Genomic DNA, 56,256 nt, shown 5'->3' on the forward strand with positions numbered 1-56,256 from the left:
GCCGCTTGCGGGAGGGGAGCGCTCACCGGCGCGGGATCGTTACATCTTGCGACCTTTTCCGAGTCGACCGACCCGGCGCCCGCGCAATATCCTGCAGCCCGCAGCAGGAGAGCCAGGATGCGCGCGATCGGATGGGTGGTAGCCGGACTGTTCCTCGCGGGCGCGCCCGTGCTCGCACGGCAGCAGGTGGAGCCGGCAGCGCCCGCTGCTGCTGCGCAAAAGCGCGACCTCGCTTATGGCGCGCGCGCCGCGCAGAAACTCGACTTCTATCTGCCCAGCCACCCGACGACGTCGCCGCCGCCGCTGGTGGTGTTCGTCCATGGCGGCGGCTGGCGGATGGGCAACAAGGAGAACGCGACCGGCACGCCAAAGATCACCCATCTGCGCGATGCCGGCTATGCCTTCGCGACGATCGACTATCGGCTGGTGCCCGAAGCACCGGTGGAACAGCAGGCGGAGGATGTGGCGGCGGCGCTCGGCTGGTTGATCGGCCATGCCCGCGAACTCGGATTCGACCCGCAGCGGGTGGTGCTGATGGGGCACAGCGCCGGCGCGCACCTGGCGGCGCTGGTCGGCACCGATCCCGGCTATCTGGCCAAGGTGGGACTCTCGCCCGATCGGCTGCGGGGCGTGATCCTGCTGGATGGCGCGGCCTATGACGTGCCCGCGCAGCTGGCGCAGGCGGGCCGCTTTATGCAGCCGATCTACCAGCAGGCGTTCGGCAGCGATCCGGCGCGGCAGCGCGCGCTCTCGCCGATCGCGCATGCACAAGCGCCCAATGCGCCGTCCTTCTTCATCCTCCATGTCGATCGGGACGATGGCGCGCGCCAGTCGGAGGCGCTGGCCGCGGCGCTGCGGCAGGCGGGGACGAAGGTGACGCTGCAGGGCTTTGAGGGCCGCGGCCTGCGTGGCCATGTTGCGATGAACCGGAAGCTTGGCGAGGCGGACTATGCCGCCACCGCTGTGGTCGATCGCTGGCTCAGCGCGACGTTCGCGCCGCGCTGAGCCGCCAGGATCCTCAGCGGATCGGGCAGTTCGGGTCGAGCCGCATGTCGAGATAGCGGTCGACCGAACCCATCAGCTGATCCATCTCGTGCTCGAAGAAGTGGTTCGCGCCCGGGATGGTGTCGTGGTGGATAGTGATGTGCTTCTGGGTGCGCAGCTTGTCGACCAGCTTCTGCACCGCGCCCGGCGTGACCACCTCGTCCTGCTCGCCCTGGATGATGATGCCGGAGCTGGGGCAGGGGGCCAGGAAGGTGAAGTCGAACATGTTCGCCGGCGGCGCGACCGAGATGAAGCCGCGGATTTCCGGGCGGCGCATCAGCAGCTGCATGCCGATCCAGGCGCCGAAGCCGAAGCCCGCGACCCAGGTGGAAGAGGCCTCGGGGTGGAAGCTCTGCACCCAGTCGAGCGCGCTGGCGGCATCCGAAAGCTCGCCGATGCCGTTGTCGAAGGTGCCCTGGCTCTTGCCGACGCCGCGGAAGTTGAAGCGCAGCGTCGCGAAGCCGCGGCGCTGGAAGGTCTTGTAGAGATCCTGGACGATGCGGTTGTTCATCGTGCCGCCCGCATTGGGGTGCGGGTGGAGGATCATCGCAACCGGTGCGCGCGGGCGCGGGGCGGGGGCAAAGCGGCCCTCGAGGCGGCCTTCGGGTCCGGGGAAAATGACTTCGGGCAAGGCGGATCCTGTTCAATAGGGAGATGCGCGGTGGAGCGCAGGAACATGGTCGCTATATAGGCAGCGGGTCCCTTCACGCAATTGGAACGCCATTGGCCGCTCGACTCTATCTGGATCACGCCGCGACGACCCCGATGCTGCCGCAAGCGGTGGCGGCGGTGGTGGAGGGGATGCAGCGCTGGGCGAACCCGTCGTCACCGCATGGCGACGGGCGTGCGGCACGCGCCGCGCTGGAGGATGCGCGGCGACGGATCGCCGCTGCCTATGGCTGGGCGCACGAGCTGCTGCTGACCAGCGGTGCAAGCGAATCGCTCGCCATCGCGATGCAACGCAGCGTCGTCGAGCGGCGGCTGGTGACCGCCGTGGAGCATGACGCGGTGCTGCGGCTGGGCGAGGGCGCGGGCGTGCTGCCGGTGGCGGCGAACGGCCTGCTGGAACTCGATGCCCTCACCGTAGCGCTGCAGGGCGAAGGCAGGGTGCTGGTCTGCGTGCAATGGGCGAACAGCGAGACCGGGGTGCGCCAGCCGATCGCGGCGATCGCCGGCATCGTGCACGGCGCGGGCGGGTTGTTGCTGGTCGATGCCGCGCAGATGCCCGCGCATGCCGATGCCGAGGTGCTGCGCCATGCCGATCTGGTGGCGGTCTCGGCGCACAAACGCGGCGGCCCGCCAGGGATCGGCGCGCTGCTGGTCCGCGATCTCGGTCTCTTGCTGCCGACCGGCGGGCAGGAAAAGGGCTATCGTGCGGGCACGGAGAACCTGCCCGGCGCGCTCGGCTATGCGGCTGCGGTCGGGGTACCGGAGGATCTTGCAAAGATGCACCGGCTGCGCGCGCGGCTGGAGGCGGCGATCGTGGAGGCCGGCGGCGATGTCGTGGGCGCCGAGAGCCCGCGCAGTCCGCTGATCGGCGCCTATCGGATGCCGGGTGTCTCGTCGGCGGCGCAACTGATCCGCTTCGATCTGGCGGGCGTGGCGGTGTCGGCGGGGAGTGCCTGCTCCTCGGGCAGCATGCGGCCCAGCCATGTGCTGACCGCGATGGGCTGGGCCGAACCGGCGCTGCGCGAAGTCGTCCGGGTAAGCTTCGGGCGGGGCACCACCGAGGCCGATGTCGATCGCTTCGCCGAGTTGTGGCGGGCGACCTTTGCCGAGGCGCGGGCGGCATGATCTATCTCGACTATCAGGCGACGACGCCGCTCGCCCCCGAGGCGCTGTCCGCGATGCTGCCCTGGCTGGAATCGCAGCACGCCAATCCGCATTCGCCGCATGCGCCGGGCCGCGCCGCCAAGGCGGCGGTGGAAGTGGCGCGGGCGCAGGTGGCGGCGCTGCTGCCGGCAGGGGGCACGCTCGCCTTCACCAGCGGTGCCACCGAAGCGCTCAACTGGGCGATCAAGGGCACGACGGGGCCGATCGTCACGCTGGCAACCGAGCATGCGGCGGTGCTCGATACGGTCGCGGCGACCGGTCGGCCGATAACGGTGCTGCCGGTGGGGCCGGACGGGCTCGTCGACCTGGCAGGGGCCCGGGCGGCAATCGTGCCGGGCACGGGGCTGGTCGCCGCGATGCTGGTCAACAACGAGATCGGAGTGATCCAGCCCGTCGCGGAACTGGCGGAACTCGCCCATGCGGCCGGTGCCCTGTTCCTGTGCGACGCCGTGCAGGGCTATGGCCGGGTGCCGATCCCGGCGAATTGCGACCTGGTGGCGATCTCCGCCCACAAGATCCATGGGCCCAAAGGCATCGGTGCGCTGTGGGTGCGGGACGGGGTGACGCTGGCGCCGCTGCTGCATGGCGGGGGGCAGGAGGCGCCTGGGCGATCCGGGACGCTCTCGCCGGCGCTGTGCGCGGGGTTCGGGGCAGCGGCGAAGGTCGCGGCCGTGCGGGCAGAGGTGGACGCGAGTCATGTCAGCAGGTTGTTCGCGCTGGCGTCAGAGCGACTCCAACTATCCCCCCTCCCGCCTGCGGGAGGGGATGGGGGAGGGTGCGATGTGGAGGTTCTATCTTCCACGCAACCGCCTGCTACCCTCACTCACCCTCCCCTAGCCCCTCCCGCAGGCGGGAGGGGAACAAGAGGTTGGCAGCTCAACGGCTCCGCCACCCACCGCTACTACGGCAATCTCAACCTCCGCCGGGACGGTCTCGACGTCGCCCGGCTGATGTCCGACCTGCGCGACATCGCCTTTTCCGCCGGCTCCGCCTGTGCCAGCGGCTCCGGCCGGCCGAGCCATGTGCTGCGCGCGCTGGGCCTTTCGGACGCTGCCGCGCGTTCGAGCATTCGTATCGGCTTCGGCCGCATGACCACCGAGGAGGAATTGATGACCGCACTCGACCGTATCTGCGCCGCCGCCGACGCCCAGCGGGTCGCCGCATGATCCGGGTACGGTTCGAGGCGGCGGGCGGTGCGGTGCTGGACGTCGAGGCGCCGCCCGGTGCGCGGCTGCTCGAAGTCGCGCAGAATGCCGGTCAGCCGCTGGAGGGCACGTGCGAGGGCCAGATGGCCTGCTCGACCTGCCATGTGATCATCGCACCCGAGGATTTCGGGCGCTTGCCGGCAGCGAGCGAGGAGGAAGAGGACATGCTCGACCTCGCCATCGGTGCGGTACGCACCAGTCGGCTCGCCTGCCAGATCGTGCTTACCGATGCGCTCGACGGGTTGACGGTGCGGATGCCCGCGGCGCACCGCGACATGCAGGGACGATGACGCCTACCAGTGGCAGCGCGGGTCGCGGTCGTTCAGCTTGGCGAGCAGCACCGCCATGTCCTGCGGCAGCCCTTGGTCGCGCGCATAGGCATTGGCGATCGCGCGACCGATGCCGTCGCACGCACGCGGCCCCTCGACGCGATAGGGGGTCATCGCGCTGGCCTCTGGGGCCTTGGAGGGTGCCGTCTGAACCACGGTCACAAAACAGTTATATGGAGCATTCGTTGCCTGCGATTCTTGCGGTTGATCGCAGCTGTGCGATTTTTGGACGCGCGGCGAACCGGTGATCTCCGCCTCCCTTCCCGATGCGATCGAGCGGATCGCCGCGCATTCGCCCTTCCTCGGCCTGGTGCTGGGGCGCGAGCACGATCTTGCGGCGGACCCCGCGGCGGCACTGGCGGATCCGCTCGCCGTGTCGCGTGCGCCAACCGCCGCGATGCCGGTGGCGCAGGCGCTGCGCGTGCAGCGGCGGCGGCTGGCGCTGATCGCGGCGATCGGTGACCTTTCCGGCGCCTATGATTTCGGGCGCACCGCCCGGCTGCTGAGCGACTTTGCCGATGCCGCGCTCGATCGCGCGATCATCGCGGCGATTCGCGAGCGCACGCCCGAGGCGGAGCCGTGCGGCTTTGCGGCGATCGCGCTCGGCAAGCAGGGCAGCCGCGAGCTCAACTATTCGTCCGACATCGACCCGATCCTGATCTTCGATCCCGCGACGCTGCCCTGCCGCCCGCGCGAGGTGCCCGAGGAGGCGGCGGTGCGGATCGGGCGGCGAGTGCTCGAAATCCTCCAGGCGCGCGACGGCGACGGCTATGTGCTGCGCGTCGACCTGCGGCTGCGACCCTCGCCCGAGGTGACGCCGATCGCGCTGCCGGTGGAGGCGGCGATCAGCTATTACGAGAGCCAGGCGCTGCCCTGGGAGCGCGCCGCCTTCATCCGTGCGCGCGCAGTGGGCGGCGATACCGCGCTGGGCCAGCGCTTCCTCGATGCGATCCGGCCCTTCGTGTGGCGCCGCGCGCTCGACTATGGCACGATCCGCGAGATCCAGGACATCTCGCGCCGCATCCGCGACCATCACCACCAGGGCCAGCGCTTCGGTGCTGGCTATGACCTCAAGCGGGGCAGGGGTGGCATTCGCGAGGTGGAGTTCTTCGCGCAGATCCACCAGTTGATCCATGGCGGCCGCGATCCGGCCCTGCGTGCGCCTGCTACCCGCGATGCGCTGGCGGCGCTGGCCGCGGCGGGGCGTATCGATGCGGGCGAGGCGGCGGCGCTCGACGAGGCTTATGTGCTGCTCCGCACGATCGAGCATCGGCTGCAGATGGTCGACGATCGCCAGACCCACACGCTGCCGAGCGATCCGGCCGCGCTGGACAATGTCGCACGGCTGCACGGGGTGGCGGACGGCGCGGCGCTGATCGCGCTGCTCCAGCCGCATGTCGAACGGGTCGGGCGGATCTATGACGCGCTGGCCGAAGCCGGCGGCAGCGGGCTGCCGAGCGACCCCGATCTGCTCGGCGAGCGCCTCGGCGCGGCGGGCTTTCCCGATGCCGATATCGCGCGGCGCGTGGTCGAGGGCTGGCGCGGCGCCACCTATCCGGCGCTGCGCAGCCCGGCGGCGCAGAGCGCGCTGGAGGCGGTGTTGCCGACGCTGATGGCGGGTTTTGGCGGCGCGCCCGATCCGCAGCATGCGATCACCCGCTTCGATGCCATGCTCAAGCGGCTGCCGAGCGCGGTCAACATCTTCCGCCTGCTCGAAGCCCAGCCGGCGCTCACCCGGCTGCTGAGCGCGATCCTCAGCCATGCGCCGACGCTCGCCGAGCAACTGGGGCGCCGCGCCGAATTGCTCGACGGACTGATCGATGCCAGCGCACTGGCGCCGGTGGGCGAGGTGCCCGAACTGATCGCCGCGATGGCGGTCGAGGAACGCGGTGCCGACTATCAGTGGCGGCTCGAACATGTCCGCCGCATCGTCAACGAGAAGCGGTTCGCGCTGGGCGCGCAGATCGTCGCCGGGGCGAGCGATCCGCTCGACGTCTCGGCCGGCTATGCCCGGGTGGCGGAAGCGGCGATCGAGGTGCTGGCCGCCGCCACCGTCGCGGAATTCGCCAGCCAGCATGGGACGGTGCCCGGCAGCGAGCTGGTGATCCTGGCGCTCGGGCGGATGGGTGGCGGTGCGCTCACCCATGCCTCGGACCTCGACCTGATCTATCTGTTTACCGGCGATTATGCCGCCGAATCCGACGGGCGCCGGCCGCTGGGCGCGGTGACCTATTACAATCGGCTGGCGCAGCGGGTGACCGCGGCGCTCTCCGTGCCGACCGCAGCGGGGCCGCTCTACGAGGTCGACACGCGGCTGCGCCCCTCGGGCACGCAGGGGCCGCTGTCGGTGTCGCTCGACGGTTTCGCCGCCTATCAGGAAAAGGATGCCTGGACCTGGGAGCATATGGCGCTCACCCGAGCCCGGCCGGTGTTCGGCTCCCCGGCGGCGCGGGCGGCAGTGCAGGCGATCATCGACCGGGTGCTGCACGGTGCCCGGCCCGAGCGCGACATCCTTGCCGACGCGCGCAAGATGCGGGCGGAGATGGCCACCCACAAGCCGCCGGCGGGCCCGCTCGACGCCAAGCTGCTCGACGGCGGGCTGGTCGACTTGGAGTTCGCGGTCCACGTCCAGCAGCTCTGCCATCGTACCGGCTTCGATCCGCGCCTCGGCCGCGCGATCGACGCGCTGGTGGGGCAGGGGCTGATGCCGCCCGGGCTGCGCGCCGCGCACGATTTCCTGACGCGATTGCTGGTGACGCTGCGGCTGGTCGCTCCCGATGCCCAGCCGCCCGGCGAGCGCACCCGCGCGCTGATCGCCCGCGCGCTGGGCCTGCCCGATTGGGAAGCGGTGGTTGCGACGCTGGACGCAACGCGGCAGGAGGTGCGGCAATGCTGGGCCGACATCCAGGCCCGCGGCTGACGGAGACCAGGCAATGAGCATCGAACAGGGCGACGCGCTCCCCAAGGGCGCGCTGGTGGCGGCGGACGGCAGCGCGATCGCACTGCCCGACTGGGGCGTTGGCGCGCCGTTCGTCCTCTATTTCTATCCCAAGGACGATACCTCGGGCTGCACGCGCGAGGCACAGGACTTCACCGCGGTGATGCCGGATTTCGCCGCGCTCGGCGTGAAGGTCCTCGGCATTTCCAAGGATCCGCCCGCCAAGCACCAGAAGTTCACCGCCAAGTACGACCTCACCGTCCCACTCGCGACGGACGAGGACGGCGCACTGATGGAGGCGCTGGGCGTGTGGGTCGAGAAGTCGATGTACGGCAAGAAATATATGGGCATCGAGCGCTCGACCTTCCTGTTCGATGCGTCGGGTACGCTGGTGCGCGTCTGGCGCAAGGTGAAGGTGCCCGGTCACGCGGCCGAGGTGCTGGCCGCGGCAAAGGCGCTCGGGTGACCGAAGCCCGCAGTGTGGGCGCGGCGGTGCGGGCGGTGCTCGACGCCGCCGACCCGACCGACAAGGTGATGCAGGCCCGCGCCGCCGCGCGCAACTGGCGGCTGGGGCGGCTCGACTTCCGCTTCGACGTCGCCATGCCGGATCGTCCTGCGCGGCCGGATGTGCCCGAACTGCTGCCGCCCAACCGAATGCCCAAGCGCGGGCGGGGCGGTTCGGAACGTGGGCGGATCGCGCTGATCCATGCGCTCGCCCATATCGAATTCGTCGCGATCGACCTCGCCTTCGACCTTATCGGCCGTTTCGGCGGGCAATTCCCGCGCGGCTTCACCGACGACTGGATGCGCGTCGGCGCCGACGAGGCGATGCATTTCGCGCTGCTTGACCGGCGGCTGCGCAGCCTCGGCAGCCACTATGGCGCGCTGCCCGCGCATGACGGGCTGTGGGATGCGGCGAGCGAAACCGCGCATGATGCCAAGGCGCGTCTCGCGATCGTGCCGATGGTGTTGGAGGCACGCGGACTGGACGTCACCCCGGCGACGATCGAGCGGTTCGAAGCGGCCGGCGACGCGGTCACCGCCCGTATCCTGATGCGCATCGTGACCGATGAAGTACGCCATGTAAGGGCTGGTACGGAGTGGTTTGAGTCGGCCTGCAAGGCGGCTGATTGCGTGCCCGAAACGACTTGGCAAGCTTTGGTCCGTACCCATTTCCGTGGGGCCGTTAAGCCTCCGTTCAACGACTCGGCGCGCGAGTCAGCCGGTCTGACGCGGGAATACTACCAAGCGCTTGCCGCGGGCTGATTATCCTCCAAAAGAGTCCCCAAGCGGGACGGCGAGGTCAGGGGCTGCCCAATCCGTCCGCATCATCCTGAAGTGAAACGCCGGGTCGCACGGTGCTCGCTTCCATGAATGCGCCGGGGACTCATGGCTGTACCGTCTGAACGCAAGAACGACGATTTCGCACGCAAGTTCCGGGAATTTTTCACCACCCGCGATGTGATTCTCCACGAAGGCGGCAAGCTGCGCCGCTTCAGCGTCGGCGGTCGTTCGCAGGCGCTGTTCGCCAGCGCCGCGGTGATGACGGTGGTCTTCTCCGGCTATGGCATGTCGCAGGCGATGGCCGGTGCGATCGCCTATACCGCGCCGGTGGCGGGCTCGCCCGAGGCGCAGGTCGCCGCGATGCGCGCCGAGGTGGCCCGCATGCGCGCCGAAGTCGCCGCCGCCAAGCAGGCTGCCAAGCTGCAGGCCGCCAAGATCGAGCAGCGCCAGGCGGTGCTGAATGCGGTCGTCTCGGGCAAGGCCGATCGCTCGGTGCTCGAAGCCGACCTCTCCGCGATGCCGAAGCAGACCAGCGCGCTGACCGACGAGATCGTCGCACCGCTGCGCAAGGTCGAGGCGCGGCAGGTCGCGCTCGCCGCGCAGGCGCAGAAGGTCGGCGAGGCCCGTGTGCGCCAGGCCGCAGCCCGCATCCAGCATCTCGGCCTTGCGCCGAGCCGTTTCGTCAAGGTCAATGTCGCAATGGGCGGCCCCTATGAGCCGGTCAGCGACGAGGACGCATCCGCGGCGACCAGCGCCGATGCCGATGCGCAGTTCCGCTCGCTGTTCGAGACCTGGAAGAAGCTCGATTCAATCGAATCGAGCACCATTTCCATCCCGTCGATGCAGCCGGTGCAGCATGTCAGCTTCACCTCGCATTTCGGCGTCCGCTCGGATCCGTTCCGCGGCACCGCGGCCATGCATGCCGGTGTCGACATTCCGGGTGAGATGGGCACGCCGATCTATGCGACCGCGGACGGCATCGTCTCGCACGCCGGTCGCCAGGGCGGCTATGGCAACCTGGTCGAGATCAACCATGGCCGCGGCATGGAAACGCGCTACGGCCACCTCTCGAAGATCCTGGTTGCCGATAACACGCGCGTGCACCGCGGCCAGATCATCGGCCTGATGGGTTCGACCGGCCGCTCGACCGGCACCCACCTCCATTACGAGGTTCGCCTCGACGGCCGTGCGATCAATCCGATCCCGTTCATCCAGTCGGGCGAGTATATCGCGCAGGCGCCGGTGAGCGCGGGCGGTGTCGGCGGTCCGCGCGGCCAGCGCTGAGCGCATTGCCGGACGGGCGCCGGCGCATTATCTGACGCCCATGACGACGACCATTGAGCAGCCCGCCATCGCGCTGACGCCCGCCGCCGCGGCGCGCGTCGCCGCGATCGCCTCCAAGCAGGCCAAGCCCGCTATTCTGCGGCTTTCGGTGGAAGGCGGCGGCTGCTCGGGCTTCCAGTATCGCTTCGGCCTGGCCGAGGGCGTGGAGGCCGATGACAGCGTCGCCGAAGCCGATGGCGTGCGGCTGGTGGTCGATTCCGTCAGCCTCGATCTCGTCCGCGGTGCGCAGGTCGATTTCATCGACAATCTCGGCGGCGCGCATTTCGCGGTGACCAATCCCAATGCGGCATCCGGGTGCGGTTGCGGCACCAGCTTCTCGATCTGAGCGCACGCCTTTGAAAATCGTCAGCTACAACGTCAACGGCATCAAGGCGCGTCTCGAGCGCCTGGTCGAGTATCTCACCGAGCAGCAGCCGGACGTGGTCTGCCTGCAGGAACTCAAGAGCTCGGACGACACGCTGCCGGTCGCCGCGATCGAGGCGGCGGGCTACGGCGCGGTGTGGCACGGCCAGAAGGGCTTCAACGGCGTCGCGATCCTCGCCAAGGGGCAGCAGCCTGTCGAGCGCCAGCGTGGGCTGGCCGGCGATCCCGAGGATGCGCACAGCCGCTATATCGAGGCCGAGATCGGCGACCTGATCGTCGGCGGGCTCTATCTGCCGAACGGCAACCCGCAGCCCGGGCCGAAATTCGACTACAAGCTGCGCTGGATGGAGCGGCTCAACGCGCGCGCGGCCGAGCTGCTTGCAGAGGAGCGGCCGGCGATCCTCGCAGGCGACTTCAACGTCATCCCCAACGACGACGACACCTTCTCGGTCCGCGCTATGGCCGAGGATGCGCTGATGCAGCCCGAATCGCGCGAGCGGTACCGGATGCTGCTCGCGCAGGGCTGGACCGACGCGCTGCGCACCCGCTTCCCCAAGGGTGGCGTATGGACCTTCTGGGACTATCAGGCGGGCGCATGGCAGCGCGACGCGGGCTTCCGCATCGACCATCTGCTGCTCAGCCCGCAGGCGGCGGACCGCTTCACCGGTGCCGGCGTCGACAAGGACTATCGCGGCCGGGAAAAGGCCAGCGACCACGCGCCGACCTGGGTGACGCTGCGCTGATCGCGCGGCTGCTGTCGACATTTCCTCAAAATTTAGCGGACGGATTGGTGCTAGGCGCCATTTGTTGGTGCGATTTGCCGTACTATGGCACCATGACACTTCAAGGTGACTGGCTAAGCTATTGAATTTGCAAGCTTAGAGAAACTGGCACGGCTCCTGCAAAACATCGAGTACCGGCGAAAGCGAAGGAGCGTCGGACCTCGAAGCAACCAGGAGCCAGCCATGACTCAGTACCGCGTTCCGAACATCCTCCGCCTTCTACCGGCAACCGCGCTGCTTGCGACGACGCTCGCCGCTGCGGCGCCTGCCCAAGCCGCCCCCGACCCGGAGCCAAGCCAGGCTGCGGCGAAGAAGGACCCCCAGACGCTCGATCGCGCGACCCGCCTCAAGGTTTGGTGCGTCGAGCGAAAGGCGGCCCCCGGCGCCAAGAAGACCAAGCAGTGCAAGACCCGGGAGACCTGGATCCGCGAGGGCAACGACCCCCTGCGCGAGTTCTGATCGCCCGCGACCCCCGAAGATCTCGACCAAAGCTACCCCAACCACCGCAACGCGTGCGGCGGGACGACCCCGCACGCCCATTTCAGGAGGAACCTATGACCAACTTCGCTCGCACCGCCCGTATCAGCGCCGTCCTGTTCGGCGCCTGCGCCCTGATCGCCGGCAGCGCCGTCCCGGCCAGCGCCGCCGCCGATCCCAAGGAAAAGCCCCAGACGAGCAGCGAGAAGCCGACGGCGGCCGGCGCGGTTCGGGTCTGCGTGCAGCCGGAAGCGCCCACCGGCAGCCGCATTCCGCCGCGCCGCGAGTGCAAGACGCGCGATCAGTGGATCAAGGAAACCGGCATCGATCCGCTGGCGAACCGCTGATCGGCCGAGGCGACGGCAGCGGGCGACCCCCACCCGCTGCCGTTCGCGCGCTTACAGCGCCTTCTGATAGATCAGATACTCGCGGTTGATCTTGCTCTCGATCGCATCGGCGATGGCGATCATCCCCTGGTTGTCATCGAGGATCCAGCCGATCTCGCCGCGAGTCGCGCCGTAATTGGCGACCGAGGCCCGGCGGATATATTCGATCATCATGAAGGCCAGCTGGCTCGCCATGCGCGAGCTCTGCAGCCGCTTCACCACGCCCATCAGCGGGACGCGCATCGTCCGGGCCTTGGGCTTGCGCAGCCACAGCAGCAGCTTGGCCCAGCCGAACGGCAGCAGCGAACCCTTGAGCGGCTTCAGCGGTTCGTTGAGGTCGGGCAGGGTGACCATGAACGCCACCGGCTCGCCATCATATTCGGCAATGCGGATCAGGTCGTTGAACACCAAAGGCTTCAGCTTCTTGCCGACATCGTCCACCTCCGGCTGGGTCAGCGGCACGAAGCCCCAGTTATCGCCCCAGGCATCGTTGAGGATGGCGAGGATGATTGCCGCTTCCTCGGCGAACTTGGCCTTGTTGACCTCGCGGATGCGGATGCGGGCATTCTTCTCGCCGGCGGCGACGATGCGCTGCACGATCGGCGGGAATTCCTTGCTGATGTCCAGCTCATAGGTGACGATCTTCTTGGCCGGACCATAGCCCTGCGCTTCGATCCATCCCTGATAGCGCGCCGGATGGTGGCCCATCAGCACCGTCGGCGGATGGTCATGGCCCTTCACCAGCAGGCCGGGCTCCTCCCAGATCGACAGGCTCACCGGCCCCAGTGCCTTGGTCATGCCCTTGGCGCGCAGCCAGTCCTCGGCTTGCGCGATCACCGCGGCGGCGACTTCCTGGTCCTCGGCCTCGAACAGGCCCCAGAAGCCGGTGCCGGGGCCGAAGCCCTGCTCGGGCGGCATCTGCAGCGCAAGCGTGTCGATATGCGCCGAGATGCGGCCGACCACCTTGCCGCCGCGTTCGGCGAGGAACAGCTGGCCCTCGGCATGGCTGAACCAGCCATTCTTCTTCGGGCTGATCGTGCCCGCCACCTCCTCGCGCAAGGGGGCGACCCAGTTCGGATCGTCGCCGTTCAGGCGGTAGGCGAGTTCGATGAACGCCTTGGTATCGGCCTTGCCCGAAACGGGCCGGACCTTGAGATCGGCACTAGCCACGTGGATCTTCCCCAGAAATTCTTGATACGGCGCAATGCAGTCTTGCGTCCGGAGGCGCCTGTCAAGCCATACGCGGCAGCGCAGCGACTTGCCCCTTTCGGCGCCCTGTAATGCCACCTTGTAGCCACTATCTAAGGCCAATGGCAGGACCCATGACCCAATCGCTAGCCTTCGATCATCCGGACGCCGAGGTCTCGGCGACGATCGCGCGCATCCGGCTGTCGGGCGTTCCCGACGACCGTGCGATGCTGCGCGCCGCCGCGGAGCTGACCCGCGACCTCCACACGCCGAACAAGGCGCTCTACTGGACCGACTGCTTCCTTTCGGCGGCGATCGGCTATGCCGGCATGGCGACCGCGATGTTCGCGGCCTCGCCCTGGGTGGCGGTGATCGGCGGCATCATCGCGGTGCTCGCGCTGTACCGTGCCGAGCTGTTCATCCATGAGATCACCCATCTCAAGCATTCGCTGCTGCCCGGCTTCCGCCCGGCCTGGAACGTGCTGGTCGGCGTGCCGCTGCTGCTGCCGTCGTTCATGTACGAGGGCATCCACACGATCCACCACGCCCGCACCCGCTACGGCACCGATCAGGATCCCGAATATCTGCCGCTCGCGCTGATGAAGCCGTGGACGCTGCCGCTGTTCCTGCTCGTCTCGGTGCTGATGCCGATCGGACTGCTGCTCCGCTTCGCGGTGCTGTCGCCGCTGTCGCTGTTCTCGCCGAAGCTGCGCCGGCTGGTGGTCGCGCGCTATTCGGGGCTGCAGATCAACCCGAAGTTCGAGCGCCGCGCGCCCGAAGGCGAATTCCGCCGCCAGTGGTTCTGGCAGGAACTGGGCGCGAGCCTGTTCGCGATCGCGCTGATCGGCATCACCGTCGCGGGCATCCTGCCGCTGCGCGCCTTCTTCGCCTATGTCGCGATCGTCGCCTGCTCGGCGGTGCTCAACCAGATCCGCACGCTGGTCGCGCACCTGTGGGAGAATGAAGGCGAGCCGCTGACCGTGACCGCCCAGTATCTCGACAGCGTCAACGTGCCCGAGCCGGGCATCCTGCCCTATCTCTGGGCGCCGGTGGGCCTGCGCTACCATGCGCTGCACCATCTGCTGCCGGCGGTGCCGTATCATTCGCTGGGCACGGCGCATCGCCGCCTGGTCGCGGCGCTGTCGACCGACTCGGTCTATCACAAGGCCAATTACCCGACGCTCTCGGGGCTGGTGGTGAAGCTGGCGCAGGGCACGATGCGCCAGCGCTGATCGACGCAGGCTACAGGCAAGGGGCCGGGCACCGGGCGGTGCGCCGGCCCTTTTCTTTTTGGATTTCCGTCCTTGCGCACGGCATGGCCGCGGCTAGGCTGGCCGCAGGGTCGGAGGAGAGGGTGATGCGACGGCTTTTCGCAGCAGCGGCGCTTTGTGCATGGATGGCGGTGCCGGCGGCAGCGCAGACGCGCTGGCCGAACGGCGCCAAGGCGGCGGTGGTGCTCACCTATGACGACGCGCTCGACTCCCAGCTCGATCACGCGATCCCGGCGCTGGACGCCGCCGGGCTGAAGGGCACCTTCTTCCTCGCCAATGTGAAGGAAGCCGATGTCGGTCGCTGGCGCGCGGCGGCGAAGGGTGGACATGAGCTCGCCAACCACACGATCTTCCACCCCTGCACGCACGACGTCTATCCCGCCGATCCACGCTATGTGAGCGAGGCGTACACCAGCGCCAGCATGCTCCGAGAGATTGCCCAGCAGAACGTGCTGCTCCGCGCGCTGGACGGCAAGGACCGCCACGGCTTCGCCACCCCGTGCGGGCAGAGCCTGGCGGGCGGCAAGGAGTATCTGGAGGACCTGCGCAAGGCGAACCTCGTCACCTATGTGCGCGGCGTGGTCGATACGCCGGCGGACGCGCGGGCAGATGTGTCCAAGGCGGATCCGATGCACGTGCCCTCGCGCCCGTTCGGGGACGGCGCGACGGCGGAGAAGATGATCGCCTATGTGCGCGAGGCCGAGCAGGGCGGGGGCTGGGCGGTGTTCCTGTTCCACGGCGTCGGCGGGGACTATCAGGCGGTGCCCGATGCCGCCCATCGCAGTTTCGTGCGCTGGCTGCAGGCGCATCGCGGCGAGGTGTGGGTGACGACGCTGCAGCAAGCGTTGGACTGGGCAAAGGCGCATCCCGGCAAGTAGCGGCGGTGAGTGCGGACGCAATTCGCCCAGCCGCGCGCCGCATGGCATCGGTTAACGCCGGGGCGCAGGCTATCCGTCCCGCGACACGCTCTGCCGCTACTGGTCTGAAGTCTGTCGCATTTTGGCATTATCGACGCGTTGATTCAGACAGCGGTGTCTCGCAAATGCATTGCTTGTCGGGTTTGAGTTAGTTAACGCGAAGCTCCGGCCAGGGGGAAGCCAAGATGCAAATGTCAGGCAATCCGCTCGACCACGGGGTCAGCGAAAGCGTACACGATGCCGGTCTGGCAGCACGGTTACCCGCCGAACTCTCGATCGTCGTTCCGACCTTCAACGAATCGCGCAACGTGCCGCTGCTGGTCGAAGCGCTGCGGAACGCGCTGGGCGACACGCGCTGGGAGGTCGTCTTCGTCGACGACAATTCCCCCGACGGCACCGCCGATCGGGCCCGTGCGCTCGCGCTGGAGGATCCGCGCGTCCGCGTCGTCCACCGGTTCGATCGCCGCGGCCTGGCATCGGCCTGCGTAGAGGGGATTCTCGCAACGGCTTCGCCCTATGTCGCGGTGATGGACGGCGACATGCAGCATGACGAGAAGATCCTGCTCGCCATGCTCGCCCGCATCCGCCGCGGCGACGTCGATCTCGTCGTCGGCAGCCGCTATGTCGAGGGCGGCGGCATGGGCGACTGGAACAAGCGCCGCATCGCGATGAGCCAGATCGCCACCGCGCTGGCGAACAAGCTGACCAAGACCGCGATCAGCGACCCGATGAGCGGCTTTTTCATGCTGACGCGCGAAGCGTTCATGGGCTCGCTGCCCGGGCTGTCGTCGGTCGGCTTCAAGATCCTGCTCGACATCGCCGCATCGTCGCCGACGCCGATGCGCGTGGCCGAAGTGCCCTTCACCTTCCGCACGCGCCAGCATGGCGAGAGCAAGCTCGACGGCTTGGTGCTGTGGGAATATCTTGAGTTGCTGCTCGACAAGACGTTCGGGCATGTCATTCCGATCCGGTTCGTCAGCTTCGCGCTGGTCGGCGGCTCCGGCGTTGTCGTGCATTTCCTGGTGTTGACGATCGTCTTGCAGGTGCTGCTGGCAATGTTCGGCACCACCGCAGAGACGCGCTGGTTCGCGATCGCGCAGGGTGTGGCCACCCTGGTGGCGACGTCGAGCAACTTCTTCCTCAACAACATCCTGACCTATAGCGACCAGCGCCTGAAGGGCGCCAGCCTGTGGTGGGGATGGCTGACGTTCAACATCGTGTGCGGCGTCGGCCTGTTCGCCAATGTCGGTATCGCGCGGTGGCTGTATCAGCGGCATAACTATCTCGTGCTCTCCGCGCTTGCCGGCATCGCTGTCACGACGGTGTGGAACTACTCGATGTCGTCGATCTTCACCTGGCGGAAGCGTCGGTGAGCGCCACTTCGGCGGGCTCGAGCCGTTCGCCATCCCCTTGGTTGGCAGGCGGCTCGCGCCGCCGGCTGGCCGTTCTGGCGACCATCCTCGTCGTTGCGACCGCACTGCGGTTTGCGCTGGCCGATTACTCGCTGTGGTTCGACGAATATGCGGCGCTGTTCTTCGCGCACCAGCCCTATGCGCGTCTGTGGAGCGATTGGATGGTTCGCGAGACCAATCCGCCGCTCTACTACTCGATCTTGCACGGATGGATCGAACTGATCGGCCCGATGGACCGGGTCACCCTGCGGGTCCCGACGATTCTCGCCAACCTGCTGACGATCGCGGTCGCTTATTTCGGCGTTGCGCGGCACTATGGCGAACGTGCTGCTGCCCTGGGGGCAATGCTGCTGGCGGTATCCGCCCAACAGATATTCTATGCGCATCAGGTCCGCGGTTACAGCTTCCTGGCCTTGGCGCTGACCGTCTCCTTCTTCGGCCTGATGCGGATCGTGGCCGCAGAGGAGCGCGGTACGCGGGACCAGACGGGGGCCTGGCTGAGCTTCGTCGGCGGCGCGATTGCCGCGATCTACCTGCACGTCACCGCGTTGCTCTGGGTGCCGATCGCGACTCTGGCGCTGCTGGCCGTCGACCGCCGCTTCGTGCCGCTGCTCGGCCGCGACTGGTGGCGGCTGGCGCTCGCGGACCTGGCGATCGCGGTGGGGGCGCTCTGGGCGTTGTACATCGTCTACCAGCAGACGCAGGTGCCCAACCCGAACATCTCCTGGATGCATTTCCTCGGTATCCGCGGTGCGCTCAAGCTGTATTGGGCGAGTTCGCTGCTGGCGCGGGACCCGTTCGGCATCCAGGCACTCAGTGCCGGGCTGCTGTTTGCGGCGGCGGTGTTCGGCATCGTCCGCACGGCGCGCCAGCGAACGACGCAACTCGCGGTACTGTGTTGGGTCGGCGCGGTCTGCCTTTTCTTCCTGTTCAGCCTGAAGCAGCCGGTGCTGGTGGAACGCACCCTGGTGTGGATGGCGATCTTCCCGGTTACGCTTGCCTGCGCCGGTGCGAGCACGCTTCGCGGGCGGCGCACATTTCTGGTCGTGGCGGGCGTTCTGATCGCCGCCGGCGGCGCCAATCTCGCGGCGACCTATGCCGGCTTTGCGCGCGAGGAATGGGATGGCGCGATTCGCCAGGTGCTCGACGATCCCAAGAGCGTGCTCATCGTCAGCGGCGAAGGGGATGCGGTGGTATCCGACTATGCGTGTAAGTTCCTGGGACGGCGGGACCAGTGCCCTGTTCCGATCATCGCGCTCTCCGGCGAAAACCATAATGCCTGGGCGAGCGGCTATGGCCCCAAGGTCTCGGTCACGGAACAGGGGCGACTTGCCGTGTCTCCCCAGTCGAACGTCTACCTGATCCAGCGCTATGACGGGCGAACACTGCGTGTTCTTCACGCGGCCGGCCTGCTGCGCGACGTTCAGGGACGCAGCGGCGACCTCGTCTTTTTAGGGCCGTTCGGTCCCCCCGCACTGGCCGATATCGAGCGCGTCGCCTGCGTGCGGGACAATATGCTCGAATCAGCCTGTCCTGCGCTACCGCCGCGCTAGGTCGCGGACTGCGGGGCTGCGCTGCAGCAAGCTGGCACCTCCCATGCCTGCGAGGTAATTTGGTCTAATGCTCACCAGCCCGGAGAAGTCCCATCCCCGCTCGACATCGTCATCCCGGCGAAAGCCGGGTGACGGGGAGAGGCTGGATGAGTGGGTATTGATGCGGTCTTGCATGAGATAAGTCACGCAACATTCTGATTTTTTGATGGAAGCGGCGCGCTTTCGTTGGCTCCATCCATTTGGCCAAGTCGAACGCGCCGAGGGCGCTTATGTCGCTGTCCCCTCGGCGCATTCCGTCACCTGGCTGGGTGCCGCACTGCCAACAATGCCGCAAAGCCATGCCTGGCTACGAGGCGTAGCTTCCCTGGCAAGAACTTGCCGAGGTCTGGACCCGCGCTGGCATTCACGACAAGGATATAGTCGAACTTCGAAGGCCAGTCGGTGAGGTGGCTGGGCTTAGGCTTACCCGGCGCAAGGCCCGCGCCGGTCAGCATTTGCAGGGTCGGCATCGGGAACGCTCCTGCTTTTCCCGATCGATCGTAATAAGGTTGTGAAATCACGGGTTGCTGGCCGGACAGTGTAAACGCGTCCGCCCAGAAAGCTTGCCGATCGATGAAGGCGAACGAGGCGTAGTGCCAGAAGCTGTTCGGGTACGTGCGGGCGAGAGAGCGCGACGGAACGATCGGACCGTTCGAAGTGTCTACCAGCGCGTCGACCGCCAACACCCGACTGCCGGGGGTGACGGGCACAAGCACCGCGCGAACGTCGGCGACATCTTGCTGCGCCTCGACCCAAACGCGACCGATCAGCGACATCCGCGCTATGAACAACGCCGCTATCGCCAGAAAGATCACGACCCCGACAGGACGGGAAACCCGCGGTAGCGTAGCCGCAAAGAGCAGAAACCCCATCATCACGGGAACGCGGGTGTCGATGTAGAAGACGCCCTTCGCCCCGGTCGGCAACGCGAAGAAAAGCACCGTCAGGAGCGGGAAGGCCAGGAAAGCGAGGGGCGCGATCCGCAAGCGTCGGGTGACCAGAAGCCCCGCCAATATCAGTCCGAGCACCGCCAGGATGCCGTAGGTCAGAAGAGGCGAATATCCGGCAACCGGCACCGCCAACGTCTTTAGCTTGGTGAGCCATCCGTAGCGGAATACCGCACCTCCGGTCCCTGCGAATGGCGAGACGAGATAGAGGAGCAGTGGGGCAATCAGCGCGACCATCGCCGACCCCAGGCGGCGAACGACGAACAGCGCGATGCCGTCGCTCCTCAACCCGCGTTGAATCACGCTGCCCGCTTCCCAGCAGCCGATCAGCAACCCATAGAGGGCGAACGCGAATAGATGGCTGAAGAATGCCGCCAGGCCGAATAGGGCGCCGACGAAAATACCAAGAACTGGATGCCGTCTCGCCATCCAAATCCAGGCCGCGGTTCCCCAAAGTGCCACGCCAACGCCAATTTGGAAATTGATGAAGCCGAGCAGGAACGGCACGTTGTAGACCACAAGGCCTACAGCCAATGGCCAGTAGGACCGGCGCTCGAAGCAGGCTCGGTTAAGCGCGATCGTCCCCGACGCGGGAAGTACTGCTGCGAATCCGAGAAAAACCTTCCCGCCGATCAGTGGCGGCATGATGCGCAGAAGCGGCGGCAACAGGATGTCTATCGCCAGGTTCGGGGCGATTTGCCAATTCGGGGCGAAGATTTTGGACATGATCGGATCGTTGGCGCCGATCGCGAGAAACAGGGCCCGTGCCAAATGGTTCGGATAGTCGGTCAAAGGTGGCACTTCGACCATCAGTAGCGGCACGATCAGTCCCAATAGCATCGCGCCTACCGCGCACCACCAGGCCCAGCCAGCATCGGATACCGAGCTTGATCCACTCGACGAGAATGCTTCTGCGGGTGAACTTCGGACGCTCGTTGCCCGTGAGGCACTCGGCATAGTGATTCGACTCCGTATAGAGTGGTCGCTGAGCGTCATGCGAAAAGTTGCCGGTGTCGGCATTAACATCTCGCGGGAGAAAATTTTACCATCTTTTGCGGCAGTGCAACGTACTTGGTCGTGATGCGGGCCGAGCGCAGCGCGGGAGCGTCCATTTCGCCGCCCGGATCGCCTTCGACCTGCCCATGGCCGCTCGGCCCCCTATCGTGCACGCGCCGGGGCGGAATGCGAAATCGCCCGGATCGAGTCCAGTTTCTGGATTGCAGTGCCTACTTCAGCGCCTTCGAATTCGGTCCAAACGAATCGACAAACGCTTTGCTGTCGCGCAATAAGCCGCGCGGCGTCTATGGCCGGTAGCGGTGAACCGAATTATGCTGCGCTGCGGCAACTGGAGTGGGCATGGCGAGTAGTGAACGCGAATCGCTCAGATCCTATGGATCTGGGTCGGTCATTCCGCTGGTCGTCGATCTGGATGGCACTCTGGTATCGGGCGATCTGCTGGCTGAAACGCTGGTGGCGCATCTTGCTGCCCGGCCGCACGACGCCTTCCTGCTGGCGCGTCTGCTCGCGCAGGGCAAGGCGAACCTCAAAGCGCATCTGAGCGAGCTGCACCCGCTCGCTGCCGACGAGCTGCCATACCGCCAGTCGGTGCTGGACGTGATCGCGGCCGCGCGCAGCGAAGGGCGCCCGGTCTATCTCGCGACCGCCAGCCATGAGCGCTATGCCAGCGCGATCGCGGCGCATCTCGGCGTGTTCGACGGCGTCCTCGCCACCGCCGCGAACGACAATCTCGCGGGCGATCGCAAGGCGACGGCGCTGGTCGAGCGCTTCGGCGAGGCCGGCTTCGACTATATCGGCAACAGCAGCGCGGACCTGGCGGTGTGGAGCCATGCGCGGCGCTGCTACGCGGTGGCGACCAGCGCCTCGGTATCGCGCCGGCTGCGCCGATCGCATGACGCGGTCGAGGCACTGGAGTCGCCGCGGCTGACGATTCGCGTCTGGCTGCGCGCGCTGCGCGTCCACCAATATGCGAAGAACGCGCTGATCTTCCTGCCGATGCTCGCGGCGCATGCGCTGAAGCTCGATCTGTTCGTCAACTGCCTGCTGGCGTTCGTCGCCTTCTCGATGGCAGCGTCGGCGATCTATCTCGTCAACGACCTGGTCGACATTACGCACGACCGCGCGCACCCGAGCAAGCGCAACCGTCCGATTGCCGCCGGCCTGGTCTCGGTAGGCCAGGCGATGGTCGCGGTGCCGCTGCTGCTGGCGGCGAGCGCGCTGGTCACCCTGTTCCTGCCGATCATGTTCGCCGCGGTGCTGCTCGGCTATCTGGTGCTCACCACCGCCTATTCCTTCTGGCTCAAGCGCAAGATGCTGATCGACGTGGTCGTGCTGGCGCTGCTGTACAGCGCGCGCGTCTATGCGGGCGGCGCGGCTACCGACATCGTGCTGTCCGACTGGCTGCTGGCCTTCTGCCTCTTCGCCTTCACCTCGCTGGCGCTGATCAAGCGCTACACCGAACTGCTCGTGCGCGTCGATCGGCAGTTGCCCGACGCGCAGAACCGCAATTACCGCAAGGACGACCTGCCGGTGATCGTCGCGCTCGCGGCGGGCTCGGGGCTGAACACGGTGACCGTGCTCGCGCTCTATGTGCAGTCGCCCGATGTGGCGCTGCACTATCGCCACCCGCATCTGCTCTGGGCGCTCTGCCCGCTGTTGCTGTTCCTGATGTCGCGCGCCTTGATGATGGCGCACCGGCGGCTGATGCACGACGATCCGATCGTCTGGGCGATGCGCGACCGGGTGTTCCGGCAGGGCATTGTCGCCGCCGGCGTCATCGTGGCCGTGGCAGCGTTTCTGTGAGCGAGACCGGCGGCGGCAAGATCGGGGGCGCGGTGCTGGTCGCGGCCGTGGTGGTCGCCTGCGCGCTGCTGTCGATCGGCCTGTCCGGGCACCAGTCCGGCGCGGCCAACAACCTCTTTCACCTGCCGATCCTCGCGCGGCTCTATGACGAGCCGCAATTCGCCGGCGACGCCTTCATCCAGTCGCTGCGCCAATATGCGTCGGGCTTCTGGCTGGTGCTGCGCGGCGTGGCCGAGGGGCAGGCGGCGCTGACGCTGCTGCTCGTGCTGCAGATCCTCTCGCGCACGCTGTTCTTCGTCGGTGCGCTGGCGATGGCAACGCCGCTCGGCCTCGAGACGCGCCGCCAGCAGCTGGTGTTCCTGCTGTTCGTCGCGCTCGCCGCGCCGCTGCAGGGGACCGCGCCGGCGGGCAATGGCGGGCTGTTCATCCAGGCCTTCACCCATTCGGAGGTGGCGAACGCGACCGCGCTGTTCGCGCTGGCGCTTGCCGCGCGTGACCGCTTCGGCTGGGCGGCGGTCGCCGTCGGTCTCACCTTCTTCATCAACGCGTTCGTGGCGGTGTGGCTGGTCGCGCCGCTCGGGCTGCTGGTGCTGCTGGCACTGCGAGCGGGCCGCAGCTCGATCGCCGCGCTTGCGCTGCAACTCGTCTGGGGCGGCGCGCTGGCCGCGCTGCTGGCGTTGCCGGTCGTGCTCAACGTCGCACACAATAGCGGCCTCGGCAGCGGGCTGCCGGTCGATTACCGCAGCTTCCTCGACGATTACTGGCCCTATCACTTCCTGGTGTGGAGCCTGTCGTGGCGCGAGCTGTTCAAGTTCGCGGCGACCCTCGCGGTCGGCGTCGCGGCCGCCTGGTGCCTGCCGCGCGCGGCGCGGACGGCGGTGCTCGCGATGCTGCTCGGCTTCCTCGCGGTGTGGGTGGCGGGGACGGTGCTGCCGTTCGTCACCGGCTCGCAGGGGCTGCTCAACCTGCATCTGCTCCGCTCCAGTGCGATGATCGTGATCGTCGCGGTGCTGGCGCTCGCCGCGCTGGCCGCAAGGCTCGTGCTGTCCGAACCGCCGGCGGACCGCTATGTCTGGGGGCCGGGCCTGCTCGCCAGCTTCGCGATCAAGGCGCCGCTGCTCCCGATCGCACTGCCGCTGCTGCTGCTGCGCCGCGTCTGGTCGCCGCCGCCGCTGCTGTCCCGCCCGCTGGTGGCGGGAGCGGTGTTTGCCGCGGTCGGGGCGGCGGCGCTGGTTACCGGCTATCAGGCGGCGCGCGCCGACAGGCTGTTCCGCGCGCATCAGGCCGACTGGCTGCGGGTCGCCGACTGGGCTGCCGGGCATACGCCGCCTACCGCCGTGTTCCTGCTGCCGCAGGAGCAGATCAACCCGCGGAGCAGCCTGCCGGTGCCGCCGGCCGACCAGGGCGGCATCCACCTCGGTGTCGAGGAATTCGTGTCCTTCGCGCACCGGGTGTCCTGGGTTGGCTCCAAGGAAGGCGCTGCGGTGATGTGGTCGCCGGGCTATTATCGGGAATGGTGGCCGCGCATCAACGCGGCGCTGCGCCTGCAGAACCTGGACCAGCGGCTCGCCTATGCGCGCACGAACGGCATTTCCTATGTCGTCGATACGTGCGAGCAGCATGGTGCGCTCGTGCCGGTGCATCGCTCCGGTCCCCTTTGTGTCTATTCGGCGAGACCCTCATGAAGCCAGGCCTTCTTGTCATGATCATCTCCAGCGTGGCGATGTCCGCCATCGCGCAGATCCTCATGAAATACGGCATGTCGCGGCCGGCGATGCAGCGGGCGCTGGGCGGTGGTTCGGTGGTCGAGGCACTGTGGCAGATCGCGACCAGCCCGGGGGTGATCGGCGGGCTGTTCGTCTTCGGGATCAGCGTCTGCGCCTGGCTGTACGTGCTGTCGCGGGTCGACGTGTCCTTCGCCTATCCGTTCGTGTCGCTGGGGATGGTGCTGACGGTGCTGTCGGGCTGGCTGATCCTCGGCGAATCGGTGCCCCTGCTCCGCATCGCCGGGCTGGTGCTGATCGTCGCGGGCGTGATGGTGGTGGCCGTCACCGGCTGAACTGTCGCGCAGCCCGATGCGGCCGAGCAGCGTGCCCCTATCGGTCGAGTCGCTTGCTCATGTGCGGCAATCGCCCGCTATTCCTCCGTACGCAGCAGCACGGCCTCGCCGATCATCAGGAACAGCAGGAACGGCGCCCAGGCGGCGAGGAAGGGCGGGTAGGCGCCGAGATTGCCCATCGCCAGCGCGAAATTGTCGGCGACGAAATAGAGAAAGCCGAGCGCCATCCCGATCACCACGCGCACGAACAGCTTGCCCGAGCGGGCGAGGCCGAACGCAGAGACCGCGCCGAGCAGCGGCATCAGGAACGCCGAGAGCGGCCCGGACAGCTTGTGCCACAGCGATCCCTCGAGCGCCTTGGTCGGCCGCCCCGCCGCCTTCAGCTCGCCGATGGCGACGCGAAGCTCGGCGAACGAGCTCGAATCCGGGTCGACATGCGCCAGGGTGAACTGGTCCGGCCGCACGCCCGCGCCGATAAGGGTGGCACCGATCGGCGACAGCGTGGCGCTCGCTACGTCGAAGCGCTTGGCGCCGTCGACGCGCCAGGCGTTACCGGCGCGGGCGCCGTGCTTGGCGGTGAGGATCGAGGTCAGCGCGCCCTTGCGCCGCTCGTAGACGGTGATGTCGTAGAGCTGGGCGGCCTCGCCCTTGCCCTTGATCTGCTGGACGTTGATCAGGTTGCCGCCTGCCTGCACCCACACATTGGCACGGTCGCCGCGATCGACCGGCAGCGGGGCATATTCCACCTTCTTCCACTGCTCGAGCGTCGCGGTCGCGCGGCTGACGACGCGGTCGTTGAACACGAAGGACAGGCCGGCGACGACCAGGCCCGACAGCATCAGCGGCGCCAGCACCTGGTGCGCGGAGAGGCCGCCCGACTTGAGCGCGATGATCTCGCTGTTCTGGTTGAGCTGGGCGAGCGTGAAGATCGCGCCGCCGAGTACCGAATAAGGCAGGAAGGTCGCGACGATCTGCGGCACGCGCAGCGTCACGTAACGCAGGATCTCGGCATTGCCGTTGCCCGGATGGGCGAGGATCGCGGCGCTCTCGGTCAGCAGGTCGAGCGAGGTCAGCACCAGCACCAGCGCGCCGAGCAGCGCGAAGGTGCGCAGCACGAACAGCCGCGCCATGTAGAGCGAGATGGTCGGCGAGGGGAACAGCGCGCGCAGGCTCATCGGGCGGCCTCCGCGGCACGGCGGCGGCGCCGGCGGCTACCCGGCAGCAGCCGGCCGATCAGCTTGCCGGTCTTGGCGAACACCCGCTCCAGCGCGCCGATCGGCTGGCCGCCGGGCACATAGGCGACGGTGTAGTACATCCAGAAGGTCAGCCCCGCGAAGATCGAGAACGGCACCCACAGCGCGATGATCGGATCGATCAGCCCCAGGCTGCCGACGCCCTGCGCATACTCGTTGATCTTGTGATAGGTCACGATCATCAGGATCGACAGGAACACGCCGAGCATCGAGGTGGAGCGCTTGGGCGGGATCGCCAGCGCCACCGCCAGCATCGGCAGCAGGAACATCGTCGTCACTTCCGCCATCCGGTAGTGGAAGGCCGAGCGGCTCGTCTCGCGGTCGATCTCGTTGGCCGATCGGTTGCGGCCGATCACCGCGAGCTCGGGCAGGGTGCGCTCGATATTGCTGTCGCCGCGCTTGCGGAACTGCTCGTATTTGGGGAGCGGGATCGGCAGATTGTGCGTGGAGAAGGTCAGCACCCGCGGCACCGGCGAGCTCTTGTCGTAATGGATCAGGGTGCCGTTGGTCAGCCGGAAGATGATCGTGTCGGGATCGTCGGAGCGGAGGAACTGGCCCTTCTCGGCATTGACGGCGAGCGGGGTGCCGTCCTTGTTGGTCATCTCGACGAAGATGCCGCGCAGGTCGCGCCCCTCGTCCTGGCTCGATTCGATCCGCAGCGTCATCTTCGAGCCGAACTCGGTGAATTCGCCGACCTTGATCGAGGCGCCGAGCGCGCCCGAGCGCAGCTCGAAGCGGAGCTGCTCGTAATTGTAGCGCGAGGTCGGCTGGACGAAGCCGACGATCGCGAAGTTCACCGCGGCCAGCACGATCGCGTACATATAGGGCACGCGCAGCAGGCGCGTGTAGCTGATGCCGACGGCGCGCAGCACGTCGAGCTCCGAGGTGGTGGCGAGCCGGCGAAAGGCGAGCAGCACGCCGAGCATCAGCCCGATCGGGATGCCGAGGCCGAGATATTCGGGCAGCAGGTTGGCGAGCATGCGCCATACCACGCTCACCGGGCCGCCTTCGGTCGCGACGAACTGAAACAGCCGCAGCATGCGATCGAGCACGAGCAGCATCGCGGAGATGATCAGGGTGGAGATCAGCGGCACCGCGATCAGCCGCGCCATGTAGCGATCGATCGAATTCATGCTGTCGCTGAACGTCCTTCGAGCTTGGATCCTTGCGCCCACGAAACGGCAAACGGGCGGAAATGATCCGGTCGCGTATAGCCGTGCTGAACGCCGATGCCACCCGGAAAGTGTCATCATGTTAGCCACATTGCCGGGGAGGGCGCTGCCGGGGGTGACGAAATTGCGCCGAACGTCTATGGGCCCGCGATGCATTTTCTCGATCAAGCCAAGATTTTCGTCCGCTCGGGTGCCGGCGGCCCCGGTGCCGTGAGCTTCCGCCGCGAAAAGTTCATCGAATATGGCGGCCCCGACGGCGGCAATGGCGGCAAGGGCGGCGACATCGTCTTCGAGGCGATCGCCGGCCTGAACACGCTGATCGACTTCCGTTACACCCAGCATTTCCGTGCCCCGCGTGGGAGCGGCGGTGCGGGCTCGAACCGTACCGGCGCAGGCGGCGACGATCTGGTGATCAAGGTGCCGATCGGCACCCAGATCCTCGCCGACGACGACGAGCGCACGCTGCTGGCCGACCTGACCAAGGAAGGCGAGCGCATCGTCTTTCTGCGTGGCGGCGACGGCGGCCGTGGCAACGCAACCTACAAGACCTCGACCAACCGCGCGCCGCGCCAGCACGGCACCGGCTGGCCCAGCGAAGAGGCCTGGGTGTGGCTGCGCCTCAAGCTGCTCGCCGATGCCGGGCTGGTGGGGCTGCCCAATGCCGGCAAGTCGACCTTCATCAACGCGGTGACCAATGCGCAGGCCAAGGTGGGCGAATATGCCTTCACCACCACCCGCCCGCAGCTTGGCGTCGTGCGTCACAAGCAGCGCGAGTTCGTGATCGCCGACATTCCCGGCCTGATCGAGGGCGCGGCGGAAGGCGCGGGCATCGGCGACCGCTTCCTTGGCCATATCGAGCGCTGCCGCGTGCTGCTCCACCTGATCGACGCCAATGACGAGGATGTCGCGACCAGCTACCGCATCGTCCGCGACGAGCTGGAGGCGTACGGCGCCGGCCTGGCCGAAAAGCCGGTGGTGATCGCGCTCAACAAGATCGACACGCTCGACGACGAACTGATCGCGGCGCTGTCGGCCGAGCTCGAGGAAGCCAGTGGCGCACCGGTCATCCCGCTGTCCGGCGCGGCGGGGACGGGGGTCGACTGGGTACTCGACCAGTTGCTCGAAATAATCGGCCCCAACGAGAACCGGGCGGCCGACGAAACCTTCGAAGATGGTGAAGAACCGGTTGAATGGTCGCCGGTCTGACGCATTTCTCGGGCATCGATCCGCTTCGGATTCCTTTGGGGAGAGACGCGGATGGGTGCGTTCGGTTGGTTGCGTGGCCTGTTTGGTGCGAATGCACAGGCAGTTAACGATACCGAGCCTACTCGAATCGTCAGCCTCGCCGAGCGTTCGGCGGAGGCCCGCGCCGGGTTCTGGGCGGTGCTCGGGCCCACCAGCGATCGCATCCTTTCGTCCGCGCCGGCCGGGTCGCTGTGGCCGGGCGGGCACGAGGCCTATCGGCTGATCCATCGCGGTAGCGCGATCCTGCTCGCCACCGACGGCCTGTCCGATCCGTTCGACGAGAGCGCCAGCACCAACGGCTTCGAGATCGAGCTGTTCGTCGAGGGCCCGGGGGAGGGGGCGCCGGCGCAAGTGGCGGGCGATGGCTGGATGCTCGAAGTGCTGCGCCGCGTGGCGGCAATCGTCGCCGAGGAGCAGGGCATCCTCCGCCCACTGGAGCGCCATGGCCCGATCCCGCTCGAACTGACCAACGTCTCCAGCTCGGCCGCGATCGCCGCGCGGCTGCCGGCGCATTTCCTGACCGCCGACGACGTGCTGGGCGTGATGATCGGCGCCCCCGATCCCGATTTCGCGACGCGGATCGACGACATGCCGCTGTCGCCGGTGCGCGTGCTGCCGGTGGTGCTGCTTACCGCTGCCGAGCTCGGCGAGATCCGCGCGGGCGACAGCGAGACCCGCGATGCCGTGCTCGCCCGCCTGCAGGCGAGCGGCGTCGGCCATTGCAGCGACCTGCAGCGCGAATCGATCGTCTGATCGGCTTGGCATATGCCGAATTCGGTCGCTAAGAGCGCAGCCATGCCCGCGCCCGTCCGCCAAGCCGATGCCATTGGATTCAGTCCCTCGACCTGCGGTCGGCTGGTCGTGAAGGTCGGGTCCTCGCTGCTCGTCGATGCGGAAGGGCAGATCCGGCGCGACTGGCTGGCGGCGCTCGCCGCCGATCTGGGTGCGCGAGCGCGCGAGGGGCAGCAACTCGTCATCGTCTCGTCGGGGGCGATCGCGCTGGGCGCGCGGCGGCTGAAGCTGCCCAAGGGCGGCCGCGCCAGCCTGGAGGATGCGCAGGCGGCGGCGGCGACCGGCCAGATCGCGCTGTCCAGCGTCTGGGCCGAACTGCTCCACGACCAGGGAATCACCGCGGCGCAGATACTGGTGACGCTCGACGATCTCGAGGACCGGCGCCGCTACCTCAACGTCTCCGCGACGCTCGATCGGCTGCTGCGCCTCGGCGTGGTGCCGGTGATCAACGAGAATGATTCGGTCGCGACCGAGGAAATCCGTTTCGGCGACAACGACCGGCTTGCCGCGCGGGTGGCGAGCGCCGCCGGTGCCGAAGGCGTGGTCCTGCTGTCGGACGTCGACGGGCTCTACACCGCCAATCCCAACACCAACCCCGACGCGCAGCTGATCGCGCTGGTCGACGTGATCGACGAACGGATCGAGGCGATGGCCGATCGCGGCTCGGCTTCGGGCATGGGCTCGGGCGGCATGGTCTCGAAAATCGAGGCGGCGCGGATCGCGACCAGTGCCGGCGCCCACCTCGCCATCGCCGATGGCCGCGTCGAGCACCCGCTGGCCCGACTGGCGGCGACGAAGCGCGGCACGCTGTTCCTCGGCCAGCAGGGCGCCGCGGCGCGCAAGGCATGGCTGCGCGGCGGGCTCACCGCCAAGGGCGCGATCCATATCGACGAAGGCGCGGCGCAGGCGCTGAAGGAAGGCCGCAGCCTGCTCGCGGCGGGCGCGACGCGGGTCGAGGGGCGGTTCGCCCGCGGCGATCTGGTCGTGGTGGTCGGTCCGGAGGGCAAGCATATCGCGCGCGGGCTGGCCGAATATGGCCATGTCGACGCCTCGCGGATCGTCGGGCGGCGAAGCGACGAACTGGTCGAGATTCTCGGCTATGCGCCGCGCGCCGCGCTGGTCCACCGCAGCCACATGGCGCTGCTGTGAGCGTGCTCGCCATCACCGGCGGCACCGGCTTCGTCGGATCGCGTCTGATCGCGCTCGCGTTGGAGGCGGGCCATCAGGTGCGTGCGCTGGCCCGGCGCGAACAGCCCGCGCGCGAGGGCGTCACCTGGGTGCGCGGCGACCTCGATGCCATAGCGGCGCTGGCCGAACTCTGCGCGGGCGCCGACGCGGTAATCCATGTCGCCGGCGTGGTGAATGCGCCCGATCGCGAAGGCTTCGCGCGCGGCAACATCACCGGCACGGCGAACATACTCGCCGCCGCCAAGACGGCCGGTGTCCGCCGGTTCGTGCATGTCTCGTCGCTCGCCAGCCGCGAGCCGCAGCTTTCGGCCTATGGCTGGTCGAAGGAAGAGGCGGACAAGCTGGTCCGCGGCTCGGGGCTCGACTGGACCATCGTCCGTCCGCCGGCGATCTACGGACCCGGCGACCTGGAGATGCTCGAGCTGTTCCGCGTCGCGAAGCTCGGCCTCGCGCTGCTGCCGCCGGGGGGGCGCATCTCGGTGATCGAAGTGGGGGATCTTGGCCGCCTGTTGCTGGCGCTCGCCGCGGCGGACCGCTTCCCGGGCGAGATCGATCCGGACGACGGCCGGGACGGGGGCTGGACCCATCCGGACTTCGCCCGTGCGATTGGCCGGGCGGTGGGGCGGCGCGTGCTGCCGCTGTCGCTGCCCAAGGCCGTGCTGATGGCGGGCGCCTATGTCGACCGGGCGCTGCGCGGCAAGAAGGCCAAGCTGACGCCCGATCGCGTTTCCTATTTCTGCCATCCCGACTGGGTGGCGAGCCCGGCGCACCGCGCACCCGCCAATCTGTGGACGCCGCAGGTGGAGACGGCGCAGGGGCTGGCGGCGACCGCGCGCTGGTATCGCGAGAACAAGCTGCTCTGATCCCGTTGTCGTCGCGCAATGACTTGGCTACACTGGCTGCGAAACGGAAGGTCCACTGCATTTCTTGATCGGGGGATTAGAATGCGGAAATGCTCGACGCTGCTTGCTGCCTCGCTGATCGTGATTGTGCCGACGGTGGCGCATGCCAGCCGTAACAGCCGCTGGCGCAGCGTCGGCCTGCAGGTGATCAAGGGCAAGGGGGACCGCGATACGATTCGCGTTCGCGGGGATAGACGGGACTGGCAGATCCGCGTCTGCTCGGTGAACCATCCGTTCCGGCTGCATTCGGTGGAGATTCGCTTCGCCAATGGCGGCCGGCAGCATGCCGATGTTCGCGAGCGGATCGATTCGCGCGATTGCAACCGCCCGATCGACCTGCGCGGCGACGGGCGTGTCATCGATCAGGTCGAACTCCATTATTCCACGATCGGATCGGGCCTCCTCCCGCTGGTGCGCGTCGAGGCGCGCTGAGGCGCCTCAAGGGCAGGTTTTCGGTTCGTACGGATCCTGCCCGCGCCTTAACCATTCTATAAAAGGGGCATGTGGACCGCCCCGATCAAGCTCATCCTGTGGGATCTCGACGACACGCTGTGGCGGGGCACGCTCGCCGATGGCGATCCGGTGGAACTGTACGAGACGCGCGCCGAACTGGTCCGCGCGTTCAACGCACGCGGGGTCGTCTCCTCGATCTGTTCGAAGAATGACTTCGAGGTCGGCCGCGCCCAACTGGAGGCGTTCGGCCTGTGGGACGAATTCGTCTTTCCGCACATCGCCTTCACCCCCAAGGCGCAGGCGGTGGCCGAGATCATCGCCGACATGCAGCTGCGGCCGGTCAACGTCCTCTTCATCGACGACAATCCGCACAATCTGGGCGAAGTGCGCCACGCGCTCCCCGACATCCAGACGCTGGACGCGACGGCACCCGATGCCGATGCACAGCTCGCCGGGCTGCTCGCGCTGCAGACCGGCACGCGCAGCCGCGTCGCCGAATATCGCATTCTGGAGGCGAAGAAGCGCGACCGTGCTGCCGCGCCAGGCGAGTCGAACGAAGCGTTCCTGCGCGCCTCCGGGCTGTGCGCCTGCGCGCCCGCGCTGATGGACAATCTCGATTTCGCGCCGCGCATCGCCGAACTGATCAACCGCTCGAACCAGCTCAACTACACCCGGTCGCGGGTCGAGCTGGACGCGCTGAAGGCCGAGATCATCAACGTCAACCGGCACGATAGTGTCTCGATCTTCGCCTGGGACAAATATGGCCGCTATGGGCTGGTCGGCTTCGCGATGTTCGACATCATCGACAAGCGGCTGGTGCATTTCACCTTCTCCTGCCGCGCGATGCACCTCGGGCTGGAGCAATATGCGCTGGACAAGCTCGCCGCGCGCCAGGTGATCGCCGGTGCCGACCCCCACGTTCGGATCGATGCGAGCGCGTGGGAAGGGCGGTTCAGCACTGCGACCGCCGACTGGATCCAGGATTGCGACTTCAACGATCCGAAGATCCGTGCCGAGCTGCTGGCCGAGCATCTCGAGCAGCCGGCAATGGAGCCGGCGATCCGCATCATGTTCGACTGCCAGTCGGGCGGGATCGCGCATTACAGCCGTTTCCGCCAGGCGATCGAGTTCGACAATGCGCCGCGGCTGTTCGGCCTCCAGATGATGGAGGATCGCAGCTATGAAGGACAGAACTTCCCGCCCTTCCTCGTCTATGGCGCGGCGGTCGACTATCTCGACAATCGCTGGCCCGAGCAGTGGCACCTGCTGGAGCGCGGCATCTACGAGAAATGCGCGCTGCGGCTGGTCATCCATCTGCTCGAGAACAACCTGCGGCTGCTGGTGGTGCTGCCGCCGGAGAACGCACCGATCGAGAAATACCGGCTGGGCCTGAACGGGTCCCCGCAGCGCGTCGGCCTGTTCAACGCGCTGTGGCGCCGCTTCGCGCAGGAAAATCCCGGCACCATCTACATTCTCGAGGTCGCCGACCTGGTCGACAGCCTCGACGAGATGGAGGACATCACCCACTATCATCCGACCTTGCTGCGCAAGATCGCCGACCAGATGGACCTGTGGGTGCACCGGTCGATCCAGGGCATGGGGGACGCCGCGGCGGCCTGACCTTTGGGGCACTGCCCCGCCATGGGCCCGGTTTCGCCGCATTCGCTTGGCACCTGCGACCGATACCACTAAGGACCGGCCGCATGACTGACCGTGCAGAAATCTTCGACATCGTCGCCGCGCAGATCGAACCCTTCAACAAGAAGGGCGTCGCGCTTTCGGACACCACCACCTTCGCAGGCGATCTCGAATGGGACAGCCTGACGGTGATGGATTTCGTCGCCGCGATCGAGGACGAGTTCGACATCGTCATCACCATGAACATGCAGGCCGAGATCGAGAATGTCGGCCAGCTGGTCGATGCCGTGCAGAAGCTCAAGGGCTGAGCGCCATGACCGATCTGATGAGCAAGTTCGACGGCCTGATCGCCGAGCGCCAGGCGCTGCTCGACAGCGGCGTGATCGATCCGTTCGCGATCGTGATGGAGCAGGTCAAGTCGCCCACCGAGGCGGTGATCAAGGGCAAGGACACGATCCTGCTCGGCACCTACAACTATATGGGCATGACGTTCGATCCGGACGTCATCCAGGCCGGCAAGGACGCGCTCGACCAGTTCGGTTCGGGCACCAATGGCAGCCGCATGCTCAACGGCACGTTCCGCGACCATATGGAAGTCGAGCAGGCGCTGCGTGACTTCTACGGCGTGTCCGGCGCGATCGTGTTCTCCACCGGCTACATGGCCAATCTCGGCATGATCTCGACGCTCGCCGGCAAGGGCGAGTACATCATCCTCGACGCCGACAGCCACGCCTCGATCTATGACGGCTGCAAGCAGGGCAATGCCGAGATCGTCCGCTTCCGCCATAATGACGTGACCGACCTCGACAAGCGGCTCGGCCGCCTGCCCGCGGAAGCCGGCAAGCTGGTGGTGCTGGAGGGCGTCTATTCGATGCTCGGCGACATCGCGCCGCTCAAGGAAATGGTCGCCGTTGCCAAGAAGCACGGCGCGATGGTGCTGGTCGACGAGGCGCATTCGATGGGCTTTTTCGGCCCCAACGGTCGCGGCGTGTACGAGGACCAGGGGCTGGAAGCGGACGTCGATTTCGTCGTCGGCACCTTCTCCAAGTCGGTCGGCACCGTCGGCGGCTTCTGCATCTCGAACCACCCGAAGTTCGAAGCGATCCGGCTCGCCTGCCGCCCCTATATCTTCACCGCCTCGCTGCCCCCCAGCGTGGTGGCGACCGCGGCGACGTCGATCCGCAAGCTGATGCACGCGCACAACAAGCGGGCGCATCTGTGGGAAAATGCCCGCACGTTACACGGCGGCCTCAAGGCAATGGGTTTCAAGCTCGGCACCGAGACCGCGGAAAGCGCGATCGTCGCCGTCATCCTGGAGGATCAGGAGCAGGCGGTGATGATGTGGCAGGCGCTGCTGGAGAACGGCCTGTACGTCAACATGGCGCGCCCGCCGGCGACCCCGGCCGGCACCTTCCTGCTGCGCTGCTCGCTCTGCGCCGAGCATCGCCCCGAGCAGATCGAGCGCGTGCTGGGCATGTTCCGCGCGGCCGGCCAGGCCGTCGGGGTGATCGCCTAACCGCTCTTTCCACCTTGGTTCCAAACGCCTAGAGTCGGGTCCGGATGAGCGAAGCGATCCCGTCTCTCGAGCGTTCGGTGCACGCCAAGAACTGGCGTCTGCTGCTGCTGGGCGCGCTGGCCGTGGCCGGCGTGCTGGTGCTCGGCGCGCTGATCCTGATCCAGCAGCGCACCGATCTCGAGCGCGACCGGGCGATCGCGCTCCGCCAGCACAGCTTCGAAGTTATCCTGCGCGCCAACCAGCTTTCGGGCGGGATCGCCGCGGCAGAGGCGGCGCTTGGCCGCTATGTGGTGAGCGCCGACCGCAACCTCGGCCAGAAATATGCCGAGCAGTGGCGCAAGGCGGCCGAGCAGCTCCAGAGCCTGCGCCAGCTGACTCGCGACAATCCACAGCAGCGCGGGGAGATCGGCCGCCTGCAGCAAGCCTTCGCCCAGCGCGGCCGCGAACTCGACGAAACCGCGCTCTACACGACCTACAAGCGCGACCGAGATGCCTGGGGTGCCTATTATCAGGTCCGGGAGAGTGCCGCGCGCAAGGAGGTCGAAGCGATTCTCGATCGCATCGTCGATCAGGAACGCGGCCTTCTCGACGATCGCACGCGCGCGGCGGCACAGCTGATCGAGAACAGCAGCTATGCCTCGCGCGTGCTGAGCGGCTTCGGCCTGGTCATCGCGCTGGGCGCGGTCGTTCTCGGCTGGCTGGCGGTGGAGGCGGAGGGCGGCCGCGCGCTCGCCGATGCCGACGCCGCCTGGGAGCGCGAGCGTGCCGGCCAGCTGCGCGAGGCGGTCGCCGCCGCCACCGCGCAGCTCCGCCAGGAAGCGCGCGAGCGCGAGGAGGCCGAGGCGAAGCTCCGCCAGGCGCAGAAGATGGACGCGGTGGGCCAGCTCACCGGCGGGATCGCGCATGATTTCAACAACATGCTGGCGGTCGTACTGGGTGGGGTGGAACTGGCGCGGCGCCAGATCGAGGGTGATCCCAAGGAAGCCGCCCGCCATCTCGACAATGCGATGGAGGGCGCCCACCGCGCCGCTGCGTTGACCCGCCAGCTGCTGGCATTCTCGCGCTCCGAATCACTGGCGCCCGAGCCCGTGGATGCCGGCACGCTGATTCGCGGCATGCGGGATCTGCTCGATCGCACGCTGGGCGACACGATTCGGGTCGAGGCACAGGATCGCGGCATGGGCTGGCGGATCTGGGTCGATCGCCATCAGCTCGAAAATGCGGTGCTCAACCTGGCGGTCAACGCGCGCGATGCGATGAACGGCCGCGGCACGCTGGTGATCACCACGGGCGAATCGCGGCTCGCCGCCAACGAGGTCGGGCATTGCGCCGCGGGCGACTATGTCTCGGTGGCGGTGCGCGACAGCGGCTGCGGGATGACGCCCGAGGTGCTGGAGCGGGTCTTCGAACCGTTCTTCACCACCAAGCCGGTGGGCAAGGGCACCGGCCTCGGGCTCAGCCAGATCTTCGGCTTCGTCCGCCAGTCGGGCGGCGGCATCGCCATCGAGACCGCGCCCGACCAGGGTACGACGGTGACGCTGTACCTGCCCCGCTACAAGGGCGCGATGACCGGCACCGCGGCGGCCCCGACGGCGATCGAGCCGGCCGAGGAGAAGGCCGGCGACAGCTACGACATCCTCGTCGTCGAGGACGATCCGCGCGTGCTGGCGGCGACGCTGGCCGCCCTGTGCGAACTGGGCCATCGCCCGGTCGGCTGCTCCGATCCGCTGCATGCGCCGACCACGATCGAGGCAATGCCGGTGCTCGACCTGGTCATGACCGACGTGCTGATGCCCGGCCAGACCGGCCCCGAGATGATCGCGTGCGTCGAGGGGCGGTTGCGCGGCGCGGCGGTGCTGTTCGTCACCGGCTTTACCGGCGACGCCAGTGCCGAGCAGCTCCGCGATCGCCCGGTGCTGCGCAAGCCGTTCACCGTTGCGGCGCTGTCGCGCGCGGTGCGGGAGGCGGTGGCGGGCGAGGCCGGGCGGGTCGCGCAGGCGGCGGAATAGCGCGACGCATCCCCGTGGCGTCGCGCATCGAAATGGGCGAGGCTGTGACGGCTTGATCGGGGAGGTTGCGATGCGCTCTATCTGGTTCCGCAGGATATTCGGCGTGCTGGCGGGGATGTCGATGCCCGTTACTGCCCACGCGCAGGCGGCTGGCCATGTCACCGGGGTGGGCGGAGTGTTCGTCACCAGCAAGGATCCCAAGGCGCTCGCCGCATGGTATCGGGACATGCTGGGTATCAAGATCGAGCCCTGGGGTGGCGCCATGCTCCGCTACGACGCGCCGGGGCATCCGCCCGTGCTGGTCTGGACGGCGGTACGTGCGGGCAGCCACCAGATCGCGCCATCGCCGCGCGAGTTCATGCTCAATTTCGCGGTCGACGATCTCGACGCGATGGTCGCCCGGCTCGAAGCCAAGGGGGTGAAGATCCTCAAGCGGACCAGCGACTCGACGGGGAAGTTCGCCTGGATCCTCGACCCCGACGGCACCAAGATCGAACTTTGGGAGCCGCCGGTAAGATAAGGCTGGCCGGATGATCTAAAATTAGAATCTACTTAGCGAGAATGCGAAGTACATCAAAGGCATTCGAGAACGTTAAATAAACTGCGGTAAACATGCCTAGCAAAAACATTATGATCGCGAGGATGTTAAACCATCCAGGAAAAACTCTTTGTAGCGTCATTGGGACCAATCTTCCCACCGTATCTTCTGAGCGGACGGTAGAAATAAGGGGAAGTTCCTGGTTGATGCTCATGATTTCGATAGTAATTTGCTCCTTTGGGGCAAGGCTGTCGAATCGTAGTGAGTATCGACCAAACGCTGAAAGCTCTGAGGTGTGCCCTCGCGCAGGAGCGATATTATATATTGGTGGCTTCCAGTTGAAGGTAACCTCAATAGATCGTGCAGGTAATAGGCCGGTATTCATGACATTTATTGATGCGGTTCGAATGATCTGTGTGTCTTGAATCCTGTTACCTTGATTGTCCAAGAGGGGCTGGTCAACCAGCATGTTCCAAGAGTGGCCAACGCTAAACACTAAATGGGGTTTGAGGCGCCAATAGCGTGTGAGCGCCGCACCTAGAAGCACACTTACGAAGCTCCATACTTCAGCTTGGTGCGTAGATAACCACGTCATTCTCTGTCCGATTGCTTTGTTCGGGCGTGGTATGCTGACGCGATACAATCGCGGAATCAAGGTAATTAGCCCGCGTAGATTAAGTCCCAGCCTCGATTCGCGCGCGCAGCATCGATGCCGCCAGTTCGCGCGCCTTGTCGCGCGGCAGGCCCAGCGCGCGAGCCATGGGGGCGCCGAGCAGGGCATCGCCGAGCGCCATCAGCGTCAGCTGCAGCGTTTCCTCGCGTAGTGGCGTACGGGCGTCCTGGCCCTCGCTGATCCGGTCGACCAGCCGGTGGATCGCCTCCAGGATCGGATCCAGCGCATCGCGGTTGCCGGTGAGCAGCATCCAGCTCGCCAGCGCGCCCGCGCCTTCGCGGTCGAACGCGTCGAAGGTAAGATCCACCACTTCGCGCAGATCGTGATCGGTGCTTCGGGCGCGCAGCACCGCCTCGCCGATCTTCGCGGTCACCGTCTCGGCAATGCTCGCCGCCAGCCCCTTTTGCAGCCCCGCCGCCGAGCCGAAATGGTGAAGCAGGTTGGCATGGGTGCGGCCGATCCGCGCCGCCACCGCCTTGAGGGTCACCGCCTGGGGACCGTCCTCGATCAGTAGCGCACGCGCGGCCTCGAGCGCGGCATCGCGCGATTCTTCGGGGGAGAGGCGCCGGCGCGCCACCTTGCTCGTCAACGATCGGGCCCTGTGTCCATTCGATGACGGCTTAGTCGAGCTTGGGCGCGGGGGGAAGCGGCCTCCCCGGCGCGCGCCCGGGGAGGCACCAGGACGGATCACGCCGCGAGGCGTGGCTCCGGATTCGGGTGGCAGTCGTCGGCGTCCAGTTCGCGCTCGAAGCGGGCGCACGCCACTTCGCCGTTGCGCCCCTTCGACCACATCGGCTCGACCCGTCCGGTCGGCCGGAAGCCGAGCTTGCGCAGCACGCGGCCCGAGGCGGGGTTGTCGACGAAATGCCCCGAGGTCACCCGGCGGATGCCGGCCGCGCGGGCGGCCGCCAGCACGCCGCGCGCCGCCTCGGTGGCGTAACCCTTGCCCCAGGCCGACGGCGTCAACCAATAGCCGAGCTCATGCGCCTCGCTTCCGGCTGGATCGATGCCGACGCAGCCGACCAGCGCCACCGCGCCCGCCTGGTGCTCGAACACCAGGAAGCGCGTGTCGGTCCAATGGGCGAGAAAGGTCTCCGCCGCTTCGATCGAATAGGGCCAGGGCACGCGCGACAGGTTGCGCACGACCGCCTCATGGTCGATCGCCCGGGCGAGGGCAGGGGCGTCCTCGGGCCAGCCGGGACGTAACGTCAGTCTCTGGGTCCGCACGAACATGACCATGCTCCTTGGTCCTGCGGCTTATGCACATGCCCGTGTGGCAGGGCTGTTTCGCCGCGGTTTCAGGGAGCAAGAAAAAAGGGAGACCGGGGCGACCCGTCTCCCTTTTCGCGTTGGTTCGTCGAACCCGGGTCACCCTGGTGGGCAACCCGTACGGTCGCCCGATGTTATTCGGCCGCCTCGGCAATCATGTCTACGGAGCAGAACTTGCGCCCAAGCTTGCCTTCCTTGAACGACACGCGGCCGTCGGTAAGCGCGAAGAGGGTATGGTCCTTGCCCATGCCCACGTTCACGCCCGGGTAGAATTTGGTGCCGCGCTGACGCACGAGAATGTTGCCGGCGAGAACCGTCTCGCCGCCGAACTTCTTCACGCCAAGACGACGGCCAGCAGAGTCGCGACCATTGCGGGACGAGCCGCCTGCCTTCTTATGTGCCATTGTCTATACTCCTCGTGTCTCGTCAGTCGCTTACTGGGCCGCGCCGATAGCAGTGATCTTGAGGATCGTGTGCTGCTGGCGATGGCCGTTCTTGCGGCGATAGTTGTGACGACGACGCTTCTTGAAGACGATGACCTTCTCGCCCTTCGCCTGCGCGACGATTTCGGCAGAAACGGTCAGGCCGTCGGTCGCCTTCAGCTCGCCGCCTTCGCCGGCCAGCAGGACGTCGCCCAGCGTCACCGACGAACCGGCTTCGCCGTCGAGCTTCTCGACGACGATCTTGTCTCCTGCGGCAACGCGATACTGCTTGCCGCCCGTGCGCACGATAGCGAACATCGGTCTCTTCTCTGGTTCAAATGCATGTGCCCGCCAAGGTTGCACCTCGGCAGGAGGAAGGGCGCAGCTATGCGATGGGGGCGGGATTGTCAACCGTTCCGTAAGACGAAACTGCGATTTTCCGAGTCCCGCAGCTCGGGCGGCGCCTAATGCCGATGATTCGGCTTCAGCCGGTAGCGACCGGCATCGAAGCTGTCGAAAAACCCGCTGATTCCGGGATGGTCTACCGGCTCGTCGCTGTCGTCCGCCACCAGATTCTGCTGGCTGACATAGGCGATATAGGTCGAATCGGCATTTTCGGCGAGCAGGTGGTAGAAGGGCTGGTCCTTGGCCGGCCGCATGTCGACCGGAATCGAATCATACCATTCGTCGCTGTTCGCGAAGACCGGATCGACGTCGAAGATCACGCCGCGAAAATCGAGCAGCCGGTGGCGTACCACGTCGCCGATCGCGAAGCGCGCACTGGCGATCGGGGGCATCGGCGTACCGGAGTCGAGGGGAAGAAGCGAACCAATGGTTTCTGACATTGCCCCAATCTAGGGGGGCGGATGCCCCACGGCAACGGTAGCGACGACGGGCGATCCCGATCCGGGAAGGGGCGGGGATGCAGGCCGGGTTCCGCATCCGCGAAAAAACTTGAAAGACCGAGCTTGCGGCCCCCAAAACTTTGCGCTAGTGGCCGCGCCTCACAGCGACCGGTACGCGGGTTCGGGCCTTCCCGAGAGTGCGTATCCTCCCATGCGGAGAGGTGCCGGAGTGGTCGATCGGGGCGGTCTCGAAAACCGTTGTGCGGGTAACCGTACCGAGGGTTCGAATCCCTCCCTCTCCGCCATTGGGCGCCCTTAGCGCGATCTTCGCTGTGATCTCTCCCGAGAACAATCTCACAAGATGCGCCGGTAGCCGCGCGCTGTAGTGCAGAGCGGCCGGACGGGGCTTGTGCGCGAAAATGCTGCCCGATCCGGTCAGGCAGCCATTGCGTAGCGGCGGCAATGTTCCAGATAGCCCACTTCGTGCCGCCCCGCGAGCGATACGACGCTTTGCCACAGCCAGGAGGGCGTATCGAGGTTGCCGCGGCGATCTTCTGCTAGAGTCTCCAGCCAGGCCGCGCGCGCGTCGCTGTGCATCTGGCGGGCGTGGGCCTTGCCGACGACGAAGGCGAGATAGCGGGCCGATTTCACCGCCTCGGCTCGGTTGAACTGGTCCAGTTCCAGCTTGAGGTCTTGCGGTGCCAGTTCGCGGACGAACAAGGCGTGGCCGAGCATATGGACGGACGTCATGCGCATGCCGAGGTGCGGCGAGAGCGCCCGTGCGGCGGCCACCACCCGATCGGCATTGTCCTTCGGCATGCGGGCATCCGCTGCGGCAGGGGCGATCGGCGCAATCGCCTCCTTGAGGTCGATAAGCGCATAGCCGGGCGCGTCCTTGTCTCCCTCAACGGCGACGATCGCCGCGTAGCGCAGCAGCCCCAGCGAACTGCACCCCTTCATCCAATAGGCGGCGTCGACGAGGCGTACGGCGCGCTTCGCATCCTCGCCATCCAGCCCGAGGATCGTCGGCAGCACCGAAGGCGCGGCGAGCGCCGCTTCCAGGGCTGCACGCTCCTTGCCGCCGACCGGCCAGAATCGCTTCCCCAGCGGGATGCGCGGTTCGACATCATCCAGGCGTTCCTTGGCGAGGTGGCGCCAGCGTCGGCCCAGGGAACGCCGCTTGACGCTTTGCACGACATCGGGCTCGACGCCGGGATCGCCGCTGGTCGGGTCCGCGATGGCGGTGACATAGCCGTCCATCATCTCCTCCAGCATGCGCGCCGTGACCACGTCGGGCAGGTCGGAGCCACGTGCGGCTGTAGCGAGCGACAGCCCTAGGCGGATGATGTCATGCGCGGGGTTGCCGATCACGGCCTGGTCCATGTCGCGAATCTGCACTTCAACGCGGCCGTCGCCATTGGACAGCGGGCCGAGATTGCCGACATGGCAATCGCCGCAGATCCAGATCGACGGGCCGGTCGGGACCCGCGCGGCGACCGGCGAGCCTGCCAGCCAGTCGTAGAATTTGGCCGTATTCCCCCGCACATACGCATGAGCGGAGCGCGCCATCTTCAGCGTGCGGTTGGCTTCGAGGAGCGCGTTGCGCTCGGCGGGGGTGGGAAATTCGGGTGCGGATTTCTTCGGCATCGCGCGTCAACGCACGACATCGGCAAACGTAACGAACTGTTGCTGATGTCCTTGGGGACAGCGAAGCCCGCAGTGCGGTAAGCAGGAAGGGGATGGTGGACACACTTGGGCTCGAACCAAGGACCCGCTGATTAAGAGTCAGCTGCTCTACCAACTGAGCTATGTGTCCATCCGGCTTCTGCATGGCGCCCTTGGTGGGGCACCGCCGCTTCGGAGGGGCGCCTTTAGCGTCGGCGCTCGCGGCTTGTAAAGCCCCAAAATGAAAAAATCACCAGCGCGTCTTGGTGCGGCCGTCGCGGTCGATCGAGAGGAGGATTCCCAGGCACAGCATGAAGGTCATCACCGCGGTGCCGCCGAAGCTGATCAGCGGCAGCGGCACGCCCACCACCGGCGCCAGCCCGATCACCATCGCCATGTTGATCGAGCAATAGAGGAACATCGTGCCGGACAGTCCCGCCGCGGTCAGCCGGCCGAATCGCGTCTTGGCACGCATGCCCACCCCGATGCCCCAGGCGATCAGCGTGCCGAACGCGAGGATCAGGAACACGCCGCCGGCCAGCCCCCATTCCTCCATCATCGTCGCCAGCGCGAAGTCGGTCTGGCCTTCGGGCAGATAGTCGAGATGGCTCTGCGTGCCCTGGAGGAAGCCTTTGCCGAAGATACCGCCCGACCCGATCGCGATCTTCGACTGGGTGATGTGATAGCCGGTGCCGAGCGGGTCGCGCTCGGGATCGAGGAAGATCAGCACGCGGTTGCGCTGATATTCGTGGAGCACGAAGTTGAAGGCGAGGGGGGCGGCCACCGCCACCGCCAGTGCGCCGGCGATGAACAGCCGCAGCGGCACGCCTGCCAGGAACATCACCATGATGCCGCAGCCGGTGATCATCAGCCCGGTGCCGAGATCGGGCTGGGCGATGACGAGCAGCGCCGGCACGCCGATCAGCACGCAGGCCGGCCAGATCGCGACGAACTTGCGCGTCTCGCTGGCCGGCAGCATCTCGTAGAAGCGGGCGAGCGCGAGCACGATCATCGGCTTCATCAGCTCGGACGGCTGGAACTGGAAGCCGCCCAGGCTGATCCAGCGCTGGCTGCCGCCGGCGACCTTGCCGAGCAGCTCCACGCCGAGCAGCGCCACGACCAGCGCGGCATAGACCGGCAGCGCCCATTGCGACCAGATTCGCACCGGCACGCGCGACATGCCGATCGCGACCGCCAGGAACAGCAGGAAGCGCGTCCCCTGGTTGAGCGCCCAGGGCTTGATGCTGCCGCCGGCCGCCGAATAGAGCACGACCAGGCCGAAGCCGCCGATCGCCAGCACCAGGAACAGCACCTTCCAGGGAAGCTGCGCGACCTGAACGGGGACGATGCCGTCGCCGGGGCGTGCCATCAATCGCCCTCCACGCTGCCGGTGGGCGCGACATCGCGCTTGGTCGAATCGGCGGTGCTGTTCGCCGCCTGGTCGGCAAGCGTGCTGGCGGCTTCCTCGGTATCCTCGGGCGCGGGCGGCGGCGGGGTGGCCTGTGCGGCGCGGAAGGCGGTCCCTTGCGCGGCCATGCGCGTGGTATAGTCGCCGCCCCAGGTCGGCTCCACTTCGGCCAGCGTCTTCATCGCCAGGTCGCGATCGAACAAATAGGTCATGATGTCCCGGCCGATCAGCGGCGCGTCGAGGTTGCGGACGGTGTGGCCGTTATGCTCGAGCACGATCGCGGCGGCATATTTCGGATTGTCGTGCGGCGCGAAGCAGACGAGCAGCGCGTGGTCGCGCATCTTGAACGGCAGCGATCCGTTCTTGAGCACGCCGGTGCGGCGCTCGGCCATGGTGATGCGGCGGACCTGCGCGGTACCGGTCTTGGCGGCGAGCGCCACGCCCGGCACATACATCCGTGCCGCGCCGCCGGTGCCGCCGCCATTGACCACGCCGTACATCGCGTCGCGCACGATCGCGAGATCCTCCTGGCTGACCGGCAGCGGCTGCGCCCCCGACGGGCCGTTGGCAAGCAGGCGCGGCACCAGGATCTTGCCCGAGCCGAGCCGGCTGGCCATCACCGCCAGCTGCAGCGGGTTGGCGAGCACATAGCCCTGGCCGATCGAAGCGTTGAGCGAGTCCGCCACCGTCCAGGGATGATGGTATTTCTTCAGCTTCCAGGCGCTGTCCGGCACCGTGCCGAAGCGCTGGGTGGTGAACGGCATGTCGAACTTCTGGCCGAGCCCGAGCATCCGGGCCATCGGCGCGATCGCATCATAGCCGACGCGGCGGACCATCTCGTAGAAATAGATGTCGCAGCTCTGCATGATCGCGTTCTTGAGGTCGAGCGGCCCGTGCCCGCCCTTCTTGTGGCAGTGGAACACGCCATTGCCAACCCGCAGCGCGCCCGAACAGACGACGCGGTCGTGCGGACTCACCCCGGCGGCCATCAACGCTAGGCCGTTCATCGGCTTGACGGTGGAGCCGGGCGGGTAGAGGCCCTGCAGCACCTTGTTCATCAAGGGGACGTGGTCGTCCTCGGAAAGCATCTTCCATTCGGTCTGGCTGATGCCGTCCGAGAAGCTGTTGGGGTCGTAGGCAGGCATCGACGCCATCGCGAGGATGTCGCCCGAGGCCACGTCGATCACGATCGCCGAGCCGGAATTGGTGCCCAGCCGCCGCGCGACATATTCCTGAAGGCCTGCATCGATGGTGAGCTTGATGCTCTCGCCGGGCGTGTCGGCGCGGGTTTCGAGCTCGCGGACCGGGCGGCCATGCGCGGTCACCTCGACCCGCTTGGCGCCGGGCTTGCCCCGGAGGCGCTTGTCGAGCGTCTTCTCCAGCCCGTCCTTGCCCAGCTTGAAGCCCGGCGTGACGAGCAGTGGATCCTTGTCGAGCTTGAACTGCTCGGCCGAGGCCGTGCCGACATAGCCGATCAGATGGCCGACGCCCGCGCCCAGCGGATAGTGGCGCGCATAGCCCCGCGTCGGCGCGACGCCGGGCATTTCGGGCTGGCGGACCAGCACGGCGGCGAACCGGTCCCAGTCGAGATTCTCCGCCACCTGCACCGGGCGATAGCCGCCGGCGCGCTTCAGGTCGGTCTCGATCCGGGCAAGATCCTCGGGGGCGAGATTGAGCAGCCGGGTCAGCTCGGCGAGCAGCTTGTCCTTGTCGACGATGCGATCGGGGATCAGGTCGACGCGGAAATCGGTGCGGTTGCTGGCGAGCGGCTTGCCGCTGCGATCGAGCAGCCAGCCGCGGCGCGGCGGGATCAGCGTGTTGTTGACCCGGTTGCTCTCGGCCTTGAGCTTGTACTGCTCGTTCTCGACCACCGACAGCCACGCCATGCGCCCCGCCAGCACCATGCCGACGGCGCCCTGCGCCGCGCCGAGCACGACGGCGCGGCGCGAAAAGCTGTAGGTCTGGGCGGCTTCGGTGATCCGCACCATGGCTCAGGCCTTCACCACGTCACGGTCGAGCCAGGCGCACATTCGCGAGGCGAGCGGGAAGAGCATCGCCGAGGCGCTCGCCTGCAGCAGCAGCGCGGCATCGACCTTGGCCGAAATGGGGGAGGCGAGGAACCGCCCTGCGATCAGCACGAAAGCGGTCGCGCCCGCGGCGATGAGCCAGTCCTGCCAGAAATTGCGCCACACGATGCGCGTCTCTAGCACGTCGATGATCAACATGCATGCCATCCACAGGAACATCGCCGATCCAAAGGGTTGCCCGCTCACCAGATCGTCGAACAGCCCGAGCGGGGCGGCGACCCACACCCGCAGCGCATCGGGGCGCAGCAGCCGCCAGCCGAGCAGCATCAGCAGCCCGAACGGCGGCAGGAAGGGGACGGTCGCCACCACCGGCAGCAGCGTGACCAGCGAGGCGAGCGCGATCGACAGCGGCGCGAGCCAGCGCGCCCGGGGGCGCGGCGGTTGCACACCCAGCGGCTGCAGGTCGAGTGCCATCACTTGCCCTTGGGCTTGGGCGTGGCGGTGGGGAAGGGCTGCGGCGGCGGGGCCGGCTCGGGCAGGAACACGCGCAGCACCATCACGAAATCGGCCATGTCCGGGTTGCTGACCGGCGCGGCGGTTGCGGAATCGCGGCCGGTCTGGGTGACGCGGCCGAGCGGCACATTGGGCGGGAACACCCCGCCGGTGCCCGATGTCACCAGCAGGTCACCCGCGCGGAACGGATTGGCGGCGGCATTGGCGGCGCGCACGTCGAGCGTGCCGTCGCCGCGACCGGTGACGATCGCGGGCAGCCCGTCGCTCGCCCGGCGCACGGGGATGGTGCTGTCCGGATCGGTGATCAGCAGGACGCGCGAGGCGTTCGGCCCGGCCTCGACCACCTGGCCGATCAGCCCGTCGCCGTCGCGCACCGGCTGACCCTGGCCGACACGCTGCCAGCTGCCGGCGTTGAGCGTGGCGTAGCGCCGGGTGCTCGACGCCGAGGAATTGACAAGCCGGGCGACGACGATCGTCTCGGGCGTCGCATCGCGCGCCTTGAGCAGCAGGCGAAGGCGCTGGTTCTCGCGCTCCAGCCCCAGCGCGCGCTGGAGCGCGGCATGCTCGCCCTCGATCTGCCGCTTGAGCCGCGCATTCTCGCCGCGCACGCCGAAATAGCTGCCGATCCACTCGGGAACGGCGCCAACGCCGCGCCGCACTGTGTCGAGCCCCGAGGAGACCGGCGTGGTTACCTCGGCGACGGTGCTGCGCAGCGCCGCGAACAGATGCGGGTTGTACCGCGAGACCAGCACGAGCCCGCCGCCGATCAGCAACAGGCCGATCGCCGCCACATAGCTGAAGAACAGCCCATATTGCGCCCGTCGCGAAAACCCCGGGCGCCGATTCCGTGGCGGCGCCATCGCCGTTGGCCTTTCGTCAGACCTGGAGGAGAACGCCGCGGAACATCGGATCCTCGAGCGCGCGGCCGGTGCCGAGCGCCACGCAGGTCAGCGGATCCTCGGCGACGGTGACCGGCAGGCCGGTCTCGTCGCGCAGCACTTCGTCCAGCCCCTGGAGCAGCGCACCGCCGCCGGTGAGCACGATCCCCTGGTCGACGATGTCGGCGGCCAGCTCCGGCGCGGTGTTCTCCAGCGCGATGCGGACGCCCTCGACGATGGTGTTGACCGGCTCGGACAGTGCTTCCGCAATCTGGCCCTGGTTGATCTGGATTTCCTTGGGCACGCCGTTGACGAGGTCGCGTCCCTTGATGTGGATCGTCTTGCCGATGCCGTCGACCGGCGGCTTGGCGACGCCGACTTCCTGCTTGATCCGCTCGGCGGTGGCTTCGCCGATCAGCAGATTGTGGTTGCGGCGGACGTACGAGACGATCGCCTCGTCCATCTTGTCGCCGCCGACCCGGACGCTGGTCGAATAGGCGAGGCCGCGCAGGCTGAGCACCGCGACTTCGGTGGTGCCGCCGCCGATGTCGACGACCATCGAGCCGATCGGTTCGGTCACCGGCATGTCGGCGCCGATCGCGGCGGCCATCGGCTCCTCGATCAGCCACACCTGGCTGGCGCCGGCGTTCGACGCGGCATCGCGGATCGCGCGGCGCTCGACCGAGGTGGAGCCCGACGGCACGCAGATCACGATTTCCGGCCAGCGCATGAAGCGCCGCTGCCCGTGCACCTTGCGGATGAAGTGCTTGATCATCTCTTCGGCGACATCGATGTCGGCGATCACGCCGTCGCGCAGCGGGCGAATCGCCTCGATCGAGCCCGGCGTCTTGCCCATCATCAGCTTGGCGTCGTCACCGACCGCCTTGACCTTCTTCACGCCGTTCAGCGTTTCGACCGCCACGACCGACGGCTCGTTGAGCACGACGCCGCGCCCGCGCAGGTACACGACGGTGTTCGCGGTACCCAGATCGATCGCCATGTCGTGGGACATGAATTTGAAAATGCGGGAGAAAGCCATCTATTGATCCGTCCTGCCGGGTCGGGCGCCCCCCGTCCGGCTGCTCGCACAAAAAGTTTCTGCCCGAACCCTTTCCGGGACGGCGGGAAATCCGGCCTGGTGTCATGCGGATGCGGGTCGCGGGAGGCCGTCGCTTGGGCTACAGCGAATGCCATGTCAATACGCCGCCTGCCCGAACATCTTGTCAATCGTATTGCAGCCGGCGAGGTGGTCGAACGCCCCGCCAGCGCGCTGAAAGAACTGGTCGAAAACGCCATCGACGCCGGGGCGACCCGGATCACGGTCAAACTGGCCGGCGGCGGCATCGAATTGATCGAGGTTATCGACGATGGCTGCGGCATGGCGCCGGCCGAAATGGCGCTCGCGCTCGAGCGCCACGCCACGTCCAAGCTGCCGACCGACGATATCGAGCATGTCGCGACATTGGGGTTCCGGGGCGAGGCGCTGCCCTCGATCGCGAGCGTCGCGCAGCTGACGCTGGAAAGCCGGGTGCGCGGCGCCGAGGGCTGGTCGCTGACGGTGGATAACGGCACGCTGCTCGCCGAGGGGCCGGCCGCGCTGCCGCCGGGCACGCGGGTGCGGGTGGCGGCGCTGTTCGGCCGGGTGCCGGCGCGGCGCAAGTTCCTGCGCTCGACCCGCGCCGAATATGCCGCCTGCCTCGACGGGATGAAGCGGCTCGCCATGGCGCGGCCCGACATCGCCTTTTCGGTCGAGCATGACGGCCGCCGGGTGCTGAGCGTGCAGGGCGGGGAGAGCCGGCCGGCGCGGGTGGCCGCGCTGACCGACCGCGCGCTGCAGGAGAACAGCGTCGCGATCGACTTCGAGCGCGAAGGGTTGGTGCTCGGCGGGGTGGCGAGCATCCCGACGTTCAACCGCGGCGTGGCGGACCACCAATATCTGTTCGTCAACGGCCGGCCGGTGAAGGACCGGCTGCTCGTCGGCGCGGTGCGCGGCGCCTATGCCGAGATGCTCGCGCGCGATCGTCACCCGGTGGTGGCATTGTTCCTCGACGTTCCGCCCGAGGTGGTCGACGTCAACGTCCACCCTGCCAAGACCGAGGTGCGCTTCCGCGACCCGGCCCTGGCGCGCGGGCTGATCGTCAGCGGGCTTCGGCGGGCGCTGGATGTGGCGGGGCATCGCAGCGTGCAGCGGCCGAGCGAGGCGGCGCTGGGGTTGTGGCAGCCGGGTTCCACGAACTTTAGCCCCTCCCCTTCAGGGGAGGGGTTGGGGTGGGGCAGTGTCTCACCGAGACCAACTTCTGGTCTGGAATCCCTCCACCCCAACCCCTCCTCCGAGGAGGAGGGGCTAAGAAGGTACTCCGGCGCCGTCCGCGATTCCGGCACCTTCTTCGCTGCCGCACCGCTCGCCCGCGCCGAACCGGCCCGCCACGAAGCGCCGCTCGCCACCGACTTCCCGCTCGGCGTTGCCCGCGGCCAGGTCGCCAAGACCTATATCGTAGCCGAAGCCGAGGATGGGCTCGTCCTGGTCGACCAGCATGCCGCGCACGAGCGGCTGGTGCTCGAGCGCATGCGCCGCGCGATGGCTGGCGGCACCGTGCCGTCCCAGGCGCTGCTCCTCGCCGAGGTAGTCGAACTCGACGAGCCCGGCTGCGACCGGCTCGAAGCGCGGATTGAGGAACTGCGCGCCTTCGGGCTGGAACTGGAACGCTTCGGCCCGCGCGCGATGCTGGTCCGCGCGGTGCCGGCCGCGCTCGGCACCGGTGATATCCACGGCCTCGTTACCGATCTCGCCGACGAACTCGCCAGCTTCGACGAGGCGCTGAGCCTCAAGGAACGGCTCGACCATGTCGCCGCCACCATGGCCTGCCACGGTTCGGTCCGTGCCGGGCGCGTCCTGTCGGTCGCCGAAATGAACGCGCTGCTCCGCGAGATGGAGGTCACCCCGCATTCGGGCCAGTGCAACCATGGCCGCCCCACCTGGGTGAAGCTGGCGCATGGCGACATCGAGAAGCTGTTCGGCCGAAAGTGACCGCCGTTCAGGGCTTTTCCGCGTAGCGCACCCGCGTCGCCCGGCCATCGGGGGTGGCGCTGATGTCGACGACGCAGAGATGCTCCATCGTGCGGTGCGGCGCGCAGCCGATGCCGACGAAGCGGAGCCTGGGGTTGAACAGCAGCCGGCGGTGGCCGCGATCGGCGACGCCATCGTCGATGATCATCTGCCGCACCACCTGCTCGGCGTCGCTGGAGCCGAAGGCGATCGCCTCGCCGACATAGATGTCGCCGCCGTGCCGCTTCACGCGATCGCCCGGTCCGCTGCCATCGGCGGCGCGGTGGCCGGCAGCACCGAGGCTGCCCTGTTCGCGTGAGAAATCCAGGGCGGTCTGGGCGAGTATCGGCGCCACGGTGAGAGGCGGCATCGCAGCTTGCTGCTCGAGAAAGGCGATCGCCTCGTCAACCGCTGCCGTGCCCTCGCGGGTCAGCAGGCCGTCATAATCGCCCGGCAGGTAGACGATGTTGCCGTCGAAATAGCCGCGATAGACCCGGAGCTCCTCTGCATAGCGTCGCGGGTCGGCGCGGGCGGCGTTGATCTTCGCCAGCACCAGCTCCTCCAGCGTTCGCGCGCGCGCGGTCGCTGCGAGAACCAAGCCCGCAAGCGCAGCTAACATCGTGAGGACACGTACAGCCATCGGCAAGGCCCCTAGCCATAGCGGGCCATACCTTCACGAACGTTGGAATATCAAGCGTAATAATTACGACTGCGTGATGAAAACGATCGCAGTTGGCTTGTGTCCGTCATGGTACGCGAATCAGTCCTTCTTGCGTGACGCTGGCGACCAGCCGGCCATCCCGCGCATAGATGCTGCCGCGGTTGAAGCCGCGGGCATGCCCCGCCCAGGGGCTGTCGGTCGCATAGAGCAACCATTCGTCGAAACGAAAGGGCTCGTGCAGCCACAGCGCATGGTCGAGGCTTGCGGTCTGCACCTGGCCGCCCGTCCAGCTGACACCGTGGGGCAGCATGCAGGTGCCGAGCAGCGTCATGTCGCTGGCATAGGCAAGCATCGCGCGGTGCAGCGCCGGGTCGTCGGGCAGCGGGGCGACGACGCGGAACCAGCTATATTGGCGTGGCTCACGGGGCTCGGGCTGGAACCAGTTGCGCGGGTTGACCGGGCGGATCTCGATGGGCCGGGTGCGGAGGAAGAAGCGCTTGAACTTTTCCGGGATCCGGTCGCGGATCTCTTCGCGCAGTTCGGCTTCGGAGCGGAGATCCTCGGGCGCGGGCACCTCGGGCATCGCGTCCTGGTGGTGGAGGCCTTCGGCGGGCAGCTGGAACGAGGCCGCCATGTTGAGGATCGGCTTGCCCTTCTGCATCGCAATCACCCGGCGATTGGCGAAGCTGCGTCCCTCGAAATCGCGCACCACGCGGTAGAGGATCGGGTAATCCTCGTCTCCGGGCCGCATGAAATAGGCGTGGAGCGAATGCGCGACCTTGCCGTCCTCCACCGAGCGCTGCGCCGCCTGCAGTGCCTGGGCGATCACCTGCCCCCCGAACACCCGCCCGACGCCGCCGGGCTGCCGGGCGCCGCGATAGAGATCGGTGTCGAGCGTCTCGACGTCGAGCAATGCGGTGAGGCCGGCGACCAAGTCTTCCGGGGACTTCTGTTCGCGCATCAGTAGCCAGCTGCCTCCGCAAGCGCGTTCGCGTGATAGTTCGAATCGCCGAACATCTCGGCGAGCACGCGAGCGCGCTTCATGTAGAAGCCGATATCATATTCGTCGGTCATGCCGATGCCGCCATGCATCTGGACACCCTCCTGCACCGCAAGCGTGGTGGCAAGCCCGGTCATCGCCTTGGCGATGGCGACAGCCTCGTCCGCGGGTTCGCCCGCGTCGAGCAATTGCTGCGCCTTGAGCGTCGCGGCGCGGGCGACCTCCATCTCGCTATAGAGATGCGCGGCGCGGTGCTGGAGCGCCTGGAAGCTGCCGATCAGCGTCCCGAACTGCTTGCGCTCCTTCAGGTACCCGAGCGTCATGTCGCTCGCCCCCGCGCCGACGCCGAGCAGCTCGGCCGAGGCGCCGGCCCCGGCGGCGCGCAGCAGCCGGCCGAGCGGGTCGGCACCGGCGTCGATCTCGCCGACCACCGCATCGGCGGTGACCTCGACGCCGTCGAAGGTCGCGTGCGCGGCGAGGCTGGAATCGGCGAGGCGCTCGGGGCGGAGGTCCAGCCCGGCCGCCTTTGGGTCGATCGCGAACAGGGTGATGCCCGCCGCATCGGTGTCGTTGCCGGCGGTGCGCGCGGTGACCAGGATCAGGTCGGCGGCATGGGCATGATGGGCGAAGCGCTTGGTGCCGGTCAGCCGGAAGCCGTTGCCCGCGCGCTCGGCCTTGAGCGCCACGGCGCGGCCGAATTTGGGCTTCTCGTCATGCGCGATGGCGATCACCGCCTCGCCCGCGGCGATGCCGGGGAACCAGCGATCGGCATGGGCGGTGCCCTTCAGCGCCTCGACCGCGGCGACGGCGGTGGAGAGGAAGGGGGAGGGGGTGAGGTTGCGGCCGATCTCCTCCAGCACCACGCCCGCCTCGACATGGCCGAGGCCCAGGCCGCCCGAGGCTTCGGGGATCAGGATGCCGGTCAGGCCCATCTCGGCGAACTGCTTCCACAGATCGCGGCTGAAGCCGGTGGGATCCTTGGCGTCGCGCAGGGCGCGGAGGTGGCGGACGGGGGCGTGTTCGGCGACGAATTCCCGGGCGGTGTCGCGGAGCATCGTCTGTTCGTCGTTGAGGTAGAGCGGCATCGGTGTCTCCATTCTCCCTCTCCCGCCTGCGGGAGAGGGTCGGGGTGAGGGTGAGTCGGGCTGGGGAGGGGCGCGCATTTGCCCCACACACCCTCACCCTTCCGCCGCCTGGCGGCGGCTCCCTCCCTCTCCCGCAGGCGGGAGAGGGATTGCGGTCCCTCAGCCCGGTAGCTCCAGGATCCGTTTGGCGACGATGTTGAGCTGGATCTCGCTCGTCCCGCCCTCGATCGAATTGGCCTTGGTGCGCAGCCAGGCGCGGGGCCTGGCGCCCTTGGCCGAGGCCTCGCTCTCCCATTCGAGCGCGTCCGATCCGCCCGCGGCCATGATCAGCTCGTGGCGCTGCTTGTTCAGCTCGGTGCCGACATATTTCATCATGCTCGGCTGGGCAGGATGGGCGCGGCCGGCCTTGAGCTCGTCGAGGAAGCGTTCGGACATCGCCGAGAAGGCGCGCATCCGCACCTCGAACAGCGCGATCTGCGCGCGCAGGATCGGATCGGCGAGCCGGCCCTGGTCGTCGAGCCCGATGGTCGCGATCGCGCCTTCGGTCAGCGGATTGCCGCCCGCCCGGTCCAATCCCATGCCCGAGATCATCTCGCGCTCATGGCCGAGCAGGTACTTGGCGACATCCCAGCCCTTGTTCTCCTCGTGGACGCGCTGGGACTTGGGCACCTTCACATTGTCGAAGAAGGTTTCGCAGAAGGGCGAGTAGCCCGAGATCAGCAGGATCGGCTTGGTCGAGACGCCGGGCGAGGCCATGTCGAACAGCACGAAGCTGATGCCGCCCTGCTTGGTCTCCTTGCTGGTGCGCACCAGGCAGAAGATCCAGTCGGCCTTGTCGGCATAGCTGGTCCACACCTTCTGGCCGTTGACGATGTAGTGGTCGCCGGCATCCTCGGCCCAGGTCTGGAGGCCGGCGAGGTCGGAGCCGGCATTGGGTTCGGAATAGCCCTGGCACCAGCGGATCTCGCCGCGCGCGATCTTGGGGAGATGGTCGAGCTTCTGCTCCTCGGTGCCGTATTTGAGCAGCGCCGGCCCGAGCATCGAGATGCCGAAGCTGTTGAGCGGGGTGCGGGCGCCCATCCGCTTCATTTCCTCGCGCAGGATCTTGGTCTCGGCCGGGGAAAGCCCGCCGCCGCCATATTGGGTCGGCCAGTCGGGTACGGTCCAGCCGCGTGTTGCCATGCGGTCCATCCAGAGCTTCTGGTCGGGATGCGCCCAGTCGGGATTGCGCCCGCCCCAGACGATGTCCTTCTCGGACCGGATCGGCTCGCGCATCGTGGGCGGGCAGTTCGCCTCCAGCCAGGCGCGGGTTTGCTCACGGAACGTGTCGAGATCCTGCGTCATCATCCTCTCCTCAAGCCCCTCTCCCGCCTGCGGGAGAGGGAGGGGCCCGCCGCCGCAAGGCGGTGGGAGGGTGAGGGTGACTCTGCGTCTTACCTCACTCACCCTCACCCTTCCGGCGCTTCGCGCCTCCCTCCCTCTCCCGCAGGCGGGAGAGGGAAGATCAGGTCACCGGTTGAACTTCTCGCCCTTTTCCGCCTTCTCGCGGAGCAGCGGGGCGACTTCGAAGCCATACTTCTCCAGGCCCTCGACGATCTTCTTCAGGCCCTCGGTATCCGCCCAGAACATCGGCCCGCCGCGGTACGGGGGCCAGCCATAGCCATAGACCCACACCACATCGATATCGCTCGCCCGCTGGGCCATGCCTTCCGCCAGGATCAGCGCGCCCTCGTTGACCATGGTGTAGAGCGTGCGGACGACGATCTCCTCCTCGGTGATCTCGTGGCTCGGCACATTGAGCTTGCCGCGCCATTCCTCGATCAGCTCGGCGACACGCGGGCTGTTCGAGGGCTGGCGCTTCTCGTCATAGTCGTAGAAGCCGGCGCCCTTCTTCTGGCCCCAGCGGCCTTCGGCGGCGAGCGCGTCGCGGATATTCTCGATGCGGTTGGGATCGCGATGCCAGCCGATGTCGACGCCGGCGAGGTCGGCCATCTGGAACGGCCCCATCGGCATGCCGAAGGCGACATGGACCTTGTCGATCTGCTCGGGCGTCGCGCCTTCGAGCAGCATCTTGGTCGCTTCCACCTGGCGCGGCATCAGCATGCGGTTGCCGATAAAGCCATAGCAGACGCCCGCGATCACCGCGACCTTCTTGATCTTCTTGCTGAGCGCCATGGCGGTCGCCAGCACATCGTCGGCGGTCTTGGCGCCGCGGACGATCTCGAGCAGCTTCATGACATTGGCCGGCGAGAAGAAGTGCAGCCCCACCACGTCCTGCGGGCGGCTGGTGCTGGCGGCGATCTCGTCGATGTTGAGATAGCTGGTGTTCGAGGCGAGGATCGCGCCCGGCTTGGCGATCTTGTCCAGCCGGCCGAACACGTCCTTCTTGACGTCCATGCTCTCATAGACGGCCTCGATGATCAGGTCGCACTCGGCGAGATCGTCGAAGTTGAGCGTGGGCTTGAGCAGCCCCATCGCCTTTTCGACCTGCTCGGCGGTCATCCGGCCCTTGGCGGCGGTGGCCTCATAGTTCTTGCGCATGACGCCGGTGCCGCGGTCGAGCGCGTCCTGCGCCATCTCGACGATGGTCACCGGCACGCCCGCCGACAGGAAGTTCATGCTGATCCCGCCGCCCATCGTGCCGGCACCGATCACGCCGACGCGCTTGATGTCGCGCAGCTGGATATCGTCGGCGATGCCGTCGATCTTGGCGGCCTTGCGCTCGGCGAAGAAGATGTGGCGGAGCGCCGCCGACTGCTGGCCCATGATCAGCTTCATGAAGCCGATCCGCTCGGCCTGGACGCCTTCGGCATAGGGCTTGCCGGCGGTCTGCTCGATGATGTCGATGATGGTGTTGGGGGCATCGAGCCCGCGAAAGCGCTTGGCGTTGGTCGCGCGGAACGTGGCGAAGGTCTCCGCATCGACGGTGACGGGACGCTCGCTGGAGCGCGAGACCGGCTTGCCGATCACTTCGTTCGCGAAGGCGACGGCATCGGCGAGCAGGCTGTCTTCACCCGCGAGGCGATCGACCAGGCCTGCGTCCTTGGCCTGGGTGGCCGAGATCGGGTCGCCCTTGGTCGCCATCTCCAGCGCGACTTCGACGCCCGCGACGCGCGGCATGCGCTGGGTGCCGCCGGCACCGGGAAGGATGCCCAGCTTCACTTCGGGCAGGCCGAACTTCGCCGAGGGCACCGCGATGCGATAGTGCGACGCCAGCGCCACCTCGCAGCCGCCGCCGAGCGCGGTGCCGTGGACGGCGGCGATCACCGGCTTGTCGAGCGCCTCGATCTGGTCGACCAGCACCGGCAGCGACGGCTCGGCCATTGCCTTGCCGAACTCGGTGATGTCGGCGCCCGCGAAGAAGGTCTTGCCGGCGCAGATGATGACAACCGCCTGGATGCTGTCGTCACCCTTGGCTTCCTCGATGCCGGCCTGCAGCCCCTGCCGCACCGCCGCGCCGAGCGCGTTCACCGGCGGATTGTCGGAGGTGAGGATCAGGACAGGGCCCTGACGGCTGGTGGTAATCACGGACATGGATGCGAACTCCTTGGTTCGGATTGCCGGCCTTGGGCCGGGAGGGAGATGAAGGGCAGGGGGTGCGGTGCAGGAAAAACGCCACCACCAGCCGTCATCCCCGCGAAGGCGGGGATCCATTGGCGCTGGTGGCGCGGTTCTTTCCCCAAGCGCACCGGCGAATGGATCCCCGCCTTTGCGGGGATGGCAATGGGGAGGGAGAGCAGGGCTTCCCCCATCACCGCGCCAGCGCCGAATAGATCAGCGTCTTCAGCTCGCGCCGGATCGGGTAGAGCATCGACGGCGAAAATTGCGTCATGAACACCATCGAGAGCCGCTCGATGGGATCGACGA

General features: G+C 67.4%; 53 protein-coding genes and 2 tRNA genes (1 of these 55 only partly in view). 31 read left to right on the forward strand and 24 right to left on the reverse strand.

Going from position 1 to position 56,256, the window contains the following annotated elements; genetic code table 11:
• The first annotated feature begins 117 nt into the window (after nt 1-117).
• Nucleotides 118-1,005, forward strand: coding sequence for an alpha/beta hydrolase (locus tag SAZ01S_RS04645; RefSeq protein ID WP_084580558.1), 888 nt, complete (start codon nt 118-120; stop codon nt 1,003-1,005).
• A gap of 13 nt (nt 1,006-1,018) precedes the next feature.
• Here the strand turns inward: SAZ01S_RS04645 and SAZ01S_RS04650 are convergent, their stop codons facing one another.
• Nucleotides 1,019-1,675 carry an alpha/beta hydrolase gene (locus SAZ01S_RS04650; RefSeq protein ID WP_064313821.1) on the reverse strand — a complete coding sequence of 219 codons (657 nt, stop codon included), beginning with the start codon at nt 1,673-1,675 and terminating at the stop codon, nt 1,019-1,021.
• 92 nt (nt 1,676-1,767) lie between these two features.
• On the opposite strand from SAZ01S_RS04650, the gene SAZ01S_RS04655 reads away from it, so the two are divergent.
• From SAZ01S_RS04655 to SAZ01S_RS04665, 3 genes are read left to right on the forward strand one after another with little or no spacing between them, the layout of a single operon-like run.
• Nucleotides 1,768-2,838 carry a cysteine desulfurase family protein gene (locus tag SAZ01S_RS04655; RefSeq protein WP_084580560.1) on the forward strand — a complete coding sequence of 357 codons (1,071 nt, stop codon included), beginning with the start codon at nt 1,768-1,770 and terminating at the stop codon, nt 2,836-2,838.
• Nucleotides 2,835-4,043 (forward strand): cysteine desulfurase family protein, encoded by a 1,209-nt coding sequence (locus tag SAZ01S_RS04660; RefSeq protein WP_084580562.1) that lies wholly within the window; start codon nt 2,835-2,837, stop codon nt 4,041-4,043. Before SAZ01S_RS04655 ends, SAZ01S_RS04660 begins: the two co-directional genes overlap by 4 nt.
• The gene (locus SAZ01S_RS04665; protein WP_084580564.1) at nt 4,040-4,372 is read left to right on the forward strand and encodes a 2Fe-2S iron-sulfur cluster-binding protein; all 333 of its coding nucleotides are present in this window, start codon (nt 4,040-4,042) and stop codon (nt 4,370-4,372) included. Before SAZ01S_RS04660 ends, SAZ01S_RS04665 begins: the two co-directional genes overlap by 4 nt.
• Before the next feature lie 3 nt (nt 4,373-4,375).
• Here SAZ01S_RS04665 and SAZ01S_RS23550 read toward each other — a convergent pair whose 3' ends face one another.
• Nucleotides 4,376-4,525: a hypothetical protein gene (locus tag SAZ01S_RS23550; RefSeq protein WP_218018023.1), complete on the reverse strand. Its 150-nt coding sequence runs from the start codon at nt 4,523-4,525 to the stop codon at nt 4,376-4,378.
• 130 nt (nt 4,526-4,655) lie between these two features.
• Here SAZ01S_RS23550 and SAZ01S_RS04670 point away from each other — a divergent pair, with 130 nt between their 5' ends.
• The 8 genes from SAZ01S_RS04670 to SAZ01S_RS04705 all read left to right on the forward strand — a co-directional run bounded on the left by SAZ01S_RS04670 (nt 4,656) and on the right by SAZ01S_RS04705 (nt 11,946).
• Nucleotides 4,656-7,331 (forward strand): bifunctional [glutamine synthetase] adenylyltransferase/[glutamine synthetase]-adenylyl-L-tyrosine phosphorylase, encoded by a 2,676-nt coding sequence (locus tag SAZ01S_RS04670; protein WP_139809940.1) that lies wholly within the window; start codon nt 4,656-4,658, stop codon nt 7,329-7,331.
• 13 nt (nt 7,332-7,344) lie between these two features.
• Nucleotides 7,345-7,815 carry a peroxiredoxin gene (locus SAZ01S_RS04675; protein WP_084580566.1) on the forward strand — a complete coding sequence of 157 codons (471 nt, stop codon included), beginning with the start codon at nt 7,345-7,347 and terminating at the stop codon, nt 7,813-7,815.
• Nucleotides 7,812-8,615 (forward strand): ferritin-like domain-containing protein, encoded by an 804-nt coding sequence (locus SAZ01S_RS04680; RefSeq protein ID WP_174596090.1) that lies wholly within the window; start codon nt 7,812-7,814, stop codon nt 8,613-8,615. The genes SAZ01S_RS04675 and SAZ01S_RS04680 overlap by 4 nt, the downstream gene beginning before the upstream one ends.
• A 123-nt stretch (nt 8,616-8,738) precedes the next feature.
• Entirely contained in the window at nt 8,739-9,917 is a 1,179-nt protein-coding gene (locus SAZ01S_RS04685) for a M23 family metallopeptidase (protein ID WP_084580568.1), read from the forward strand.
• A gap of 40 nt (nt 9,918-9,957) precedes the next feature.
• Nucleotides 9,958-10,302, forward strand: coding sequence for an iron-sulfur cluster insertion protein ErpA (gene erpA / locus SAZ01S_RS04690; protein WP_084580648.1), 345 nt, complete (start codon nt 9,958-9,960; stop codon nt 10,300-10,302).
• A gap of 10 nt (nt 10,303-10,312) precedes the next feature.
• Nucleotides 10,313-11,083, forward strand: a complete 771-nt coding sequence (gene xth / locus SAZ01S_RS04695) for an exodeoxyribonuclease III (RefSeq protein WP_084580570.1) — start codon at nt 10,313-10,315, stop codon at nt 11,081-11,083.
• A gap of 222 nt (nt 11,084-11,305) precedes the next feature.
• On the forward strand, nt 11,306-11,581 hold the full coding sequence (locus SAZ01S_RS04700; protein WP_084580572.1) for a hypothetical protein: 276 nt from the start codon (nt 11,306-11,308) through the stop codon (nt 11,579-11,581).
• A gap of 95 nt (nt 11,582-11,676) precedes the next feature.
• Nucleotides 11,677-11,946, forward strand: coding sequence for a hypothetical protein (locus tag SAZ01S_RS04705; protein WP_084580574.1), 270 nt, complete (start codon nt 11,677-11,679; stop codon nt 11,944-11,946).
• Nucleotides 11,947-11,997: 51 nt separating this feature from the next.
• On the opposite strand, the gene SAZ01S_RS04710 is transcribed toward SAZ01S_RS04705, so the two are convergent.
• Complete coding sequence (locus SAZ01S_RS04710; RefSeq protein WP_084580576.1) at nt 11,998-13,155, reverse strand: N-acetyltransferase; 1,158 nt, start codon at nt 13,153-13,155, stop codon at nt 11,998-12,000.
• A 152-nt stretch (nt 13,156-13,307) separates the two neighbouring features.
• Between SAZ01S_RS04710 and SAZ01S_RS04715 the strand changes: the two genes are divergently transcribed.
• The 4 genes from SAZ01S_RS04715 (at nt 13,308) to SAZ01S_RS04730 (ending at nt 18,326) form a co-directional block, all read left to right on the forward strand.
• Nucleotides 13,308-14,405 (forward strand): fatty acid desaturase family protein, encoded by a 1,098-nt coding sequence (locus tag SAZ01S_RS04715; RefSeq protein ID WP_084580578.1) that lies wholly within the window; start codon nt 13,308-13,310, stop codon nt 14,403-14,405.
• 125 nt (nt 14,406-14,530) lie between these two features.
• On the forward strand, nt 14,531-15,322 hold the full coding sequence (locus tag SAZ01S_RS04720) for a polysaccharide deacetylase family protein (RefSeq protein ID WP_084580580.1): 792 nt from the start codon (nt 14,531-14,533) through the stop codon (nt 15,320-15,322).
• Nucleotides 15,323-15,552: 230 nt separating this feature from the next.
• Nucleotides 15,553-16,734: a glycosyltransferase gene (locus tag SAZ01S_RS04725; RefSeq protein WP_084580582.1), complete on the forward strand. Its 1,182-nt coding sequence runs from the start codon at nt 15,553-15,555 to the stop codon at nt 16,732-16,734.
• A complete protein-coding gene (locus SAZ01S_RS04730) occupies nt 16,731-18,326 on the forward strand; it encodes a glycosyltransferase family 39 protein (protein ID WP_218018024.1) in 1,596 nt (531 codons plus the stop codon). Before SAZ01S_RS04725 ends, SAZ01S_RS04730 begins: the two co-directional genes overlap by 4 nt.
• Nucleotides 18,327-18,622: 296 nt before the next feature.
• On the opposite strand, the gene SAZ01S_RS04735 is transcribed toward SAZ01S_RS04730, so the two are convergent.
• Entirely contained in the window at nt 18,623-20,146 is a 1,524-nt protein-coding gene (locus SAZ01S_RS04735; RefSeq protein ID WP_139809942.1) for a hypothetical protein, read from the reverse strand.
• 522 nt (nt 20,147-20,668) lie between these two features.
• Here SAZ01S_RS04735 and SAZ01S_RS04740 point away from each other — a divergent pair.
• From SAZ01S_RS04740 to SAZ01S_RS04745, 3 genes are read left to right on the forward strand one after another with little or no spacing between them, the layout of a single operon-like run.
• Complete coding sequence (locus SAZ01S_RS04740; protein WP_084580588.1) at nt 20,669-22,132, forward strand: UbiA family prenyltransferase; 1,464 nt, start codon at nt 20,669-20,671, stop codon at nt 22,130-22,132.
• Entirely contained in the window at nt 22,129-23,817 is a 1,689-nt protein-coding gene (locus SAZ01S_RS23955; RefSeq protein WP_167693071.1) for a hypothetical protein, read from the forward strand. Before SAZ01S_RS04740 ends, SAZ01S_RS23955 begins: the two co-directional genes overlap by 4 nt.
• Nucleotides 23,818-23,834: 17 nt before the next feature.
• On the forward strand, nt 23,835-24,191 hold the full coding sequence (locus SAZ01S_RS04745; RefSeq protein WP_167693072.1) for an SMR family transporter: 357 nt from the start codon (nt 23,835-23,837) through the stop codon (nt 24,189-24,191).
• Nucleotides 24,192-24,268: 77 nt separating this feature from the next.
• Here SAZ01S_RS04745 and lptG read toward each other — a convergent pair whose 3' ends face one another.
• On the reverse strand, nt 24,269-25,366 hold the full coding sequence (gene lptG / locus SAZ01S_RS04750; protein WP_084580592.1) for an LPS export ABC transporter permease LptG: 1,098 nt from the start codon (nt 25,364-25,366) through the stop codon (nt 24,269-24,271).
• Entirely contained in the window at nt 25,363-26,577 is a 1,215-nt protein-coding gene (gene lptF / locus SAZ01S_RS04755) for an LPS export ABC transporter permease LptF (protein ID WP_174596091.1), read from the reverse strand. The genes lptG and lptF overlap by 4 nt, the downstream gene beginning before the upstream one ends.
• 189 nt (nt 26,578-26,766) lie before the next feature.
• Between lptF and obgE the strand changes: the two genes are divergently transcribed.
• The 10 genes from obgE (at nt 26,767) to SAZ01S_RS04805 (ending at nt 36,879) form a co-directional block, all read left to right on the forward strand.
• A complete protein-coding gene (gene obgE, locus SAZ01S_RS04760; RefSeq protein ID WP_084580593.1) occupies nt 26,767-27,822 on the forward strand; it encodes a GTPase ObgE in 1,056 nt (351 codons plus the stop codon).
• Nucleotides 27,823-27,873: 51 nt separating this feature from the next.
• On the forward strand, nt 27,874-28,614 hold the full coding sequence (locus SAZ01S_RS04765; RefSeq protein WP_084580594.1) for a suppressor of fused domain protein: 741 nt from the start codon (nt 27,874-27,876) through the stop codon (nt 28,612-28,614).
• A 42-nt stretch (nt 28,615-28,656) separates the two neighbouring features.
• On the forward strand, nt 28,657-29,802 hold the full coding sequence (gene proB / locus SAZ01S_RS04770; RefSeq protein ID WP_084580595.1) for a glutamate 5-kinase: 1,146 nt from the start codon (nt 28,657-28,659) through the stop codon (nt 29,800-29,802).
• On the forward strand, nt 29,799-30,704 hold the full coding sequence (locus SAZ01S_RS04775; protein WP_084580596.1) for an NAD-dependent epimerase/dehydratase family protein: 906 nt from the start codon (nt 29,799-29,801) through the stop codon (nt 30,702-30,704). The genes proB and SAZ01S_RS04775 overlap by 4 nt, the downstream gene beginning before the upstream one ends.
• A gap of 81 nt (nt 30,705-30,785) precedes the next feature.
• A complete protein-coding gene (locus SAZ01S_RS04780) occupies nt 30,786-31,175 on the forward strand; it encodes a DUF2541 family protein (protein ID WP_084580597.1) in 390 nt (129 codons plus the stop codon).
• 69 nt (nt 31,176-31,244) lie between these two features.
• Nucleotides 31,245-32,816 (forward strand): HAD-IIIC family phosphatase, encoded by a 1,572-nt coding sequence (locus SAZ01S_RS04785; protein WP_084580598.1) that lies wholly within the window; start codon nt 31,245-31,247, stop codon nt 32,814-32,816.
• Between the two features lie 83 nt (nt 32,817-32,899).
• Nucleotides 32,900-33,142, forward strand: a complete 243-nt coding sequence (locus SAZ01S_RS04790) for an acyl carrier protein (RefSeq protein ID WP_010545906.1) — start codon at nt 32,900-32,902, stop codon at nt 33,140-33,142.
• A 5-nt stretch (nt 33,143-33,147) separates the two neighbouring features.
• Nucleotides 33,148-34,350 (forward strand): serine palmitoyltransferase, encoded by a 1,203-nt coding sequence (gene spt, locus SAZ01S_RS04795; RefSeq protein WP_084580599.1) that lies wholly within the window; start codon nt 33,148-33,150, stop codon nt 34,348-34,350.
• Nucleotides 34,351-34,394: 44 nt separating this feature from the next.
• Nucleotides 34,395-36,359, forward strand: a complete 1,965-nt coding sequence (locus SAZ01S_RS04800; protein ID WP_084580600.1) for an ATP-binding protein — start codon at nt 34,395-34,397, stop codon at nt 36,357-36,359.
• Nucleotides 36,360-36,429: 70 nt separating this feature from the next.
• A complete protein-coding gene (locus SAZ01S_RS04805) occupies nt 36,430-36,879 on the forward strand; it encodes a VOC family protein (protein ID WP_245824610.1) in 450 nt (149 codons plus the stop codon).
• A gap of 692 nt (nt 36,880-37,571) precedes the next feature.
• On the opposite strand, the gene SAZ01S_RS04810 is transcribed toward SAZ01S_RS04805, so the two are convergent.
• The 5 genes from SAZ01S_RS04810 to hspQ form a co-directional block, all read right to left on the reverse strand.
• On the reverse strand, nt 37,572-38,159 hold the full coding sequence (locus tag SAZ01S_RS04810; RefSeq protein WP_084580601.1) for a TetR/AcrR family transcriptional regulator: 588 nt from the start codon (nt 38,157-38,159) through the stop codon (nt 37,572-37,574).
• 98 nt (nt 38,160-38,257) lie between these two features.
• Nucleotides 38,258-38,803: a GNAT family N-acetyltransferase gene (locus SAZ01S_RS04815; protein ID WP_174596092.1), complete on the reverse strand. Its 546-nt coding sequence runs from the start codon at nt 38,801-38,803 to the stop codon at nt 38,258-38,260.
• Between the two features lie 170 nt (nt 38,804-38,973).
• Nucleotides 38,974-39,243: a 50S ribosomal protein L27 gene (gene rpmA / locus SAZ01S_RS04820; RefSeq protein WP_010545913.1), complete on the reverse strand. Its 270-nt coding sequence runs from the start codon at nt 39,241-39,243 to the stop codon at nt 38,974-38,976.
• Between the two features lie 30 nt (nt 39,244-39,273).
• Nucleotides 39,274-39,579, reverse strand: a complete 306-nt coding sequence (gene rplU, locus SAZ01S_RS04825) for a 50S ribosomal protein L21 (protein WP_084580603.1) — start codon at nt 39,577-39,579, stop codon at nt 39,274-39,276.
• 146 nt (nt 39,580-39,725) lie between these two features.
• Nucleotides 39,726-40,106: a heat shock protein HspQ gene (gene hspQ / locus SAZ01S_RS04830; RefSeq protein ID WP_084580604.1), complete on the reverse strand. Its 381-nt coding sequence runs from the start codon at nt 40,104-40,106 to the stop codon at nt 39,726-39,728.
• A 215-nt stretch (nt 40,107-40,321) separates the two neighbouring features.
• Here hspQ and SAZ01S_RS04835 point away from each other — a divergent pair.
• A tRNA-Ser gene (locus SAZ01S_RS04835) sits at nt 40,322-40,411 on the forward strand.
• A 130-nt stretch (nt 40,412-40,541) separates the two neighbouring features.
• Here SAZ01S_RS04835 and SAZ01S_RS04840 read toward each other — a convergent pair.
• The 7 genes from SAZ01S_RS04840 to SAZ01S_RS04870 all read right to left on the reverse strand — a co-directional run bounded on the left by SAZ01S_RS04840 (nt 40,542) and on the right by SAZ01S_RS04870 (nt 47,636).
• Complete coding sequence (locus SAZ01S_RS04840) at nt 40,542-41,753, reverse strand: DUF2252 family protein (RefSeq protein ID WP_084580605.1); 1,212 nt, start codon at nt 41,751-41,753, stop codon at nt 40,542-40,544.
• Between the two features lie 93 nt (nt 41,754-41,846).
• A tRNA-Lys gene (locus SAZ01S_RS04845) sits at nt 41,847-41,922 on the reverse strand.
• A 99-nt stretch (nt 41,923-42,021) separates the two neighbouring features.
• Nucleotides 42,022-43,140, reverse strand: coding sequence for a rod shape-determining protein RodA (gene rodA / locus SAZ01S_RS04850; RefSeq protein ID WP_084580607.1), 1,119 nt, complete (start codon nt 43,138-43,140; stop codon nt 42,022-42,024).
• Entirely contained in the window at nt 43,140-45,167 is a 2,028-nt protein-coding gene (gene mrdA, locus SAZ01S_RS04855; RefSeq protein WP_084580609.1) for a penicillin-binding protein 2, read from the reverse strand. The genes rodA and mrdA overlap by 1 nt, the downstream gene beginning before the upstream one ends.
• Nucleotides 45,168-45,170: 3 nt before the next feature.
• Entirely contained in the window at nt 45,171-45,680 is a 510-nt protein-coding gene (mreD, locus tag SAZ01S_RS04860) for a rod shape-determining protein MreD (protein WP_084580611.1), read from the reverse strand.
• Nucleotides 45,680-46,579, reverse strand: coding sequence for a rod shape-determining protein MreC (gene mreC / locus SAZ01S_RS04865; RefSeq protein WP_084580613.1), 900 nt, complete (start codon nt 46,577-46,579; stop codon nt 45,680-45,682). Before mreC ends, mreD begins: the two co-directional genes overlap by 1 nt.
• A 16-nt stretch (nt 46,580-46,595) precedes the next feature.
• Nucleotides 46,596-47,636, reverse strand: a complete 1,041-nt coding sequence (locus tag SAZ01S_RS04870; RefSeq protein WP_084580615.1) for a rod shape-determining protein — start codon at nt 47,634-47,636, stop codon at nt 46,596-46,598.
• 153 nt (nt 47,637-47,789) lie between these two features.
• Here SAZ01S_RS04870 and mutL point away from each other — a divergent pair, with 153 nt between their 5' ends.
• The gene (mutL, locus tag SAZ01S_RS04875) at nt 47,790-49,625 is read left to right on the forward strand and encodes a DNA mismatch repair endonuclease MutL (RefSeq protein ID WP_084580617.1); all 1,836 of its coding nucleotides are present in this window, start codon (nt 47,790-47,792) and stop codon (nt 49,623-49,625) included.
• 7 nt (nt 49,626-49,632) lie between these two features.
• Here mutL and SAZ01S_RS04880 read toward each other — a convergent pair whose 3' ends face one another.
• The 6 genes from SAZ01S_RS04880 to SAZ01S_RS04905 all read right to left on the reverse strand — a co-directional run.
• Nucleotides 49,633-50,283, reverse strand: a complete 651-nt coding sequence (locus SAZ01S_RS04880; protein WP_084580619.1) for a CAP domain-containing protein — start codon at nt 50,281-50,283, stop codon at nt 49,633-49,635.
• A gap of 106 nt (nt 50,284-50,389) precedes the next feature.
• Nucleotides 50,390-51,265: an acyl-CoA thioesterase gene (locus tag SAZ01S_RS04885; protein ID WP_084580621.1), complete on the reverse strand. Its 876-nt coding sequence runs from the start codon at nt 51,263-51,265 to the stop codon at nt 50,390-50,392.
• On the reverse strand, nt 51,265-52,389 hold the full coding sequence (locus tag SAZ01S_RS04890) for an acyl-CoA dehydrogenase family protein (RefSeq protein WP_084580623.1): 1,125 nt from the start codon (nt 52,387-52,389) through the stop codon (nt 51,265-51,267). The genes SAZ01S_RS04885 and SAZ01S_RS04890 overlap by 1 nt, the downstream gene beginning before the upstream one ends.
• 159 nt (nt 52,390-52,548) lie before the next feature.
• The gene (locus tag SAZ01S_RS04895) at nt 52,549-53,733 is read right to left on the reverse strand and encodes an acyl-CoA dehydrogenase family protein (protein ID WP_174596093.1); all 1,185 of its coding nucleotides are present in this window, start codon (nt 53,731-53,733) and stop codon (nt 52,549-52,551) included.
• A 165-nt stretch (nt 53,734-53,898) separates the two neighbouring features.
• Entirely contained in the window at nt 53,899-55,923 is a 2,025-nt protein-coding gene (locus SAZ01S_RS04900) for a 3-hydroxyacyl-CoA dehydrogenase NAD-binding domain-containing protein (RefSeq protein WP_084580627.1), read from the reverse strand.
• A 217-nt stretch (nt 55,924-56,140) separates the two neighbouring features.
• Nucleotides 56,141-56,256 carry the end of a serine hydrolase domain-containing protein gene (locus SAZ01S_RS04905; protein ID WP_139809943.1) on the reverse strand. Its footprint extends 1,108 nt past the window's final position, so only the last 116 of its 1,224 coding nucleotides appear in the window; its start codon lies off the right edge, out of view; its stop codon occupies nt 56,141-56,143.

This window comes from Sphingomonas azotifigens NBRC 15497 (genome assembly GCF_002091475.1).
GTDB classification, from domain to species: domain Bacteria; phylum Pseudomonadota; class Alphaproteobacteria; order Sphingomonadales; family Sphingomonadaceae; genus Sphingomonas; species Sphingomonas azotifigens.

Excerpts from the sequence above, each read along its gene's own strand:
- SAZ01S_RS04725 (WP_084580582.1), top strand. The coding sequence starts at position 15,553 with ATGTCAGGCAATCCGCTCGACCACGGGGTCAGCGAAAGCGTACACGAT.
- mreD (WP_084580611.1), bottom strand. The coding sequence starts at position 45,680 with ATGGCACTCGACCTGCAGCCGCTGGGTGTGCAACCGCCGCGCCCCCGG.
- mutL (WP_084580617.1), top strand. The coding sequence starts at position 47,790 with ATGTCAATACGCCGCCTGCCCGAACATCTTGTCAATCGTATTGCAGCC.
- SAZ01S_RS04715 (WP_084580578.1), top strand. The coding sequence starts at position 13,308 with ATGACCCAATCGCTAGCCTTCGATCATCCGGACGCCGAGGTCTCGGCG.
- SAZ01S_RS04765 (WP_084580594.1), top strand. The coding sequence starts at position 27,874 with ATGGGTGCGTTCGGTTGGTTGCGTGGCCTGTTTGGTGCGAATGCACAG.
- obgE (WP_084580593.1), top strand. The coding sequence starts at position 26,767 with ATGCATTTTCTCGATCAAGCCAAGATTTTCGTCCGCTCGGGTGCCGGC.
- mreC (WP_084580613.1), bottom strand. The coding sequence starts at position 46,579 with ATGGCGCCGCCACGGAATCGGCGCCCGGGGTTTTCGCGACGGGCGCAA.
- SAZ01S_RS04815 (WP_174596092.1), bottom strand. The coding sequence starts at position 38,803 with ATGTTCGTGCGGACCCAGAGACTGACGTTACGTCCCGGCTGGCCCGAG.
- SAZ01S_RS04700 (WP_084580572.1), top strand. The coding sequence starts at position 11,306 with ATGACTCAGTACCGCGTTCCGAACATCCTCCGCCTTCTACCGGCAACC.
- SAZ01S_RS04665 (WP_084580564.1), top strand. The coding sequence starts at position 4,040 with ATGATCCGGGTACGGTTCGAGGCGGCGGGCGGTGCGGTGCTGGACGTC.
- SAZ01S_RS04895 (WP_174596093.1), bottom strand. The coding sequence starts at position 53,733 with ATGACGCAGGATCTCGACACGTTCCGTGAGCAAACCCGCGCCTGGCTG.
- erpA (WP_084580648.1), top strand. The coding sequence starts at position 9,958 with ATGACGACGACCATTGAGCAGCCCGCCATCGCGCTGACGCCCGCCGCC.
- SAZ01S_RS04660 (WP_084580562.1), top strand. The coding sequence starts at position 2,835 with ATGATCTATCTCGACTATCAGGCGACGACGCCGCTCGCCCCCGAGGCG.
- lptF (WP_174596091.1), bottom strand. The coding sequence starts at position 26,577 with ATGAATTCGATCGATCGCTACATGGCGCGGCTGATCGCGGTGCCGCTG.
- SAZ01S_RS04900 (WP_084580627.1), bottom strand. The coding sequence starts at position 55,923 with ATGTCCGTGATTACCACCAGCCGTCAGGGCCCTGTCCTGATCCTCACC.
- rplU (WP_084580603.1), bottom strand. The coding sequence starts at position 39,579 with ATGTTCGCTATCGTGCGCACGGGCGGCAAGCAGTATCGCGTTGCCGCA.
- SAZ01S_RS04790 (WP_010545906.1), top strand. The coding sequence starts at position 32,900 with ATGACTGACCGTGCAGAAATCTTCGACATCGTCGCCGCGCAGATCGAA.
- hspQ (WP_084580604.1), bottom strand. The coding sequence starts at position 40,106 with ATGTCAGAAACCATTGGTTCGCTTCTTCCCCTCGACTCCGGTACGCCG.
- SAZ01S_RS04780 (WP_084580597.1), top strand. The coding sequence starts at position 30,786 with ATGCGGAAATGCTCGACGCTGCTTGCTGCCTCGCTGATCGTGATTGTG.
- proB (WP_084580595.1), top strand. The coding sequence starts at position 28,657 with ATGCCCGCGCCCGTCCGCCAAGCCGATGCCATTGGATTCAGTCCCTCG.
- SAZ01S_RS04805 (WP_245824610.1), top strand. The coding sequence starts at position 36,430 with ATGCGCTCTATCTGGTTCCGCAGGATATTCGGCGTGCTGGCGGGGATG.
- lptG (WP_084580592.1), bottom strand. The coding sequence starts at position 25,366 with ATGAGCCTGCGCGCGCTGTTCCCCTCGCCGACCATCTCGCTCTACATG.
- SAZ01S_RS04685 (WP_084580568.1), top strand. The coding sequence starts at position 8,739 with ATGGCTGTACCGTCTGAACGCAAGAACGACGATTTCGCACGCAAGTTC.
- SAZ01S_RS04745 (WP_167693072.1), top strand. The coding sequence starts at position 23,835 with ATGATCATCTCCAGCGTGGCGATGTCCGCCATCGCGCAGATCCTCATG.
- SAZ01S_RS04880 (WP_084580619.1), bottom strand. The coding sequence starts at position 50,283 with ATGGCTGTACGTGTCCTCACGATGTTAGCTGCGCTTGCGGGCTTGGTT.
- SAZ01S_RS04705 (WP_084580574.1), top strand. The coding sequence starts at position 11,677 with ATGACCAACTTCGCTCGCACCGCCCGTATCAGCGCCGTCCTGTTCGGC.
- SAZ01S_RS04785 (WP_084580598.1), top strand. The coding sequence starts at position 31,245 with ATGTGGACCGCCCCGATCAAGCTCATCCTGTGGGATCTCGACGACACG.
- SAZ01S_RS04740 (WP_084580588.1), top strand. The coding sequence starts at position 20,669 with ATGGCGAGTAGTGAACGCGAATCGCTCAGATCCTATGGATCTGGGTCG.
- SAZ01S_RS04675 (WP_084580566.1), top strand. The coding sequence starts at position 7,345 with ATGAGCATCGAACAGGGCGACGCGCTCCCCAAGGGCGCGCTGGTGGCG.
- spt (WP_084580599.1), top strand. The coding sequence starts at position 33,148 with ATGACCGATCTGATGAGCAAGTTCGACGGCCTGATCGCCGAGCGCCAG.
- SAZ01S_RS04890 (WP_084580623.1), bottom strand. The coding sequence starts at position 52,389 with ATGCCGCTCTACCTCAACGACGAACAGACGATGCTCCGCGACACCGCC.
- SAZ01S_RS23550 (WP_218018023.1), bottom strand. The coding sequence starts at position 4,525 with ATGACCCCCTATCGCGTCGAGGGGCCGCGTGCGTGCGACGGCATCGGT.
- rodA (WP_084580607.1), bottom strand. The coding sequence starts at position 43,140 with ATGGCACGCCCCGGCGACGGCATCGTCCCCGTTCAGGTCGCGCAGCTT.
- SAZ01S_RS04720 (WP_084580580.1), top strand. The coding sequence starts at position 14,531 with ATGCGACGGCTTTTCGCAGCAGCGGCGCTTTGTGCATGGATGGCGGTG.
- rpmA (WP_010545913.1), bottom strand. The coding sequence starts at position 39,243 with ATGGCACATAAGAAGGCAGGCGGCTCGTCCCGCAATGGTCGCGACTCT.
- SAZ01S_RS04800 (WP_084580600.1), top strand. The coding sequence starts at position 34,395 with ATGAGCGAAGCGATCCCGTCTCTCGAGCGTTCGGTGCACGCCAAGAAC.
- SAZ01S_RS04645 (WP_084580558.1), top strand. The coding sequence starts at position 118 with ATGCGCGCGATCGGATGGGTGGTAGCCGGACTGTTCCTCGCGGGCGCG.
- mrdA (WP_084580609.1), bottom strand. The coding sequence starts at position 45,167 with ATGGTGCGGATCACCGAAGCCGCCCAGACCTACAGCTTTTCGCGCCGC.
- SAZ01S_RS04840 (WP_084580605.1), bottom strand. The coding sequence starts at position 41,753 with ATGCCGAAGAAATCCGCACCCGAATTTCCCACCCCCGCCGAGCGCAAC.
- SAZ01S_RS04870 (WP_084580615.1), bottom strand. The coding sequence starts at position 47,636 with ATGGCTTTCTCCCGCATTTTCAAATTCATGTCCCACGACATGGCGATC.
- SAZ01S_RS04885 (WP_084580621.1), bottom strand. The coding sequence starts at position 51,265 with ATGCGCGAACAGAAGTCCCCGGAAGACTTGGTCGCCGGCCTCACCGCA.